Below are 50,941 nucleotides of genomic sequence, written 5' to 3'. Positions count from 1 at the left end.
AACGGTTTTCATGCCACCGCAACTAAACGGCAACGGCAATTCACGCGAATTGACTTGTCCGCGCCTGCGTGTGAAGTGAAGCGGTACGGCGTTGCTTTTGGGTTTTGCGCCGCAAGGGCGTTTTTTGGGCACAGGCGCGGGCAACTCAATCACGGGATACCATTCACACGGCACGGCTGCTGCGCGTTGCCAATCGCCGTGCTGGCAGTTGTGAACGCTTGCGCTGCGGCTGTATGAAATCTCCCAATCGCTTTGATAACCGATTTGCGCGCTGTAGTCGCTGTTTGCGCTGCGGTTGAGCCGTTGCTTTGCGCTTTGAGTGGTTTTGGCGCAACTGTGTAACGCTTCGCTGGCAGTGTTTGGGTTATTCAGGCAGCCTGAAAGTGTGTTCAGGGCAACTTGAGCGGTTTTAACGCAGCCTGAAAGAAACGGCGCAATGGTTTGGCGGATTGGCTCGTGGCGTTTCAGGCTGCGTAAACCTTGGTTGCGTATCTTCAGGCAGCCTGAAACATCAATCACGTCCACGCTGTTAGCAGTATATGACAGTGATAAGCTGGCAACTTGACTGCGGTGCTGCACACAATGCGCCAATGCGCTGTGTTGAGACACGCCCACGCTGAAATCAGTCGCCACAATGGGTTTGGTTTCAGGCTTTTCAGGCTGCGGTGTGGGATTGATTGGGGTTTCAGGCTGCGTTTTGCCCAATGCAAGCGGCAAGGTGTTGGACGCTGGCGGTGTGCGGCGCAACTGTGTGAAAGTGAGTGAAATGGCGTTGCTTTGCATGTTTCAGGCTGCCTTTTATGCGGACTGCGCAACAAATGGCTTAATGCAGTCCCATGTTGGGGGTTCGTATTCCTTTTTGGGGTCAATCGCCATTACAATGTATTCCTTGTCGGGATTGAGGTTGTACAGCACGTAATTGCCGTCGGTGTCGCTCCACACTTTGCGCGCGGTTTCTAAGGTTTCGCGGTCTAGTGCGATGACGAGGCAGGCGTAGGGTTTGCCGTTCACGGTAACAATGCCTGTTCCTTCGCCTGAAATGTAGGCGTTGCCTTTGTAACGTGCACCGTGGTTGAGTAGTCTTTGGTGGTTGAGCAACATGGTTACAGTTCCCATTCGGTTACATTGAGGACGAAACAGTGGGTTCTTTCGCCACTATCGTGCAAGTTGAGCTTGATGTAGTCTTGCCCGTCTTGCATTTCCACTTTGCTCAATTCGCTCACGTCTTGCAAATCGTGCGCCGACCAAAATAGCGCAGGTAGGATGCTGCGCGGTGAGCCGTCTTGTTCCACTAATGTTATCGCGCTGGCTAAGCAGTTTTGGTACAAGGTGTCTGGAAAGGTTAAGGCGGTGGTGCTGAATGGGGATAAGGGATTAACCACCACCGTTGTAGGTGGGCTAAATGCGCCTGTTGGGTCTTTGAAGGCAGAGCTGGGCATTAAGATTGGACAATGGGAGCTATCGTTTAATGAACCGTTATCCCAAGTATTAGAATAACCATACGACGTATTAACATAAGCCACATTGCGCTCGTTTTTAAAAAAGCCTACCGTTTCGCCAAAGAACAAGATTTGCGAGGTTCTGGTGCTTTCAGGCAGCACAAGCATAAAGCCTTTGCTGTGTCCAACCAACAGCCAGTTTTGCATAGCGTAATTGTTGATATGCGCGAAATGATTGAGACTTTGGTTGCTGTTGCCCAAATACGTTTCAAACTTGTCCCCGTGAACCATATGCGTGTTGATGTAACCGTTGTTGGCATTGTCCACTTTCAGCCCAAACCCTGTGCCATAGTGAAACGTTACTTCGGTGCTGGTTTCTTCATACATCTGCCAGCGCAGAGATTTTTTATTGCCGTAGCCATCGCCTGCTAATACGGTTTTGAGTAGGGTTTTCAGGCTGCCTTTTTCGTTTTTTAAAACAGGTGCGCCCTCATCTGTGGCGCGGTAAACAGTTACAGGAACGCGTGTGGGGGTGTGAGGGATTACGGTTGGCATGAGAGGTTTCCTTGTTAATTAAGATTTGAATAATGAAAGAATGTTTTTTTCAGGCAGCCTGAAATAACTGTTTACAGATGTAAACAGTCAAATTAAAATACAACGCATGAATAAACACCCAAATAAACACATTCGCGCTGCCATAGAGTTCGCCTTGCAACACGGCTGGGAAGTGGTAGATTCAGGCAAATCCGCCCATGCGTTTTGTCGTTTACGCTGCCTGAAAGGACATCGTGAACACCAAATGAGCATTTGGAGTACGCCTAAATCGCCAGAGAACCACGCGAAACAAATTATCCGCAAAGTAAAGGAATGCGCATGAACACTTATCACTTCACAATTCTCATTCGCCACGCCACGCACAACAGCGAACTGGAAGACGCGCTGTTTGAAGCAGGCTGTGATGATGCTTTGCTCTTTAGCACCAATGGCGCGGTGTGCTTGGAATTTGACCGTGAAGCGCCCGACGCACAAACGGCGGTACAAAGCGCGTTCACGCAAATCCAGCAAGCGGGATTTCACGATTTGGTGCTGCAAGAAACGGGCTATGCCACTTTGGGCGAAATCGCGCAGCGTTCAGGCTTAAGTCGTGCAGCGTTGTCGCAATACGCTTTGGGTAAGCGCGGCGAGCATTTTCCTGCGCCGATGTATATCACGGGCAAATCGGCGTTGTATTCATGGAAAGAAGCGGCGCAATGGTTGTATCAAAACGGTAAATTGTCACAAACCAGCGCGGAAATTGCGGCGTTGAATATTCAGGCTGCCTGAAAGATTGAAATAGTCGGTTTTTTTAAGCCGACTTTTTTTGTTTTTTCAGGCTGCTTTTTTAAGCGGTCGCAACAGTATTCCCTCGTAAACACAGCATAAACCCGTCCTTCTGACTCTGCCGCTTCGCCGACGGCTGCACGCTGCGAATCACCCACACGCCACGCGGTGTGCCGTAGGTGTTGAAACGCACGCAGTTTTGAGCGGCAAATCCGCCCGTCATCGCCGCTCTCGGTAAGGTGAAATACGGTTTCTTGGTGACAGGGTTCACAGGCGCGAAATCGTTGTAAATATCGCCCTCGGCAATCAAGCCCAAACGCTCACCATACAGTTCAAACTGTGTGGTGTTGTTAAATTTCAGCAGCCACCGCTCCGACACTGCGCCATCTGATGTGAGCGTCATCGGGTAATCCGCCACATTCAGCCGCGCTAAAATCGGGGCGCCAATGCGCGTGTCTTGCCACACTTGCGTCCATGCGGCTTGGCTAAACGGTTCGCTGGCGCGTACATTCATGTCGCCCAATAAAATGGCAGATGAAATGTGGGTGTTGTCCACTGGGTAATCACGCGAAATGGGAAATTGCAGTTTCAGGCTGCCATTGATGTCTACGCCCATCAGGCGGTTTTCTTCTTCCCAAATGCACACGGCAGCAAGCGGCAGTTGATACGCGCTTAAATCCAGTGAGGTTTGCCACGTCACCGTGCCTTTGACTAGGTCGTAATCGTACAGTTCAGCGTTGAGGTGTGTGCCTTGGTTGTCTGTGATACACAAGCGGTCTAGGTTTTGTCTTGGCAGCGACACGGTTTGTCCTGCTTGGTGTGCGCTGCCTAAATCGTGCTTCAGATGATTGCTAATCACCACCATATCGCCAACGTGCAGCACAGGCACTTTGCCGTCGGCGGGTAAACGGGTCGCATCAATGCCAATCACGCTGCTATCCAGCGGTAGATACACTTGTGCGACGGCGTTGTAACGCACGGTATCTTGTGCCACGCCTTTGCCACTATCCAGTTCGTACGAGCCTGTGGCTAAATCCACTTTGCCTGTTAAATCGCCCGTGATATTGCCTTCTGCATCGCTGCGACCAATCAGGGTTTTGCCATTCACTTCGGCATAGGCGATAAAAGACTGCGGTTTGAGTGGCGCGATTTTGGTGTGTCCGTAGAATTTTTGCGCCAGCGAACCATCTACGCCTGTATACACGCCTTGCAGCACTTTGATATTGGGCGCGACGTTCGGCGCAATGCCCAACACGGTAACTGTTCCGCCTGTCGTCATATTGCCCACCACTTTGCCCGTGCCTTTGAATGCGTCCCAGTTTTGATAGAGTGTGCCGCCGCGTTCTACGGTATGCACACCTGAAATCTCAAACGCCCATGAATTGAACAATGCCATGCACGGTTTAGGAATGCCGTCCAACACGTTAAACACGTGCTGTCCTTTGCCGATGGTGAGGTCAATCGTTCGCGTATCGGCGGCGGAAATGTAGCCCACTGTGGCGGTTGATGCAGCCTGAATGCGCACGTTCACTTTTTCTACCATCGTGCCGCCCGAAATGGCGGTGTATTTGGGACTGCGGTCGGTGATGTTAAATTCATCGTAGTTGGGCGAATAAATATTGTCGCGTAACGGCTCTTTGGGCAGATAGACAACGCCTGCGTCGTAATCCACGCGGCTGCCTGCAATCACGCGCCCATTCACGCACAACATGCCGTTTCCGTTGTCGGTGAACACGGTTTCGCTGCGGCTTAAAATCGTATTGCTCATGCGGTTTTCTCCTTAAATGAATGGCAGCTTCGGTTTGTCATAAATCACATCTTTTGACAGGCTGCTGCTTCTGCCCAGCTCCATTTGTAACGACAACGTGCCTTTCTGAATCGGCGCGCCCACGAGTAGCGTGATGCCGTTGTCGTCTTGCGATGTTGCCACTTCTTTGCGCTCGGCAATCCCTGAATACTGCTGCGCCGTGAGTCGAACCGAAGCGGCGTTCAAATTCACGGGCGAAAGCGTACCGCCTGCATAATTCACCGTTCCTTGGCACGAACCCACCAACTTGCCGTCGCTATCCGTTGCGACACGCTCTGCGCCATCGTTCCACGTTAAACGAATGGTGCTCGGTTTCAGGTTTTGTTTAGGCGCATCGGGCAGTTGCGTCATCGCATCGGCTTGTTTCGGACTGCTCGCCGCGCCCAAATCGCCGCCGTCAAACGTCTTGTAAAAATCCACAGGCGACCATGAAATCTCAATATTGCTATTCACTTCTGGTACGGTCGGCAAGGAAATGGCTACGCTGCCTGTTCGCGCGTTAATCGTGCCGCGCGATTGCCCCAATTCATCGCGCAACACGCCGTCTGCGCTATCGCTTAAGTCATACCACGCCCCTTGTGCGCGATATGATACGCCGACGCTGCCCAATGCTGGGAGTGGTCGCAGCAATGCCGTAAAGTCTGTGCCGATGGTGGTCGCATCTACACGGATTTTGCTGCTGTAGCCATAATTTCGGTATGAAGCGGCTGGTACGGCGTTGATTTCGCCAATCCATACGCCGTTTAAGCCGCTAATCACACCATTGGCATAATCCACGCTTAAAACCGTGTTGTGTTTTTTCAGGCTGCCTTGCGCGGTGTCCGTCCAGTCGCCTAGTTCCACGCTGCCTGGTAATACGCTGCATTCCAAATACACGCTGCCTGAAACCCATTGATTGATGCGCGCCACTACACGGCGTGGCGCAATGGGCAACCAAACAGGCACACCGCCGCTAAAGCTATCGACTAGCGTTTTTTCATCGGTAGACGTGGGAACGAGTTGTTCAAAAATGCTGTCCACTTTTGCGCTGGCTGAACCTTGTTGCAAGGGCGCAGCTAAAGCACGAATGCCGTAATACTTCGCCGAATCCGCAATTTGCGTTTGATACACCTTAATCGGTGCATTGGCATAACCGCGCACAGGATAGTTCACGCCGTTAAAATCGCGATTTAATGCAGCCTGAATGCCCATTATGATGACGCGTTTGTCGAACTTTGAGCCGTCTTCTACTTCAAACGTTTCCACTTGGCTAGACACGCTGCCGACGCGGAAATATTCCGCTTTTTCAGTGTCGTCTTCGGTATAAACCAGCGCGAAACGCTCGCCGACTTTGGGGATGTTTTTGTTCTCAGCGTCTTGGTAGACTTGAATTTGCTTTGCGCCTTTGGTGTGTTTGCCGAATAACACCATGCGTGTTTCGGTGTTATAAACGCTGTAGGCTTCGGCGCGGCGCATCATGTCTAGACGTTCTTGTCCGTCGTAATCGGCTGGCAACATCAGCACGGACACGTTGTCTTGCTCAGGCGGCTGGGAGACGATGACGTTTGCGCCGAGTAATGCGCTGTCGTCGCCGCGCAAAACGGCTGCGTAGGTAAGGCGTGCATCAAATGCGCCCATGGTTCTGTCCACGTCGGAAATGGGGTTGAATAGTTCGTTGTCTTTGCCTGTGAGCGGCGTGGAAGTCATCGCGCCGCCGCCGTCGTCGGTGTCGGTGTTGCGTTGGGATTTGTAGATGCGTAGGTCTTGTTGAGTGAGTTGGGTGTGTTGGAGGGTCATAGAATTGCTTTCAGGCTGCCTGAAAATCAAGCAGTTAAAAATTTCAAAGAAACACGAAAATAATCGCTCGGTTTGATACTGCCATATCCCAAAACAGGGCTGGCAGAAACCGCCGTTTGCGCGTTATCAAAAATAACCGTAAACGTCCCTTGCGCCATTTCAAGCGTGAACTGGGTTTCAGGCTGCATCGCCCATGCTTGCAGTTTTTCAGCAACTTGACGCGTGTGCCAAGCCATACTGTCGTCAGGCGGTTCAAGCGTAATCGGGCGACCTTTTTTCTTAATCCCTTGCTGCACGATATATGCGCCCGAAAGCGTGCGAACAGGCTCAGTTTGTGCCAAATCCGACCATTCAAATTCATCTTTCCATAGCAAGTCATGCGATAATTCGATACTTTCGCTGTTTGGGTGTGTCAGTTTCATGGTTTAACCAATCAAAAAAGGCAGCCATTTTTCAGGCTGCCTGAAATCACAATTTCGTTACGCGAACTGTTGCACCTTTGTACAACAACACATCGCCTTCCAATTCAAACGAAGCCAATTCATCGTTAATCAACGACAGCATTTTTGCAGGCGGAACAGAAGCTTTGAAAATTTCTACCAAAACAGGGCGATTACCGTCAGCCGTATTCAAACCCTCAAAGCGCAAATAATAGTTGTCCGTTTTCGCCACCAACAAATCCAACACGTCAGCCGCTTCATGCTCAAACGTCGCCAACAACGGCAATTTCAAACCGCTCACGTCAAAAATTTCCACGCGACCAAAGGTTTCATCAACGCTGTAATGCATACCAACTTGCAAAGTAACCGGACTACTCGTACTGTCTTTAATCACTAATTTAGCAATTTTTTGTTTAGACAACAGCCAGTTATCGCCCACAGCCAAATCGGTAGGCGAAGTTTCATCGGTTACCTTACCTTTCGGCACAACCGCCACACTTGCCGCAAACGCCATCGCCAAGTTATCCGTAGAAAAATCCTCCATTGTCAGCTTGAATTTCGCCGCCAATTCCTTACGCAACGTAAAATCCTTTAAACGCGAACCGCTATGCGATTCCTTGTGCGACAACTCCTCCACTTCAACCGCCAATTCCAAATTCGGCACGTTACCAATCCAACGCGCCTTATGCGTTTGCACCGTACCGCCCACAAAAGGCGCAGCGTAAACCATGCCCTGACCACTGTAATACTGTTTAACCAATTGAGCCATGTTTTCAATCTCCATAAAAAAGCCCACCAAATGCGAGCATCAAAAAAAGGCAGCCTGAAAAAATCAGACCCCCACTAAATCACACATTCCGTTTCCACCGTAAACGAAAAAATCCGAAAACGGCAATCGTCCGTCATATAAAACTGGTTCGCCACCACACGCAGCGACTTACCGCCCACATCAAATAACGCAAACCCCTGCAAACAACGGCGCACACGTAACAACAAATCGCCCACCGTATCACGCATAACCTGTTCTTCTTCCACCGTGCTAGGCGACTTATAGCACAACGACACCTGCCAACGCTGCGTTTCCGCCTGTTTTGCCCCATTGCCCGAATAATTGCCAAACACAGACGGTAACGGCGACAAATGCAGCGAAACCGTGTATTTCTTTAAATCGTTTGGGTTGTTTACCGTAAACGGGCTACAAATAAGCTCCACTTCATCGCCAAACTGCTCACGCAACCGCGTTTCAATTGCCGTGCCAATTCCAAAATAATTTTGTAACATTTCAAACCTTTCAGGCTGCCTGAAAATCAACTCAACAACCGCTCAAAATAATCCGCCAAAGCTTGATAAATCATACTTTCGTCATCATCGCGCAAGCCCAAATGTTCACGCGCAGGCAGATTATTTTTCGGACCGCCAAAATGCAGCCAACGCGGAATATCGCCTTGCGGATAACCCACTTCCACAAAATCACTCCCCGAAACCATCGTCAAACTTGCCAACATACGCCCCGTGTCAATCAGCGTTTTGCCACCATCTTTTTTCGCACGTTGCGACTGAATCCAAGGCACGCCGCTAGGGCTGCGTTGTTGGTTATAGTTTTGAATAACCGAAGTTTCTAATTTACGCCCGACTTCACGCATTGGCTCGGACAAATCAAGCTGCAACAAACGCCCCCATTGCGGCGACGTTTCCCATTCCATTTCAACATTCATCAACCGCGTTCCAATCGCACCATGCGTTCACTCGACACAAACGGCTGCAATAAACGCACCGCGCCCACCATAGCCAAAGACCATTGCTTATCATCGCTCGCACATTCACCGCTAGACAACATCACACCGCCCACATTTTTCACTTTTGCCGCACTGGGCAAGCTGCCTGAAATATCGTCCAACAAAGCTAACTCACAACACGCCTGTTTAACCGCTTCGGGCAAAAGTGCAGGCTGCTTTTCGTGCAAAATACGCGGAAAGGCGCGAATTTGTGTGTCGCTTTCAGGTTTGCCTGCATAACGAAAAATGCGGTCGATTAAATCGCTTGCGGATACCAAGCGTTGCTGTTTTTGTTCAGGCGCAAAGTCGTCCCAGCGCGATGATGTTTGGCGTGCGTCGTGGTATTCGTTGGCATAATCCAGTGTTGCATAACTCAACATTGCATTTCCTTTCTTTCAGGCAGCCTGAAAACATTATTTCACTGCCAAAAGTAATTGGCTAATAGCGTTCAAAATAGGTGCACATTGCCACGCAAAAATGCAGCTAATCACGACAAACCACAGCAACAATACGCGTTTACTGGATAATTTTTCCATTTTTTCTACACCTTTTAAGAGAATTTCTATATAATCTTTCATGTTGATTTATCACATTTCATCATCATTTATTCATAACAAAACCTCTGAAAGACCGCTAATCTTTCAGAGGTTTCAATTTTTTTAGGCAGCCTGCAAACTACTCTGTTTTGTCTTTGGATTTTGACTGTTTTTTGTTTTCCAGTTCTGCGATACGCGCTTTGAGCTGCTCGTTTTCAGCTAAAACCGCATGATGCTCATCAACCGACACCGACTGCTTTTCATCTATCACATACACAGGCAAATTTTGATACGATTTTGGCACATGACCCAAAACAAAATCACACGACTCAATATTAGCCGCTGTTTCCACCGCCGAAGCGTTGCGCATAATCAAACCATGCTTTTCAGCAAACGCTACATTTTCAGCCGAAAAATCCGTTGTGAAATACAAAATTTTCATGTTTACACCTTTCAAAAAAATAGGCAGCCTGAAAAATTCAAACTGCCTAAAAAGCAATATCACGCTGTTTTAATCAACACGCCTGCTGTGTCTTTATTGCTCGTTGCCGCTTTTTTCCAACTTGTCGGCGTAGCAATGGCGGTATCGTTTGGCGATTTGCCGCCTTTGCTTTCGTCCCATGAATAGCCTTTAACCGCCACGCCAAACGTCCATTCAGCCTGATAAACCGTTTTAATATTTTCGTTACCAGTTTCATTGACCATCACTGCGTTGAAATCATTATTATCGTTTACCAAAATCGCGTTTTCCACCAAGCCCAATGTGTGATACACGTTTGAGTTGAACAGAGCAGGAGAGTCTGTAATCACAAACACACGCCCGAATGGGTCGCGAACGACATTCACACCGTCATAAGTGAACAAACGCTCCACGTTGCTCAACGCATTGCTGAATAAAGCGTGCATGGTTGAAGAATGCAACACCCATGCTTTCAGGCTGCCTGAACGGTCGCCCATTTTTGCCGCGCCTTGATTCAATACATTAAACGTAGGGGCGGCACTTGCGCCATCTTGCACCATTGCCGCATTGCCCGAAATCGCCGCCACAGCAGCAGAAATGCCTGTGTTCAACATATCTGCCATGCGACCTTTTGCCAGTTGCGTACCCAGTTGAATGGCGGCTAATTCAGGATTACGCAATGTCCAGTTGTATTGTTGCGCTTCCCATTCAGTCGGCGCAGTACCAGCCGCCACTTTCACCGCAATATTCAACAATTCTTTCAAGCGCACCGATTCTACTGTGCCTGAACCATATGCATTGCGACGGCGAACCAAGCCTGCTACATTGTGAAACGCTGTCGAAATGTCAAAATCGCCTGCAAATGGCTTGTTAAATAAGGCAATTGTGCCATTGGATGCTTCATTGAATTTGGCAACATCTTGGTCGGCGACTTCTGTCATGGTTGTATAAGTTTGTTGGTTAAATACCTGCAAATCAAAAGTCATGTTATTTTTTCCTTAAATTAAAAATAAAAAAATCCGTTTTCAGGCAGCCTGCAACGGATTATTGAGTTTTACTGCGTATATAGGCGATACGTTCTTCATCGGTTTTGCAATCTGCCAACGATTTGGGCATACCCGAACCGCTCGAACCACTCGCCGAAGAACCGCCACCGCTTGCCACAGGAAACCAATGCGGCGCGGTTTCTTTCATGCTTTCGAACCATTCTTGCAATGTAAGCGGTTTACCGTCCTTGCCATAAACGCCGTCTTTTGCAATCGCGTTGCCCTCGTCATCAATTTCAAATTGTGATTTGGCACGCAACAGCGCATCTTCAAACGCCGTAGCATGAACATTCAACGCCGCGCCCACTTCACGCACCGCGCCACTCAAAGCACGCTCCGCAAACTTCGCCGAACGTGCCAATGCCGTGTCCAAATCGCCTTGCAATTTGGCTGTGGTTTTGTCGTGGTCTGCTTTCATGCGTTCGGTGCGCTTGTTCAACACTTCGTCAATTTTGCCGCTTGCAATGAGCTTGGCTTCTTCGTCATCGGCAAATTGTTTTAGAATTTGGCGAACTGAATCGGGATTGATGCCGTCAAATTGCGCCAACTGGGTTTTGACATCTTTCAGGCTGCCAATCAATTCGCTGTTTTTGTTTTTTAAGCCTGCCACTTGTTCGGCAAGCAATTTGTCTACTTCTGCTTGCGTGAATGTTTTAGGTTCGGCTTGTCCTTGACCGCCTGAACCTGTGTCTGCGCCGTCTGCGCCAGCTTGTTGATGAAAACCATATTTTAAGAATTGGTTACGATATTTCATGTTGTTGTCTCCTAGAAACGAAAAAAGCCCGACTTAATCGGGCGTGAAAAAAGGCAGCCTGAAAATCAAGCTGCCTGAAAAATTAAAATTTACGCTATTACTGATTTTAGATAATCAAATAATTCCTGCCATTGTTGCTCTGTGTAATCATCGTTCGCCCAAGAAAGTGTATCTGCCACATTTTCCCAAAATGGCGCATTAGTTTGTTCAAAAACTATTAAAGCCAAATCTTCCAATGTCCAAGCAAACGCACAGCGAAAGTGATTTAAATCATCATGCCGTTGTTGAAAATCTATTTGATAATCTTGCGGCAATAATTCGGCAATACTTTCATCTTTGCCCTGCGTTTGAATAAATGCGCTGGCAATTTTTTTAAATGTAGGGATTAGATTTGTTTCCATGTTGATTTCACGCTATTTTTTCTCATAAGGGTAACAAACATACCGTCATCAGATGACTGGATTAAAGTCATCTTCATTTTATCATCAATCCACACTAACCGACCGTCTTCCTGAATGTATTTAGCTTGGTTATTCAAAATAAATTGTTTTACATCATCACTGGTAATAATTGGACGATGTTTACTATTTCTATCTAATAATCTTGCAATAAAATGACTGTCTAATTCAATGTTTTCATGTTTAAAATCATAATAAGTTGATTTTGCTTTTTCTTTAAATTCATCAGACCAGTTTTTACGCTCAATCGCCCGAATTGTCTCAGGTATGCTTAATTTATCCTGCAACTGTTCCAAAGTAAGCGGTTTCAAACCGTCCAATGCTTCATGCAATTGAATTTTTCCGTCAAACAGCATCTGCCCAATGCCCTTGCCGAACTGCTCCTGCAATTCGTTTAGGCTGTGTGATTGCACCCAATCGCTACCCGTAAACCCATTAAACGGCTCGTCCAAATCATACACATACACGATTTGACTGCGACAATTGGGGTGCAAAGGTGGTCTTTTAAAGATTTCGGCGTGTCCAATCGGATTGTGCTTTTTGTCCCACAACAAGCCGTTGCGATGCGTACACAATACGGTTGTGCTGCTATCCAAAACCGACAAATGCCGATAGCCTTTCACAAATGGGTTAATCTTACCAAAGGCTTCATGTGCGGTATGTTTCGCGCTGTTAATCCACGTTTTTGTCATGGTTTGGGCGGTTTGCTTGGCGCGTTTGAATGTGTCTGCGATGTCGTCCATGCTTGGTAATACATCGTCAATCTTTGCGCTGCGTACCAACGCGTTTAGGCGCAAAATCAAGTTATCGCGCTGCTTTGCCAACGTTTCAGGCAGCGTTAAACCGCCGATTGTGAATTTATCCGCCAACTCTTTTAGCTTATCTTTCGTCAATGGCTTAATTTTGTCTTTTAGCCCATAAGCGGTCGCCAAACCGCCCAAAGCTGCTGCCAGCCATATGGTCTCGCTATCCAATACAGGCAGCACATCAAGCACATTTTGTATCAACGCAAAACCGTCTGTCATCACGCGCTCAACACGGTTTAGGCTGCCGACCAGAATATTTGCGCTGATATCGTTTTGCATACCGTCCAGCAGCGAAAACACATCGGCGCGAACGGTTTTTTCATAGCGCATTAAATCAATATGGCGCGTAATCAGTAGATTGATTAAAGTTTCATTCATTTTTCGGTTGCCTGAAATCTAAATCCAAACCACCTTGCAATTCAAGGCGGTTTTGTTCATCTTGCCAATTGCGTTGTGGCGATACAATGCTTCGCGCTTGCGCTTCTTCAAATACGGTTTGATGACTCACAACCCCAGCAGCCTGCATTTTTAACACATCAGCAAAGCTTGCGCTGGGGTCAAAATCTGCATCAATATTGCCTGAAATTTGCACCACACCGCCGTCGTGATTGGGCAAGTTCAACCACGTTGCCATAAAGTCTAATACGCGACCTATGGCATCGGTTGTGCGATTGGCAAACATGCGTAATTTAGAAATTTCTTTGCCTTGCTCGTCTCGTGCTTGGCTGTCGGTTAAGGCTAATTTGGTGCGGGTGAGCAGTTTTGCCCCTGCGATTGCCATGTCTTCTTTTAACTGCTCTAACGCAACCACTGTGCTGCTAATCGCTGCGCCTGAATGTTCTATATATTGCAGGCTGCCTTGTTTGCCTAAATCGAATAAATTATTTACCGCTACTGTTGCATCGCCTGCTTCGCCAAAACGCTCATCGCCCGAATAGGCAAGCAGTGGAATGGAAGTGAAGCGCACAATATTGTGATAGTCCGATTGCATTTGCCAATGCTTTACATTCAAAAACGCTAATTTCTGCAACGGTGGATTGCCCACAAAAAAGCTGGTTGGCTCAAACACTAAATCGACCACAGGCACAAAGTCCAATGGCTTGCCAGTTGCTGTGCGTATTTCAAAATCATCGTGTAGCGTTAGAACTTGGCTGTCGTTGTAGCGATAACGTCTGATGCGCCCTAAATCCCACACGGTAATTTGTGTGATTTGCTTTTCGCCAAATTCGCCGTCATCAACGGTTAGTTTTTGTTGATAGCGAAACTGGGTGCAAATCGGCTTACCGTTGCGCGTTTCATGCTTAAAGCCTAGCACGTCCGCATTGCGAATATGCAGCAAATAAGGCCGCGTGTTGCGGTTGTCGGCTAATGTGCCGCTGGTTGTGGGAAAATCCACCAACACATAGCTCGCCCCAAATGCCAAGGCATCATAAAACCAGTTAATCGCAAAAATATCCAAATTGTTATTTTGCAAGTCCACATTGCTCAACAAAGGTTGCAGGCTGCTTGCTACTTGCTCGGTTTGAATGGGTTTGAAAAACACACGTCCTACCATTTGCGATAGGGTTTCGGACAAGGCGGGAAATAGCACCGATGTTTGCAAACGGCGTTTGTAGTCGCCATCGCTTTCACGCGCGTTTTGTGGCAAATAGGTTTGCCCTGCTGCTCGCATGGCTGATTCGCCACCAATTAGAGCAGCAATCATTTTGTTGCGGTTGTGCATTTGTGTAACCGCGTGGGTTTTGGTTAAAGGCATTTTCTTTCCTTTTGGGTGCTTTTTTAAAGCAGCCTGCAATCACATTGAAAAATGGGCGTGTTGGCGGTTGCGTTTACTCATCAATTCGTTGAATGCGCGACTTAATGCGTCAATTTGGTCGTCGTGCGTACCATTGGGAAAGTGGCGCATTTCGGCAACTAGCGCGTGGCTATCCCATGTGCCATCGTCCAGCAGCAACACATTACCCACGTTAACTTGTGATGCAAACGGTTCGGCTCGCGTAACTTTGTCCCCTGTTTCTAAACTGGATTGCACGCTAAACCCTGCCAGTTGTTTGGTTAAATACAAAATCTGTGCTTTGCCTGCTGCGCCTGGGTCTTGCGGTATGCTGATTTTGACTTGCCGTCCGTCTTTGGCTGCGGTGTTGCGTAACACGTCATCGCGCACATCGGTATCGTATTGACCTCGCGCGATGTGTTTAATCACGAATCGCCCATCTGACAATGCGCCCAGTAATGCGCCTGCGGTGTAGTCGCCATCGTCTGCTGTGCTTGCCAAGTCCCATGCACGTATCCAGCAGATTTTGTCGGCTGGCAATGCGTGGATAATGTGCAGGCGGTCGGGTTTAAATAAACCACCTTCTTGCAGTGTGGGGCGTTGTTGATACAGTGCCGCCCAGTTGGCTAGCGGCATGGCTTGCTTTCGCTCTAACAGAAATGCTAGGCTTTTATGCTCTGGAAACAGGGCTTCGCCGCGTTTTCGGTGTGGTTCGTCTTGTTCTGCTATGGCTGGATAGCTTTTCACTTGTACGCCATCTACACGCTCAATCAATCGCCCTATTGGGTCATCGATATGCCAACGAGTCAAAATGGCTAGTAACCCTGCGTTTTCTGAAAAACGGGTTAAAAAATCATCCGTGAACCAATCCCAAACGCCGTCCCTTACGGTTAGGCTGTTGGCTTCTTTTCGTCCTTTGATTGGGTCGTCAATCACACCTAAATCTAGGCTCTCGCCTGTAATTGAGCCACCAACGGTAGTGTTGCGAAAATAGCCGTCGCGTCCAACGTATTCCAAAATCTCGCGGTTTCGTAGCGATTGCCCTGAAATGGTTGCTGAATTGGATTGATTGATTAAGGTTTGTGGGAAAATTTCGCGGTATAGATTGCTGTCATACAGCCGTTGTAGCTTTAAATTGGCTCGAACGCCCAAACGCTCCGAAAATGATGTGTAAATGGTACGCAAATCGGGGTTTTTGCCTGCAACCCATGCGATAAAGTCCACAATTTGAACTGATTTGCCATGTTGCGGAGGTGCTTGAATAACCAATTTCGGGCGTTTGCCAGCCATCAAGTCATTGTAAAATTGTTGCAATACTAGTGCGATTTCCTCTTGCCACCAGCCCCATTTGTTGTTGGGATTGACTATTTTGCGAAAGGTTAAAAAATCTGCTCTTGCTTGACGCAGTTTGTATTCTTTTAGCAGGGCGAGTTTTTCACGGTTGTTTAATTCCATATCGTGCCAACTCCGCTGCTAACTCTTCATCGCTTAAATCTGCGGTATTGCGCTTTACTTCCACTTTTGCACCATAGGCTTTTGAGCTGAGCTTTTCAGCTGCCCATTTGCGTGTGTCAATTCGCAATTTTGCTTTTTGCACCTCTACGCTGCTTTCGGCATTGGCGTTGTCTGCAATCTCAATGATTTCATCGACAAAGTAATCGGCTTGTAATTCTCTCGCACGCGCGTATTGGGCGGAAAATTTACTACTTTCGTTTAACCATGTTCGCACTGTATCGCGGTGCGGCATATGCTCATCACGACAAATCGCCCTTAAACTCTCGCCGTCTGCGATGCGCTTGCAAATCTCTTTGGCTAATTCATCGGTGTAAATACTCGGTCGCCCAACTGGGCGTTTTGTTTTCTCGCTCATGTTGTTTGTCCTTATTCGTTTCTAAACCATTCAACGCAAAAAAAGCGGCTCAATTCCAGCCGCTTGCTCGTATCGCAATACACAAACACAATCACATCACGCGCGATTTCTTTTACACGCGCCACACGTCCACTTGGCAAGATAATGTGTTGATGTATTTTTAGGTTGAGTGCCATACGTTTCATGGGGGAAGTCCAATAAAAAACCGCCTGAATGTTTTAAATTCAAGCGGTTATATTCAAAAATATAATAAAAAGTACTTGCTAAATATAGTATGGTACTACATAATTAAACCTATCAACAATTCACGGTTGTTGATAGGTTTAACGCCCAACCTGCAATCATGCTAAAGGGCAAATTTAAGGAGACAGGAAATGTTAAGACTTGCACTTTTCATTCTCTTGCTCTTGATACTGAAAAGCGATAGCTTGATGTAACAAGAGACTTGGTGGGGTGGTAACGACACCCTGCCAAGGTTTCCCCTTAAACTCAATCTTAGGATAGAACCATGGCACTGTCAAGAACCGAAATCCAACGCCGCAGCAACGAAAAGCACGGCATTATTCAAAAGAAATTCAACTTCGACCCTGAAACCACGCAACTATTTGAGCAGCTATGCGAGCAAACAGGCAATTCTCAAATCCAAGTGATTAGAGACGCGCTTAAAGCATTGCACGACAAACTGAACGCAGCCTGAAAACAAATGCAGCCTGAAAACACGATGAAATCCACATTTTCAAGCTGCATTTTGCGCGATGAATCATTTTCATACAACCATCGCCTAATTATAGTGAAATTATAGTAAAAAACTCACACTTTTTCAAGCAGATAGAATGCCTTTTTCAACAAATTCACGTTGCAACTGAAACCGCGCTTTTTGTTCCCAGTTTGCTAAATGATTTTCAAATTTTGCGCGTTTGCGTGCAAAAGTCATATCGTGCAAATCGTACTTGTCTATTATCCACACACGACGCGGCTTTTCGCCCATGCTGTAGATATGCCGTAACATATCCACCGCGAAGCTCACATCATCGCAAATCTTGTTTGCCACCAACGCACCTGCAATCATCAACACGTTATCCGTCTTGCCGTATTGACACTCTACAACCGCCGTCAGCAACGGACTATTCAGGCAGCCTGAAACTTGGTTTGCAATCATCACCGCGTTAGCGTGATGTTCCGATTGCGACAGCTCGCCACCACTACCGCCCACGCCCTTTGTTTCCAGCCATTGCATTACCGCACCCGTATTGCCACGCGGCGACATTTCCACACCCAAAATCTTGTACGTTTGGCGTAAGCACTCGTCAATATTGCGATACATTTTTCTCTTTCTGTGTTTTCAGGCTGCGTTTAGCAATCCTATTTTGTTTAAAATAACCTGCGTTCTGAATACGCCTTCTGCGTGTGCTAATCTCAATTCATCTTCGCTTAAATCGGTTTTCACACGCCCATCTACGGCATCGTGGCACGCGCTACACGCATACGCGCCCATAAAGTCGGGCGGCTTAATGCCCATGCCACAATAATCCGCTAAACGGTAATGCGCTAAAACAGTCGTTTCAGGGTTTTAAACAGCAATCTTGAAATCTATACAAATCTAATCTAAAATACTCAAAATGAGTAGATTATTAACCATTAGCCAAGCAGCAGAAATGCTTGGCGTATCCATTATTACCCTACGCCGTTGGGAACAATCAGGTAAAATTCAACCAACCTACACATCAGGCGGACATCGCCGATACTTGCTTTCCCAACTGCACCCCGACTTTCAGGCAGCATTGCCTGATAATCGCAAAACGATTGCCTACGCTCGCGTTTCCAGTCATGACCAAAAAGATGATTTAGAACGACAAAAACAAGTTTTAGAGCTTTATTGTGCTAGCAAAGGTTGGCAATATGAAATTATTGCCGATTTAGGTTCAGGCATGAACTACCACAAAAAAGGATTAAAACGTCTTTTAAACCAAATTATTGACGGAAACATCGGACGTTTGGTTTTGACCCACAAAGACCGATTACTGCGTTTTGGTGCAGAATTGGTTTTTTCCATTTGCGAAATCAAGCAAGTTGAAATCGTCATCATCAATCAGGGCGAGGACACTTCTTTTGAAGAAGATTTAGCCAAAGATGTGCTTGAAATTATTACCGTATTTTCTGTTAGATTGTACGGCTCACGTTCTCGCAAAAATCAAAAATTGTTAGAGAATGTCAAAAAAGCCGTTGAACAAACCGAACAAGAAAACCATTAAACCATGCTGATTGCCCACAAAATTGCCCTAAAACCCAACAACAGGCAGCGTACTTATTTCGCTAAAGCCTGCGGTGTGGCGCGTTTAGCGTATAACTGGGCATTGGATAACTGGCAGCAACAATATCAAGCACATAAAGAAAATCCCGATAATCCCAAACCAACTGAAATGTCGTTGCGCCGTCAGCTAAACGCGATTAAGCGCGAGAAATTTCCGTTTATGCTAGAAGTAACCAAATGTGCACCACAACAAGCCATTAAGGATTTAGGCAAAGCATTCAAAAACTTTTGGGCTGGTCGGGCAAAATATCCACAATTTCGCAAAAAAGGTCATCACGACAGTTTTTATCTTTCCAACGACCAATTTAAAATCATTGATAATAAAATCAAAATTCCTAATTTGGGCTGGGTTCGCATGACTGAAAACGTACGTTTCTCGGGCAAAATCATGTCTGCGACAATTTCACGCATTGCCGATAAATGGTTTGTGAGCATTACCATAGAAACTGAAATTCAACCGAAACAAGCTGAAAACCAAAGCGCAATCGGTGTGGATTTGGGCGTTTCTACGTTGGCAACTTTATCCAATGGCGAAATCATCACAGGCGAAAAATCACATAAAGCCCTGTTAAACCGATTAAAACGCTTAAGCCGTAGCTTGAGCCGAAAAATCAAAGGCAGCAAAAACCGCGAAAAAGCCAAACACAAATTGGCTAGACTTCACGCTAAAATCAAAAATATTCGCCAAGATTGCCTACATAAATTGACGACTCAATTAGCGAAAAATCATCAAGTTATTGCCATTGAAGATTTGAATGTGAAAGGCATGATGAAAAATCGTCATTTGGCGCGAAGCGTGGCGGATATGGGCTTTTTTGAATTTAAACGGCAGTTGCAATACAAAGTAGCGCAATTTGGCGGCACTTTGGTTGTGGCAGACCGTTGGTTTGCGAGCAGTAAATTGTGTTCATGTTGCGGTTACAAAATGGAAAAAATGCCTTTATCGGTAAGAAGTTGGCAATGTCCTCGATGCCAAACGCAGCATGACCGCGATGTTAATGCTGCAAAAAATTTGCGTGATTACGCGTTTAAACAGTTGTAAAAATCAATACGCGGTGAGTTCCACCGTGTCAGCTTGTGGAGCGGAAGGCTCTGGCTTGTCATCTTCTTGATAAGTGAAACCAGCCGCTAGGAAGCAGGAAATTAACATCAAATCTTTAAATGTATATGTTTGAGTATATTTGAATAGATTTGTATAAGTTTAATAGAACGGTAGCTGGCTGAAATAAGCCGTCAGCTCGGCGCTCTATACTGGCGATAATGGACATTTTTTGCTCCTATCACATTGTTTGATTACTGTCTTGCGCCTTAATCGTGTTTTTTAGGCGGTTTAGGCAAGATTTTTCAGACTGCCTGAAACGCTTCTATCACCACGAACACCGCGCCGCCATCTTTTGGCTCTTGTCCATATCGCGCGTTGATGCGCTTAATCTGTTTGTCGTTGTCATACGCTACGCCTTGCAACGCGTCCAAAACCACTTTCAGGCAATTGTCTAAATCCATCACTTTCGCATTAGGGCTGCCGTCTTTATTGCGTTTAGGGTAAAGCGTGATGTCTATGCTAACGTCGCCGTTGTGCTTGATGCAGCCTGAAAGCTGTGCGATTTGTGCCACTTGCTCCTTGTAGGCTTTGGCTTCTTTGCTGACAACGGTCATGCCGCGAAAAGTACGCCAATAGCGGTTAGTGGAAATAGGGTAAGGAAGAAGTATCATTTTTTCACTCCGCGTTTTGTAATTGGACTAGATAATTGCTTTTCATCGCTTCGTAGTTGCTGATGTCTTTTTCTGCAGCTTCAAATGCTTTCAAATCGGCACGTTCGCTAGCATCTAGACGGGCGGCTTTTGCTTTCTCTATCCAAGTGTCCAGTAGGACGATGTTGTGGTCGGTGGTCATGGTGTACCTTTCAGGCTGCTTCATCGCGCACTTTCCCAGTTAAAAAATAGAAATTCTCCGCCATCTTCTTTGATGCGGTCCGCAATGCGGTTGCCAACAGCTGCTACAAAATCTGCAGCGTCCAAGTTGGAAATCAAAATCGTAGGTTTCAGGTTTTGATAACGCTCGTTAAACACATCAAACAAGGCACGGCTTTCGGCTTCTGTGCCACTCTGTACCCCCACTTCGTCAATAATCAGCAGGTCATACGCAGCAAATGCTTCAATCACTTCGCTTTCGCTAACCGTGCCGCTGTAACTCTTCGCCTCGCGCACCAAGCGATTGATTTCGGCTACGCTGCTAAATCGTGCTTGTCCGCCGCAGTTTCGGATAACGTGGTTACCAATCGCACAAGCTAAATGGGTTTTACCTGTACCCGCATTGCCCAACATCGCTAAATTTCGCCCAGAATGCGTGCCTCGTGTGAATTCGTGGGCATAGTCTTTTACTGCTTCTACATTGCGGATTTGCTGCGTATTTGACGCATCCACTTGGTAGGCTTTGACTGTTTTGTGCTGATAACGCGGCGGAATGCGTGAATAACCCATGCGCTCATCAATTCTCGCCATATGCGCTTGTTTTTGCGTCGTTTCAGCAGCGGCTTTTTCTGCCATTTCGCGCTCACGCTCTTTGTCCTTGCGACATTCAGGACAAATGGTTTTGTAGCGTGGATAAACGATTTCAAGATATTCAATACCGTGAATGTTGCAAGTTTTCTGCACTTGCGAAATGGGTTTGAATAAACTTATGTCGCCCAATACTTCACCTGTGCTTCTCATCACAAAATCCCTTTCAAAACATCACGCGCTAAACCGCTTTTAGCTTCTTCGCCGTGTTTGTGTGTTCGTGTGATACGGTTGCCTTGCGGTTTCAGGCTGCATGAAAACCCTTGTTGTTCGTTGTGCAGATAACTTGCCACAAACCGCGCCCAGTTACGCTCGGCTGCCACTTGCACCGCTTGCGGTACGGTTAATCCAGCTTTAGCAGCTTCACGCTGCAAACCTGCGACAACGGTCGGCGTTAAGCTGCCAGCACGTTTGTCTTTGCGTGTCTGCAACCAGTCTTGGGCGATTTGTTTATCCACGCCCAAATTCAGCAATGCGTTCAAGTCATCTGCATGGAGGGATTTTGTGGTACGCGTTTTGCGCGTAACACCCTCTTGGTTCATTGACTGGTTCATTGACTGGTTATTATTGACTGGTTTGGGTGAAATATTTTCACTACCCCCTAGTGCAACGGTTTCACTACCTAGTGCAGAATTTTCACTACCTAGTGCAGAATTTTCACTACCTAGTGCAGAATTTTCACTACCTAGTGAAATATTTTCACTACCCCCTAGTGCAGAATTTTCACTAGGTTGTTGCGCTTTATCCAAAGTCAAAATGTACACATTGCTCAAATTTTGATTGTCTTTAACTTTTCGGCGTTGGATAATCAAAAAACCATCTTTTTCTAGTTGCTCAACGTGTGTCATTGCGCTGCGTTTGGAGCATTCAGCAGCCTTTGCAATCGTGCTGTAACTTGGGTAGCACTCGCCTTTATCGTTTGCTTGGTCTGCCAGTTTCATCAACACCAATTTTCGTGTTGGGTTGCCCACTTCAAGCGACATCGCTTTTACCATTAACATCATGCTCATTTTCAGGCTGCCTTTTCTGTTTTAAACCGTTTTAAAAAATATTGTTGCCCTTTGCCTGTTACTTTGGTCGTCAGGCGTAGTTGGTTACCTTGTGGCGTGGCAATCATGCTTTCTGTCATGCGGAATACGCCTAAATTCATGCTGCGTTGTGTGGCTTTGTTATCCAGCGTTAAATAGCCGTTTTCGCGCAACCAAACAAACAATCTACGCTCGCCTATCTCCACGCCGTTTTGTTTCAGCAATTTGGCTAAATCGCGGATTAAAATCACATCATCGCTATCGCCTACTGCATCGGCAAACGCTACTTTTGGCGCGTTGGCAGTGATTTGTTGTTGCAGCTTTTCGTTAGCTTCTACTTGCGCCACCAAGTCCAGCAAGGCTTCTTTGTAGTTTTGTGGCAAGGTGGGTTTCAGGCTGCCTGAAAGTTGTTTTTCGCATTCAATGAAATATTGCCGCGCTTGTTTGCCTTTTGCGTTGCGTTCCACCATGGAGAGCTCTTTTGCCATGTCTAGTGAAAGGAAGTATTCAATGCGGCGTGTTGCGCCTGTTTCTCGCTCCACAATTTTATGGAGTGAGATAAAATCTTGATTTACAATAAATCCATAATCCACAATACGGTTTTTAATCCATGTGGAAAAATCCTGACGGCTTTCTAAAAACGCATGAAGTTCACGCGCATTGACACCATTTTTCAGGCTGCCTGAAAAGTTTTGCTTGATTATTTCGGGTAGATTGTTCATAATTCACCTATTCACATACAGATATTTAACTTGCCCACGTTAGCGCGTGGGCTTTTCCTTTGGGTTAACGTTGGCGTAACCAGCGTATCAGTCGTTGAAGTGGGCTTTGTTTGGCGTAATGCACTAAATCTAAAAAATCAGCGCACATTTCCAAGTCATGTCCCGATTTATCTTTAAAGCGATAGCGTTTGAAATGAGTTAAAATTTCCACTTCACTCATCGCTGATAAAGGGAACCGAGATGTTTTGGCATTCTGTTGTTTCATCTAATTTACGCTCCGTTGCTTATGAAGACGGTTGTTTTAAACATAACTCACTTGCCCTGTTTGCCTTGTGCATTCAGGGCGTTTTTTTCACTCATCATCTAGCACACGCTGATAATGCAGAATCATTTGCTCCGCCATAAATTTGCGTTCGTGCGGCGTAACCACACACGCATCAATCGGCACAATCTTCAAATCCAGCGCAGCCAATGCTGCACACAATTCGTCTAAATCGCCGTCTTTCATGCGGCTCACTTTGCTTTCACTCCAACCCATGGCATCGCTTAAACCTTTTTGCGACAAGGCAGCAAGATGGCGCAAGACCAGTCTTTCGTTATTGCGAGCAGTTGCGGCTTGTTTGGGGGATAATTTAGTCATGGATAACTTCTTTATGCAGTTCACGAATTTTGTCCATGACTTGATAAGACGGCGTTTTCCGTTCGCCATTTCTCAACTTCACAACATAGGTAAGGGAGCAACCAATTCGTGCTGCGATTTGTTCTGCACCCATGCCTCGTTGATTTAGTTCTTTTAACAAAACATCAGGGGTCATGTTGTACTCCAAAAAATTTTAAGCATTATAAGTACTATTGTACTGAATTGTAAAGTACCAAAATACTGATTTTTGCAAGTACAATAGTATCAAGAGAGAAAGAAATTAAGATGAATACATTGCAAGAGCGTTTGATATACGCAAGAGAACAAAAAAAGATGAGCCAAACTGCACTTGGTAAGGCGATTGGCAAATCGCAATCTGCCATTGCAGCATTGGAAACAGGTAGAAATAAAAGCACAACGCACATTGCCAAAATTGCGAATGTGCTAGATGTGTCTGCAATATGGCTTGAAACAGGTGTAGGCGAAATGCAAGTTACTCAAAAGCAGCCCTCACTCCCCAATGTGTCCGAAATGCCCACGCCTTTATATAGCGTTCCCGTCATTTCATGGGTGCAGGCTGGTTCTTGGCAACCAGTAGAGCTGTTTGACGATGACGACCTAGAATACATTGTTTGCCGCACCAAGCTAGGCAAAGACGGCTACGCCCTGCGCGTTAGCAGCGACAGCATGCAGCCCGAATTTACCGAAGGCGATATTATCGTGGTCGACCCACACGGCGAACCACGCGCAGGCAGCTTTGTCATTGCCCTGCACGATAACGAAACCACGTTCAAGCAACTGGTGTTTGACGGCAGTCGCCCCATGTTGCGCCCACTCAACAGCAACTACCCCTATCTGCAAATCAAAGAAAACGACCGCATTTTGGGCGTTGTCAAAGAAAAGGTTAAATTGTATTGAGTGCAGGCTGCTTTGGGCGCAATATCAATCAAAGTGAGGTCTACCAGTCCAAAGGCAGGGGGATTTCAAGCTTTCGCAATTTTGAAAACATAGACCGCGACAAAGTAAGCATTTTGGCGCGTGTCGTGTCGTGGAAAGTAGAAGACAAATAGGAGCAGAAAAATGATGCAATTAGCCGAAGTGATTTATCACAACCAACAAGCCATGTTGAAACTACCCAGCAACTTTAACCCCATACAAAAAACGTGGTACGTTGCCCAAAACGAACAAACAGGGCAAGCCATGATTACCACTTGCCAACCAGAATGGAACGATTTTCTACAAGCATGGCAACAGCTAGATGGCACAGAATGGGGCGAATTAACACGCTATCGCTACGATGTGGAACGCAGTTTTGATTGGGGCGATGAATGAAGTATTTGCTAAGACTAAATCATCAAATATTCGGCATCGTGAAAGAAAAAGTGAAGCTGTATTAAGGCTGCCTAAAAGGATACATCGTGAAACAAGAAAAAGATAAATTACTGGCACTATACAAAGGCACATTACCGATTGGCGATGTGCAGTTGGAATGTGCTGTTTTAGACAATGGTGTTCGTGTCTTAACTGCTAAATCTATTTTTGATGCGTTCGGACGTTCCCGAAAAGGCATGAATGATAGACTGGAAATTGACGGGACCAAACTCCCCCCTTTTTTAGCTGCAAAGAACCTAGAACCTTTTATAACACAAGACATTATCCAGCGGACCAAACTACTGGAATATTCAGATGGTAACGCGAAAAAATCAGGTTATGATTCTGCTTTATTGCCATTAATGTGTAATATGTATTTATCAGCAAGACGAGCAGGTGCGCTGAAAGAATCTCAAGCTAAACTAGCCGACCAAGCGGAAATTTTATTAACTGCATTTGCTCAAGTAGGTTTAGCCGCGTTAATTGACGAAGCAACAGGATTTCAACGCGACCGCAAACATGATGCTTTGCGTTTGTTATTGTCAAAATACATCGCAGAAGGCTTGCAAGCATGGGTGCGAACATTCCCAGATTCCTTTTTTGCAGAATTGGATAGGTTGTACCAAAATAAACCTACTCAATCACAAAATCGCCCACAATATTATGGTGGATTTATCAATCGTTACATATATGAACCGATTGAACATGGTTATGTGAAAAAAGAATTAGATAAATTAAATATCACAGAAGAAGGGAAACGAAGAGCGAGATTTCATCAATGGTTAAGTGATAATGGACGGAATATCCTATTACATCAAATTGGACGTGTACAAGGCTTAATGGAAACTTGTTCTGATATTGAACATTTTAAACGCAGAACAGAACATCAAAAGCAAATTTCCATTGCACCGTATTTGTTTGATGAAATGAATCAAATAGATTGATTTCAGGCAGCCTGATGCTTATCCACCACTGCAATCGTTTTACCCAACGGCGCAAGAATTTTCAGCAGCGTTTCCAACTGCGGATTAGTTTGTCCCGATTCCATACGCGCAATCACGGGTTGCTTCACACCGCTCAATTCTTCCAAGCGTTTTTGAGAAATCCCCTGTTCTTGTCGTGCCTTGATGATTTCATTCATCACAGCAACGCGCAAATCACTTGCTGCTATTTCGTCAGCAGTAAAAGTTTCGCGGGCAAAATCGTCCCAGTTTGAACCGATTGGATTGTGTTTCATGATTCTTCACTCCTAGCTTTCAAATCATCTAAATACGCTTGAGCGCGTTCAATTTCACGTTTAGGCGTTTTTTGTGTGGTTTTCATGAATTGATGCAGCAAAACAAACTGTCCATCAATCCACGCCGCAAACAAAATACGGTCGCGCAAAGGGCGCAATTCCCAAATTTCACCCTGAATATGTTTCACATAAGGCTGACCAGCACGCGTACCATGTTGCTTCAAAACTTCCATATAATCACGGATTTTATTCAGCTTAATGCGACTAGACTTATCCTGCTGCGTGGCTAATTGCTGCACATACTCTTTCACAGGTTCACGACCTTTGGCATCACGGTAGAAAACAATCGTGTACATATTTAATCCTTTTGAGTAGAAATATAATAACTCAAAAGTTATTAAAATTCAAGCAGCCTGAAATTCAATCCACAACCTACTCATCAAGAGTAGGTTTTTTGTCGCTCAGCCTACAGTTTTTTTACCGCCTTTTGGCGGTTTTTTGCGCCCACAAAAAAGCCCCATGCAAAGCACAGGGCTATCCCGTTAAATTTTCACAGGAATTTTAAACGTTTTGCCATCTTTGGCAATTACCTTTCTCCCGCTGCGCGTGGTAAACGATTTTCGGAACACATAAGCTCCCGTTTCGTCCACCAAATCAGGGACAGTTGGAACGTTTGCATTGAGTATCATAAGCAACTCCAAGCAAAAGTTGCCGCCACTTAATTAACGTGGACAAATACGCACAAAACGGATAAACTAAAAAAGTTAATGTTGCTTATCCAAACGCATTTGCGATGTGCGGACGGAGAACAATCTAATTTCCTGCGCCAACAGGAAACCCCACTAATCGGCTTGGTATGCTTACAACATATCAAGCCGTTTTTCATTAAAATCAAACGACAACTGTTTTGTGTTATAGCCCATGCCCATCAAAATAATTTCAGCAAATGTATCCGCCTGCCATTCAGGGTCTTCACATTGAGCCAGCAACTTATCCGCTTTATGTAACAGAGATTGATGCATCAACACCATATGCCCCAGTTCATGCAAAATGATTTCCAGCGCATCATGCTCCCCCAAGCACGCAGCATGATAAGTACGCTCGGGAACCCGTATCGTCATATCCGCAGGGCTAAAATGCCCCTTGGTTAAATTCAACGTAACCTCCTCCCATTCGTTATCAGAAAGCACATCCAGCGTTACCACTCTGCTTAACTGTTCCAAAATCACAGCAGGCTTTTTCCTATTTTGGCGAGTAAAACCAAGCACTTTTGCCGTTCTCATTGCCACCCGCTCAATCTCATCATTTGCCATAGGCAAAACCCTATATCCGTGCATCTGCCGAAATAAATATTGAAAACTCATCAATTTGTCTCCTGTTGATGGATTTCCGCTAAAAATTTTGCAAATGCGTTTAGCTGCTCATCCGTCATTGCTGTTTTAGCAAACCCAGCCAACAACATTTGTTGCTGCAATGGCAGCCCATCCACAGGGATAGCTTCATTAGAAACATTTGCCAGTTGTGACAAATCATCAACCTGCACATTCCGCTCATGGAAAAAAGCAGCAATTTTTCTCGCCCATTCAGCGGGAATTTTTTTGCGCCCTGTTTCCATGCCACTTAAAAAAGCAGGGGTAACGCCAAGCTGTTGCGCCATGCTCAACAAAGTTTCCCCTGCATCAATCCGCGCTTTTCGCACAGCCTTTCCAAAAGCAGTAAGAGCCATGTTCATTCTCCTTAACAAATTTCCATAATTATACATTAACGCAAAATTAAAGACAAATATTTTAACCAAATTGGTTAAATAAACAAAAATAACGGTTTTTTGTCGCTCAGCCTACAGTTTTTTTACCGCCTTTTGGCGGTTTTTTGCATTTCGCTAAAAAGCCCATTCAACCGTATGGCAGAATGGGCGCAAAAAAGCAGCCTGCACTTTGGATTGCAGGCTGCTTAAATCGGTTAAATCGGGTGATTAAATTTCAATATCAGCATGTCGGAATTCCCGACGTGCTTCTTAGAAAGGTTGTGCAAAATACTTATTGATTAAGCAGCTTCTTCTTCATAGTCGCGCAAATATTCTGCTTCTGCCACGTCATCGGTAAAGTCTAACGATAACTGAATATTGCTGCTTTTTTTCTCATTACATACATCAACATCGGTTTTTAATTGGAAGCAATCTCCAACAATTTGCTGACGGCGTTGTGAAAAGGCTTTTTCAAAATGGTTTACAGGAACGTTGGGGTCGTCCATGTCTGCCCATAAAGTGCGCTGTTTGCCATTGACAGATTCTTTTACAGCATGTTTAGCGCGATAGCGTTTCCCTGCTGGGTCGGTACGAACTTCTTCACGGAAATGACGTGAAAAGTCTTTAGCAGCTAAATTAATTTCATCTTGATAATTGGGTTTGTATAAACCTTGGCTTATTGCCCAACCTGCTAAATCATGGCTGTCGATAATGCCGTTTGTAATGCCTTTGGCTTGTGTGTATTGTTCAACAATATGGCTTATTTCGTTTTTCTTGGCACTCATTTTATTCAACCTCATAAGTTAAGCCCCAACCGTCATAGGTTGAGCCGTTTAAGATAAATGGACGAATAGGGATAAGGTGTTTGCGTAGCTGTTGGTATTTGCCTGTTCGGTTGTGCAACTGCCCCACTACTAATCCGATGTGAATTTTATTAACTCCTGCAAAGGCTTTGATTTTTTGCTCGGAAAATAAATAAGCTCCTGCGCGGATAATGTAGCTGTCTAGTTTTTGGCTGGGTACGCAAAAATCCGCCGCAGCTTGGTTGGCTCGTTGCTCTTCGGGTGGTAGCGTATTGCTGTCTATGCCAATATCTTCATCTAAAATAGGTGTGGATTTGCCGTCGCCTTGTAAAACATGTTCCAACTCGTGGCGTAGGGTAAACCAAAAATTGTCTATGCGGTCGTATCGTAGGGTTAAGCCAATGACGGGGGTTTGCTCGTCCAACCAAAAGCATACGGCATCTAATTTGCTATTGGGCAAACTTTCTACCAATACAAAACGGATACCGCTTTCTGACAAAATGCGTGGCACATGGCGGATTTCTTCGGGTGAGAGTAGTAAAGCGGAGAGTTGTTCAATCGCTTTTTTTGCTGCCTGAATACTGAATTTGCCTGTGGTAATTTGCGCTTTTGCAAGCTGTTTGACACGGTGCAGCCATGCTAAATTGACTGCGCTAATGGGTTGCATATAAGCAGCGGTGTTTTGTTTGGCTGCAAATTGGAAGGCGCAAGGTTGATAAATTTGGTCGATTTGGAAAAATGCTTTTATGGCGTTTTCTAAATCGTCCAAAGTTTCTCCTGCTTGAATCCAACCACGTTTGAGCATATCTTTGATAGGGTAGTTTTGATACAAAGCGGCACGACGTGGGATATCGGCGTATTTATCGCTTTCTGCCGCTAAAAGCGAAAGCTGATAGCGCGATTGCAAATTAAGCCATGTTTCGGCTGAAATACCCAAAGCATAGGAAAGCTGCATGGCGGTGTCGGCAGTAATCCCCATTTTGCCTGTGATGATTTGGTTAATGGTTTTAGGTGGGCGGTTAATGATGTCGGCAAGGTCGTTTTGCGTCCAGCCTCGTGCGGCTAATTCGCTTTTTAAAATGATGCCTGCATGTATTGACTCGGCTGATGATAATGGATTCATGATTCTGCTTTGATGATGTCTATTAAATGGATTTGCCCTTCTGCGTCTATCTCTAGGGCTAATCGGTGTTTTTGGTCTATTTTGACGCTGTACGGTGACTGATTAGATAGGTTGAGAAAGGCTGCTGCGTGTAAATCATTTAAGCTGTGGGCGGATAAAATATATTGCACAGCAAAGCGATAGGATTGTGTAGCTCTTACACCTAAATCGCCTTGAAAATATTTATCGCAAAATAGCAAACGCAAATAATCATTTTTAAAGTTTACTTGCATTGACTTCCTTTCTATTTTCTCAAAATTTACACTTTGTGTAAATCTGTTATTTTAAGATTTTCAGGCTGCCTGAAGCATTTAATTCAAATCTATTGTTTCAATGAAACCTTTTTCATATTGCCCATTTTTGAACACCGCTGTCAGCTGGATTGGAACTAATTTACCTGATTTTGCCACTTCCCATACTTTTTCTACATCTTCTGCAAACATATCGGTTGTATCTAATTTAACAATATATTCAATATTATATATATCGCGCAACGTCAATTTTAGTAGTTCAGGTTTACTGCTGTCTATAACGATTTTGGTATTCACCATTAATGATTTCACTAGTACGATTGGCATAAGCACGTTTATTAGCTTCTGCAATATCCGCAGCAGTGTAGGTAATCCCCGCTAATTCTATTTGCGTTGCGGTTGGTGCATTACTCATAACAGACATCAGTAGATTATCGGTATTTTGTGCCAATAATGCAGCAACATTTTCTACTGCCACATAGCCTTTGTTTGTAATTTCTTGTAAGGCTTTGATTTGTTCCGCCCTTTCTTGCGAGAGTATTTTCGTTTCAGATTGCTCACAATGCCGTTCATAAGCTTGATAGCCAAAATAACAAATAATGAAAAATCCAATTAATAACATTTGATACTCACTGGGTATATTTTTAAACGCTTCTGAAACAATGCTTTCAAATTTTTCAATCGCATCAGTGCTGATTTCGGTGCTGCCTATCGCAACCACAAATACAATTTCAAATCGTTCTAACTCATCACGCGTTAAACGTTTGACATTTTCATCGTTATGCAAAGCCAACGCCGCTACACGATAAAATCCACGCTGCATTTCGCACAGACTTTTTGCAAATGACGCAGGAAAACTACCTTGATATTCATCACCTTGTATTTTAATCCAAACTTGCTTTTGCATCACTATATCCTTTTTTTCAATCCACCACCTTCCACGCAATCACGCGCCCCCATTCTGCCATACGGTTGAATGGGCTTTTTTACGCCTAAATTTTGTTTGATTGAAAATCAAGTACTTAAATAATGCGGAAAAATATTTAAGTACTATTGTATTTACAAATATCAAGTACAATAGTACTATTCACACATCAACAACACCCCCACAAGGACAACCATCATGAAAGCCATACAAACCTACTGCCAACACAGCTTTGGCAAACAAGAAGCCACCATCGCCCAGTTGCAACAAGGCGCAAAAGGCAAAGTAAAAGTCAAGCTGGTAGGCGCAACACGCTGGAAAACGTTTAACAGCCTGCACCAAGCCCATCAAGCACTAGACGAAATCGCCATCGCCAACACAGGCTTTCACGGCTACATCAACTAAACCACACGGTGGGCAACACGCCCACCCCAACACAAAAGGCAATCAAGCATGACAACGAATAATCACAATTTTGGCGACAACAACACCCTGGGCGGTTGGCAAATAATCGGCGCAGACAACACATTCGGCAACTGCAACACGCTGGGCGACCACAACAAGCTAGGCAACGACAACACGCTCGGCAACTACAACAAGCTAGGCGACAACAACACGCTGGGCAACTACAACAAGCTAGGCAACTACAACAAGCTAGGCAACGACAACACGCTGGGCGACTACAACAAGCTAGGCAACTGCAACACGCTGGGCGACCACAACAAGCTAGGCAACGACAACACGCTCGGCAACTACAACAAGCTCGGCAGCTCATTCAAATTCGGCAAACGTCTAAAAATGGAAGGGGTTGAAGTCATCAACTTCATGACCATGGCAAACATAGACGGTTCAGGGCGACAAATACAAATCATCGTCCACACCAAAGGCTTGCTAATCCGTGCAGGCTGCTTTGTTGGCACGCTGGACGAATTTTGCGCCAAAGCCGAAAGCGAATACAAAACCCGATACAGCAAAGTCGTCCGTGCAGTAGCAGAAGCTTTTTACGCCGACGTTATCGCATCAGGCGAAACAGGTGGCTGGGACGAATAAATCAGGAGCATCATGTGCAGAAATTATCAAGGAGCGAAAACATGCTAAGCAAAGTAGCCACTAAGCACACCTGTCAGCAATGCGGCAAGCAATACAACACCGCAAAGAAAGTCAGTCGTGAATTGTGTCACGCATGCGCAGACAAAGCTCATCACGAAAGAATGAAGCATCTGATAGAGGCGCAGAAATTCATCAAGGAGCGAAAACATGCTAAGCAAAGTAGCTAATCTGCCATTGCCTGAAGAATATCAACCATACGACGCAGGCGATTTAGACGGCTTAGACCACTGGCAGCTAGAAGAAGATGCCTACAACTGCACAGTAGCCCAATACTGGGCGCAGGCAGCGCGATACTTTGAAAAAGCCATCGCAGAAGAAAAAGCCGACCCATTCGAAGACGAAGATCAAGCCATTTGTGCCATTGCCGATATGGCGGTGGAAATGGGTCGCAAGTTTCATCAAAACCAATTAGCAGAATACGGATTAGGGAGATTTTGAGATGAACCACGAAGAAATGCAGCTAGACGACGCATTCCGCGCCAAATTAAGCAGCTTGAAAGCGCAGCACAGCAACATCAACGGCATTTTCGACCCTCAGACGCGCGAAGCATGGTTTGATTTAAACGGTACAGAAATCAAGTTTTATTTAGCAGACAACAGCAATCAGTTTTTGCACATCAACCAAGTATTCAAAGCCATTGAAAGTTTTTTACGTGTCTAAAAGCCTATTTACAGCAGCAATTTAACCAAGTTGCTGCGAATAAGTAGATTTTTAACCGCTTACAAAGGGAGCAACATGAAATCGCAATTAAAAGCATTATTACCCAGCAAAGAAGCAATAGGCGGCTTTATTGCAGGCGTAGTATTAGCAGTTGGCTTAGCCGCTAGCTACAACGTCAAAGCCAAGCCCATGCTAAAACCGCAATACCACATTGCACTCAAAACCTACGATTGCGACAACCGCCGTCAAATCCCGATTTGGTATGTAAACAGCGATTTAGCCCCAGCCTTGCAACGATTAAACGACCTATGCCACCAAGAAAAAGCAGCGTTAGCACTGGCGCAAGTTTGGGAAAAAAATCCAATGGCAGGAGTGGTTTATGATGAATGATAGCCAACTCACACTTAAGCACAAGAAAATCATCGCCCTGTTTAAAAGATGTTCTAAATTATCAGGCGTATTCATTAAAAGCCACTGCATCACCCAATCAGAAGCCGAATTATCGCATCTCATGCGCGAATTGGTAACAAGCGAATATCTGGTTAAATATCAAGCCGATGACGGCTATTACTACAAGCTAGGCAAGGCAGCCATCGCCTTTAAAAAAGACAACGAAAATCCAAAACTTCAACTCAAGCAAGAAAGCAAAACCATGAAAACACGAGAAAAAGCCAAAATCACACAATCCACCGAAAGCAAAGAAAATTTGAAACAAGATACAGCATGCAAAAGTAAGCCATACAAACTTAAACCCGTCAAAACACGAATGGGCATCTTTAGCGACGGCGTGATTGTGATTTCTCAAAGCAATGGCGATTCAGGTTTAAGTCACATCAACAACACCGTTACATTAACTCCTAAGCAAGCCAAACAACTGATTAAACTCATCAACGCACTTCATGTAGCCCAAAAGGTTCAATCATGACAAACAAACAATTTCTACAAGACCGCCGTCAAGGTATCGGTGGCAGCGACATCGCCGCCATAATCGGCGTATCCCAATTCAAAACCGCGCTAGATGTGTTTTTAAGCAAAACCACCGAGCAGCCAGAATTAAAAGGCGAACATCTCTACTGGGGGCACGCGCTAGAAGCCCCCATCGCTGCGCGTTTTAGCGAAGAAACAGGCAAACTGATTTTCAGGCAGCCTGAAATCAAAAAACACCCAAAACACGATTTTGCCCTAGCCAACGCAGACGGCTTGATTATCGACAAAATCACACAACAACCTATCGGCATTTTAGAAATCAAAACCGCCAGCGCATTCAAATTCAAAGAATGGAGCAACGAAGACGACGGCGTACCCATTGAATACATCGCCCAAGTGCAGTGGTATATGGAAATTTTTGATGTCGATTTCGCCTACATCGCCGTACTCATTGGCGGACGCGATTATCGCCAATACCGCATAGAACGCGACCGCGAACTAGCCGCCGATTTATTGGCACGAGCCAAAGAATTTTGGGAAAACCACGTTATGAAAAACATACCGCCCGAGCCACAAAACGCAGCAGACGTACAAAAACTCTATCCGCAAGATGACGGCGACAGCACACAAGCCGACACCGAAACCCTGATTGTCTACAACGAATTGTGCAGCCTAAACGAACAAGCCAAAGTGTTGGCGCAGCAAATTAACGAACGCCAAGAATGGCTCAAAACCAAAATCGGGCAACACGCCATTATGCTATCGGGCGAAGAAAAACTCTTCACATGGAAAACCCAAAACAGCCACCGTTTTGACAGCAAAACCTTTCAGGCAGAGCACCCCGATTTGTATAAGCAATACAGCAAAACCACACAAACGCGCGTGTTTAGAGCATAAAAAAGCAGGCTGCTTTTTAACCAACCCAAAAGCAGCCTGAAAAGAAAAATTAGCGATTCAGCTCAAACGCCACATCACGCCAAGTTTTATGTGGCAAGTTAAGCCGTGAAGCCAAAATCAGCGCATGAAGATAGCCATCTGAAAAACGGCCATGCGCACGGTAAGCAAGATTGTGATTGAGTGAACGTACTGCTGTTTCAGTTGCATGGTAGTAAGCCAACATATACGGCACATGCGCTACAAAGCCTTTAATACATTGCAAATCATGTGCAGATAACACGATTGAACCATGTGGCAAAGCAGGTTGTACAGGTTCTAGTTTCAGGCTGCCTGAAATGATGTGTTCAATCTGTTCATCGCACCAAACCGCGAATTTTGGGTCAAGCCATCGGGCGAAGTGGATTGCGAGTTTAGGGTGAAGCCAAGTTCCGCGTTGAGAACCACCGTTCTTAACTGTAACCAATTGATTGTATTCCACTAAGATTTTTGTCTTACTGGATAAGTGTTCAGCAAGTGCAGCGATATATTGTTGAGTTTGCTCAGTTTTTAAATAATCGCGTGGTTGTTTACCAAAATAAGCAGCAATTGCCGTAGCATTAAGGAAACCGTCAGCACGAAAAGAAACAACAGCATTGTTGAAAGAAAAATTTAAAATTTGGGTAGTCATGGTAAAATACCTTTTTCATGTGTAGTCATGGAAACAGGAAAAGAACGTTACAGCGTTGCTTTTCCACCTGCCCAAATCAAGCGACAACTTGATTTGGGCTTTCTTTTTACCTGCATTTGCAAGTGCAAGCATTTTAATTTGTATATACGATTTATGCAAGCATTTTTTATCCTTTCTTTAATTTTTCCAATTCAAGCTCATGTTTCAATTTTTCTTTAACCCATTTTGAGAAGTCTAAATTATTAGCAAATTTAAGTAAATCAGCTTCTTTCTCTGTGTTAAAGGAAACGTGTTTTAAAATTCGCTTGTTTTCATATTTGCTTTTTGGGTTTTCGGTTTCTGCCATTTTAACGCCTTTACTTGTTAATCGTATCTACATTTTATGCGATAAGTCAAAAATAGGCAACAAAAAAATCCGCCGAAGCGGATTTGATGAAGTAATTTGAGAAAAAGCCCATTTGGGCGGGGTGCTCTCTCCTGCTACTAGACAGGCGCGGTCGTTACCGATACCGCACACCCCAAAGAGTTTAGGCAGCCTGAAACAATCAGAAAGCTCAAAAGTTATGGGGAATGATGTGCAAATTGTAGTAAGCAACAAAAATTCACGTTGGCAGACGTGAAAGCTGCTAGTAGTTTGGAGAGAACGCACATCATACCCCACCCCCTAAAAACAGGCAACAAAAAATCCGCACGAGGCGGATTGGAAAGTATGGCAAAGGCTTAAAGCGCAGGTTGCAAATCGTTCATTTCTTCGATACGAAGCATACGAATGTCCGAAACACATGGCTTAAACCACGGATAAACCTTGGACAACTCTTGCGCAGCCAACACGCATTTAACCGCAGTAATCTGTTCCGAACCAAAGTACACACTGCCTTGCTGGTGGTCAAAGCCCAACGAAACCAATGTGCGCTTAATATCGCCATAAGCGTTTTGCCAGCTTTCCGAGCCGTACAGATTTTTTAATTGATTGGTGTCCAAATCAAAAGCAATAGCGTAAGACATGATGCCCCCTAAAAAAATGAAAAGCATCATACCCACCCCCTTAAAATCCGTCAAGCAAGACAAAGGCCGTTTGCACAATTTCCTGTTTACTGCTTTCCATGCGATACCGCCTTGATTGCACGATTAAAATCACGCGCAAATTGCTGTGCATCATTTCGTAAAGATGCCGCATCGTCCGCAGGCGAGCTTGGTTTAGGCATAGCGCAAGCAGGGGCTATATTAAAAATAGACCCAATGCCCGACAAAAACGCATAAAAAAGACGAGATGATTTTTTCATTTTCAATCCATATAAATCAATATCCGCTGCGCGGTAGTAGCGCGATAGTAACTTTTAACCCCCACTTTGTCAAAGAAAGGTATTCCCATGACAACCAACACCAACGCATTAAAAGCAGCCGCCAAAGGCAACACCGCCGTTAAAGAACGCACCCCAGCCGACAACTTGGCTGCCCTGCTGGCAAAAGACAGCGTCAAAAAACAAATGGCACTTGCCCTGCCCAAACACCTAACCGCCGACCGCCTAGCGCGAATTGCGACAACCGAAATCCGCCGCGTACCTGCATTGGGAACGTGCAGCCCCGAAAGCTTTTTAGGCGCAATCATGCAATGCGGACAACTGGGTTTAGAACCCAGCAACGGATTAGGGCAAGCCTATTTAATCCCATTTGGCAACGGCAAAGACAAACAAGGTCGCGCCAATGTGCAGCTCATCATCGGCTATCGTGGCATGATTGATTTAGCACGCCGAAGCGGACAAATCATCAGTCTATCCGCCCGAGCCGTGTATGAAAATGATGAATTTAGTTATGAATACGGCTTGCACGAAGACTTAAAACACAAACCGTATGAAGACGGCGACAGCGGAGCCCTCACCCATGTGTATGCCGTCGCCAAACTCAAAGACGGTGGCGTGCAGTTCGAAGTGATGAGTCGTAAACAAATTGAAGCCATACGCGCTCAATCCAAAGCAGCCAGCACAGGTCCGTGGGTAACCCATTTTGACGAAATGGCAAAAAAAACCGTTATCCGCCGCTTGTTTAAATATTTGCCAGTATCGATAGAAATCCAACGCGCCGTCGGTTTGGACGAACAAGCCGAAGCAGGCATCGACCAACGCAACGACACCTTTTTTGAAACAGGCGAATACGTTGAAGCTGACTACATCGTGGTTGAGCCACAAGCCACGCCCGAAAAAGCGGTGTTGAGTGAGCAGGAATTTGAAGCCGTATTAAACGACATCAGTACAGGCAACATCAGCATAGAACAAGTTCAAGCGCAATACGCTTTGACTGACGAACAACAAACACAAATCAATAAACTGTAAGGAAACATCATGCTAAACAAAGTCATCTTAATCGGACGATTGGGCAAAGACCCCGAACTGCGCTATATGCCACAAGGCGATGCCGTATGTAATTTCAGCGTTGCCACTTCTGAAAGCTGGAAAGACCAGCAAGGAATTAAGCAAGAGCGCACCGAATGGCACAACATCACGATGTATCGCAAAACCGCCGAAATCGCAGGGCAATATTTGCGAAAAGGCAGCCTAGTTTACTTGGAAGGCAAAATCCAAACCAACAAATACGTTGGCAAAGACGGCGTGGAACGCACCGCATATAACATCGTGTGCGACATCATGAAAATGCTAGGCAGTAAAGACGACAACGCCACCACCGCGCAGTCAGCGCAAACCGCGCCCATTGCACCGCCAACGCAAAAGCAGCCTGCAAATGCGCCAGTCGCACCGCAAGAAAATATTGACAGCAGCATTCCGTTTTAACGTAACCGCAGGCTGCCTTGTAAACCAAACCAAGCAGCCTGCAACCAAAGGAAAATATCATGACCCAGCAACCCAGCCTAAAACAAATCCGCACAGCCCAAAAGCAAGCCAAAGCCATTAAGCAAATGCAACGTGCCCTAAAATCCAAGCCATTGACCAAGCAACAAATCAAGCAACGGCAACAAATCGCCCCACGCATCAGCGCAAAACAAACAGCCTATCGCCAATATTTAATTGACGACACACGCGAATGTTTTAGCCATGAAGATGCCATTGCTGCCGTCAAAAAAGCCGATGCCAAATACAACGAACTTGTTTATTGTCGCGACTGTTTTGTCCACAACGGCTACTTCCAGCAACTGCACCGTGTGTTAAGTATATGCGTAGCCCTATTTGACTGCGACACATGGTTCACAAACGTGCTAGACCAAGCCCAACACGCCCTGCAACAAGAACCCAGCACACGCGACCAGAGCCCCAACCAACGCCGCGCCTTGTTGCAGCCCATTTTAGATATGATTGACATCGGCTACGCCATCATGAAAGGCTTACCCAAAGACACCCAAACCCAAGCAAGTCATTACAGCATGGGCGTACAAATCTATGCCTATTATTTAAGCTTTCACGAATGCAGCCACCAAGCCACCACAGGCTTCATCAACATCGCCAGTGGCATGAAATGGCAAGACGCACTCAAACAAGCAGGCATAAAAGGAAAAGAAAAAACCGAAGCATTTCGCCGACAAATCTTGCAGGCTGCTTTGTGCGTCTACCGCATAGCCGAATGCGACGACCAAAGTATAGGCATGCCCGTGCCCCACAGCATAAGCGATTTGCGCCACAAAACATACAAACGATGGAGTGTATTAGGCGCGCTAGCCAACGCCTGCGCGGTTGCCAAAACCCAATACATCACACCGTTTGAAAACAAAACCGCATTAAGCTTAACCGCCAACTTTGGCAAACGCGAAGCAGCCATTGGCAACCGCTTGGCACAGGTTAAATTAGCATGAAAAGGAAAACGAAATGAAACAAGCATTTGAAAACTGGCAACGCAGCATAGGCAACGCCGACCGTTTGCAATTTGATGAAGCCGAGCAGCAATATCAAGACATCAGCATAGATTACGCATGGATAGGCTGGCAGGCTGCCCAACAAACCACCCCAACGCCCCAACCACAGGAGTAAGCAAAAATGCAGCTAACCGAAACCACCGCGCAAGAACTCATCAAGCGCATAGAACAGCTAGCTCAAAGCCAGCAAAAAACATGGCTGTCCACGCTAACCGAAAAATCCACCACCTTGCTGACCACCCAAGACATCGCCCAGTTAACCAATTTCAGCTACCACCACACCTACACCGACATTGTCGCCCGCCCCGATTTTCCGCGTCCCATTAAAATCAGCAAAGCAGGCAAAGGTCGCGAATGTCGCCGTTGGATAGCAGGCGAAGTCATCAGCTATCTCAAATCCCTATCAAAAATCTAGGGCAGGGCGGTTAGAGCATTCTAACCGTCCATTTTTGCCGCCAAATCCTCCGCCCTAGGCGCATAATAAGTATTCAACAAAATCCGCAAATCATGATGTCCCGAAATTTTCGCCAACTCCATAGGCGAATAAATTTGCGCCAACCGCGTCAAAGCCTCGCGCCGACTATCGTGAAAATGCACATCGCCCAAATCCGAGCGTTCGCGCAATTTGCGAAACAGCGCATCAAGCGATCCCTTTGTGATATTGAACACACGCTCATTTTCACGCACCTGCGCCAATAATTTCAAAATCGCCACCGCCTTCAAACTCAAAGGCACATCACGAGCATAGCCATTTTTAGAATCAGGCAAATGCACAAAACGCCTATCCAAAAACACATTATCCCAAGTCAAAGTCACCATTTCGCCACCGCGCATTGCCGTCTCCAAGCCAAAATAAAACGCCGCCGCCACACGCTGCGTCGATTTCACAGGCAAACAATCCAGCGAAAAACCAGCCACATAAGCAATCGCCGCCGCCATTTCATCAGTAACACGTTGCGTCCGTTCCTTGCCATGGTTAGGCTTATCCAAACGAAGCATAAAATTTTCAGGCAGCAAACGCCATTGCTTACTTGCCACCGAGCAAACGTGCGACAACACATTCCATTCACGGCGCACCGAGCTTTGAGCAATATCCGCCATACGCCCATTTGCCCATTCCTGAAAATGCAACTCCGACAAATTAGGCAAACGAACCTGCGCCAATGGCGTTTTCAACACACGCTCAATAATATTGATTTCATTTTTCCAACCGCGCTTTTTGGGACTCACTTCTTTTTTGTAGCGTTCCAACACTTCGGCAAACAAAATATTGGGCGAGCCGCCAAATCGCATGGTTTGCCAATCTGCCTCGGTTTTAGCAGCCCACGCTTCGGCATCGGCTTTACGCGGAAACACTGCTGCTTTGCTAATAGCAGGCAGTCCATTTTTAGCGCGATGTCGCACCTGCGCGACCCAGCCACCAGTTGGTTTTTTGCGAATTGTAGCCATGATTTTAGTCCTATTTTTGGTTGCAAATTTGGTTGCAATCATACCCAAAAATAAACCAAATTCAAACAAAATAAGTGGCTTTTTGCAAATTGATGATAAGTTGAGATAAAAAGATAAGTCATTGAAATAAAAAAAACCTTGCTAGAATGTGCAAGGTTTTTGTGGGGATATGGCACGCCCACAGGGATTCGAACCCCGGTTGCTGCCGTGAAAGGGCAGTGTCCTAGGCCTCTAGACGATGGGCGCGTGGGAAAGGCGCGGATTATACGGTTTTGCAGAAAAATGTCAATACTGAAAATGGGTTGAGTGTTTTTCAGGCTGCTTCATCAATCCACGCTTGTTGTACCGCTTCCAAGATGCGCTCGCCGCAGCGTTCAGGCGCATCATCAAAATCAGGCAGAGCCATAATCAAATCACGCAACTGCGTAAAGCGAACGGTTTTTGGGTCAATATCGCCGTGCGCGTCAAACAATTCTTCAGCGATGCGTTGTGTGTCAGTCCATTTCATTTTAGATTTTCCTATTAAAAATGTTATTCAGTAAACAAATGTAAATTATAAGCATTGAAACGCAGCCTGAAAAGGCGCAAAATAAACCTTTTCACATAATAACAAGGGAAAACCCATGCCAAAATCGCTTCATCCGCAAACCTTAGCCATTCGCGGCGGAAAAGTACAAACCGAATACAACGAACACAATCAAGCTTTATTTTTAACCAGCAGTTTCATGTTTGACAGCGCAGCAGACGGCGCGGCCTTGTTCAGCAAACAAACAACAGGTTTCACCTATTCACGAACCATGAACCCAACGGTAGCTGCGTTCCAACAACGCATTGCCAAATTGGAAAACGCAGAAGCCGCGATTGCCACAGCCACAGGCATGGCAGCGATTCAGGCTGCGTTGATGACATTTTTGAGCGCAGGCGACCATTTAATCAGCAGCCGCAGCTTGTTTGGCACAACCGCAGGCTTAATTTCAGGGCACTTGAAACGCTTTGGCATTGAAGTTACCTTGGTTTCGCAAACCGACCCTGAAGAATGGCGCAAAGCAATTCAACCTAACACCAAAATGCTGTTTTTGGAAACGCCGTCTAACCCAATATGCGAAGTGGGCGATTTGGAAGCGTTGGCAAAAATCGCGCATGAAAATAACGCTTTATTGGCAGTGGATAACTGTTTCTGCTCGCCAGCTGTTCAGCAGCCATTGCGTTGGGGCGCGGATTTATCTATCCAATCGGCGACTAAATCGATTGACGGACACGGGCGCGTTTTGGGTGGTATCGTGAGCGGCAAAGCTGAGTTGATTCAACAAGTTGCGATGTATGTGAACACAATGGGCATTATTTTGCCGCCATTCAATGCGTGGGTGTTGCTGAGCGGCGTGGAAACTATGTTGCTGCGCACGGAAAAACAAGGCGAATCTGCGCTGAAAATCGCACAATGGTTACAAAAACAACCACAAATCACGAAAGTGCATTACGCTGGGCTGCCTGAAAATCCGAATGTGGAATTGGTTAAAAAACAGCAAAGTTCAGGCGGTACGGTGATGGCGTTTGAAGTGGTTGGCGGCGTGGACGCGGCGTGGAAAGTGTTGGATGCTACGGAAATTTTCTCGAAAACAGCAAATTTTGGCGATGTGCGTTCCACTATCGCGCACCCTTGGACAAGTACGCATTGCCGTATGTCGCCCGAAGATAAATTGGCGGCTGGGATTACGGAAGGGTTAATCCGAATTTCTGTGGGCTTGGAACACGTTGATGATTTGATTAACGATTTGGAACAAGCGTTGCAAGCGAAATAAAACTTTCAGGCTGTGTTTTAACTGTATTTAGAACGCAGCCTGAAAAATATAGAGAAGAAACAATGAGCGAAGAAGAATTTTCAACATGGGCATTACGCATTTGCCTCACTATTTTCATTTTATTTTTAGGTTTCATCATCGCCCAACTGGCGCGTGAATCCAAAGCAGGCAAAAAAGGTACAATCATTTTATTTTTGGTACTCGGCTTGGGGATTGCAGGCTTTTTGCTGAAAAATATCTTGGTTGAACTATTGATGTGATTAGGCTAAATCGCAAAACGCTGTTATCATTAAGCCTTTATTTTCACACAATTCAAAAGAATGAAAGCACTTAGCGATTTTATCGCCATCATTTTATTTTTTGCGACTTATAGCCTAACCAAGAATATGGTAACGGCAACGATTGTCGCTGTAGTGGTTGGGATTTTTCAGGCTGCGTTTACTTATTGGAAAGAGAAAAAACTAGAGCCAATGCAATGGCTTAGCTTGGTTCTGATTGTTGTGTTTGGCAGTCTCACCATTATTTTCAACGATCGCACATTTATCATGCTCAAAACCACGATTTTGCCGTGGTTAATGGCAATCGTGATGTTAGCGATGCAACTGAGCGGCAAAAATGGCGTGAAGCTGTTGCTCAAAAAAGAGCTCACGCTGCCTGAAAACGTTTGGAACAATCTCAGTTACGCATGGATAATCTTTTTTGTATTTTTAGGTGCACTTAATCTGTTTATCGCTTATCCCTTTACCCTTGAACGCGAACAAATTTGGATGAATTTCAAACTGTGGGGCTATATGCCTATCAGCGTGTTATTCTCTATCGCGCAAGGGATTTACCTTTACAAACACCTTCCCAAGGAAAATTAAAATGTTATACATGATTTTAGCCACAGATGAAGACAACACAAGCGAACAACGCGCCCAAGCTCGTCCAGCGCATTTGGAACGCTTGAAAGCATTGGATGAACAAGGGCGCTTGCTGACGGCAGGTCCAAACCCAATGCCTGAAGACCCAAACACTATGTCTGGTAGCCTGATTATTGCGGATTTTGACAGCTTAGATGCAGCCGAAGAATGGGCAGGTCAAGACCCTTATGTTCAAGCAGGCGTTTACGCAGAAGTATTGATTAAACCTTACAAAAAAGTATTCCCACAATGAGCCAAATGCAAGATAAAATGGTGGCGTTGCTTGCGCCAATTTCACCTGATGTATTTGAATTTGAAGACCAAAGTCATCTGCACGCAGGACACGCAGGCAATAAAGGCGGCGGACATTATGCTGTGTTAATCGTGAGCGAAGCCTTTGAAGGCATGAACCGCGTGGCACGTCAGCGCAAAGTGCAAGAATTGCTGGCGGAATTGTTTACCAGCAAACAAATTCACGCGTTGAGCGTTGTCGCGCGCACGCCAAACGAATATTTCCATTAATTTCAAGAAAGGAAAACATGATGAAAAAAACTTATATTGCAGCCACAGCAGCGTTATTGCTTTCAGGCAGCGTTTTTGCGGAAACGGTTGCTACTGTAAACGGCACAAAAATTGACAGCAGCGAATTGGATAATCGCGTGAATGCGATTGTGCAAGAGAGCAAAGGCCAAGTGCAAGACACGCCTGATTTGCGCCGTTATGTGGCTGAGCAAATTGTGGTTGAAACTGTTGTTTCTCAAGAAGCAAAACGCTTGCATTTGGAAAACGATGCGGAATACAAAGCGGCATTGGCTGAATCGCGCAAATTGGCTCAATCGCAAGGTTTGGACAAACAAGCTGGCTTCAAACAACGCTGGGCTGCACACGAAAATCAAATGTTGATGACGGCGTTTGCGCGTGATGTTGTGAAGAAAAATCCTGTTACAGATGCGCAAGTACAGGCTAATTACGATGAAATGCGCAAACGTTATGAAAACACTGATGAAGTGCAATTGGGCGAAATCATCACGGATAAATTAGATGATGCTAAAGCGGCTGTGAAAGATTTGGGCAAGAAAAAAAGTTTTGCTGACGTAGCGAAAAAATACAGCCTTGATGCGAAAAATGGTGGTGAGGTGAATTTGGGTGGTTACTTGCCTTTGGTTGATTTACAAGAATCGCGTCCACAAATTTATCAAGCTGTGGCGAATTTGGGCAAAGGTCAATTCTCTCAACCGATTGTTAGTGAGAAAATTCAGGCTGTGTTCTATGTGAACGATAAGCGCAAAATGGCTATCCCTGCGTTTGATGCGGTGAAAGAAGGTATGCGTGGCGTGATGCAACAAGAGCGTGTTCAGGCTGCGATTGATCAGTTGATGGGCGATGCGAAAATTGTGCCTGTTAGCAAATAAATAATTGATAGAAAAAAACCTTGTTTGAATGTTCAAACAAGGTTTTTTTATTGGAAAGCAGCCTGAAAACTATTTTCAGGCTGCTTTTTTGTGTTAGAACGACCAATCTGCTTTCACCCAGAATGTGCGTGGCATGCCCAACACGGCAAAGCTGCGGTCATATTGTCCGCGTTGCACTTGCCAGTAGTTTTTATTGAACAGGTTTTCTACTGCGCCGCTCACACTGACACGTTGTTTGTTACGCAAATTCATGCTGTATTTCGCGCCGATGTCCACCAATGTGTAAGATGGGAAAGCGTAGGTTTTTTGCGTGTCTTGATAAGATTTGCCGTAGTGCTGCACACCTGCGTTCAGCGTTAAACCTTTCACAAATGGGGTATCCCATTCCACGTTAGCTTTAGCGACAATGCGTGGGTTGGCAACTTGCACGCCGTTAATCAGATTATCTTTGTAGTTTGGATAATCTTTCAGGTGTGATTGCAGATACATCAAACCAAAACTTGGGCGAACGGTGTTATTAAACAGGCTTGAGTAGATATTAAATTCTAAGCCGCGATTGCGCTCTTTACCTTGCGCTTTGCCTGCATAAACGGCGTTACCTAATGCTTTGAAATCGTCTGTTTTGGTTTTGTCTTTAGAATTAGCCTTGCCGTACCAGTAGCCTGGACGTGTGATTTGGAAGGCGTTTAATGTGGTAACAAAGCTGCCCCAGTTTTTGCGAACGCCAATTTCAAATTGACGGCTCACGCGTGGGTCTGCCATGGTGCTGTTGCCGTCTTCATCTGAGCGTGGGCTTACTGGTTCCAAGTCTTCCATGTAGTTACCGTACACGGTTAGGCTTGAATTAGGCACCCAAGCCGCCATAACCATTGGGCTGAAACGTGATGCGTCTGCACTGAGTTTTTCCTTATGGTCATCTTGTTTCACCATTTGGTAACGTCCGCCTAAAGTTAAGCGGTATTCGTTGTTTTTAAAGCCCAATGTGTCAGACAAGGCTAAGCTGTTTACAACAATTTTGGTGTCAGTGGTTGGATTATTTTGCCATGCTGTGCCTAAGTTGCTGTTCAAGCGATTGAGTTGTGCTGATAAATCTAAAGCTGGATTGATACTAACAGACTTGGTTTTATTAACCCCTGTGTAGGTTAAGCGTTTGCGGTTAATGCGGTCGAACGCGGCATTCCAGCTGTGGCTAATGTTGCCTGTGTTGAAGTCGCCACGAGCGGCTAAGTTCATGCTCAATGTTTTGAAACGTTGGTCGGTTAAACGTGCTTCGCCTGATTTATAAGTTAAGCCTGATGTTTCTGCAGTTGGTGAGGCGAAGTTGCCGTAGTAACGCGCATCGTTGTAGCCTACACCACCTGTAATCATGGCGTTTTCTGCAACATCGTATTCAAATGTTGCCATATTGGTGGTGCTGCGCGTGGTTTGCGCTTGCCAGCTTGGCGCGAGATTGTTTTTGCCGTCCAACGCGTTAAATAGGCGACCTTGGGCGTTTTGAATGTCTTGAATGCGACCACGTCCGCCGTTTGTTTTGCGTTTGGCGTAAATGCTGTCTAACGATAAACGCAGACGTTCGCCGTAGTAATCGCCGTTGATGGCAAATTCTTTGTTATTTTCATCGTAACCTTCGCGTGGGGTATCACCGTGGCGCATTTTGCCGTTTACACGCAAACCCCATTCTTTGCTTTCGCCAAAGCGTTGCCCTACATCGGCAGCAATTTGGGCGCGGCTATCACTAAACCATGCTGCGCTAATATCGCGATTGCCTTTGTTGGACGCTTTTTTTGTTTCAATATTCATTGCGCCTGATACTGCACCTTCTGGGTCCATGCCCGTTACGGCGGTTGATGCACCTTTAATCAGTTGTGCAGAACCTACATGTACGCTGGCTGTGCCTTGTGTGCCGTACATGCCTGCCAAACCGTTTACGCTAAATTGTCGTGCGTCCAATTGGAGGCCACGGAAATATAAGCCTGTGAGTGTGTTGGTTTCGCCACCAAATTGCCATGTAGAAACATCTTTTTTCGCAATCACGTCCACCAAAGTACGTGCTTCAGTGTTGTTGATGACTTTGGCATCGTAGTTCACCACTGTGATAGGGGCTTGGAACGAGTTGGTTTTGCCCAATAAACCTAAGTTAGCCGTATCGCGTAAATCGCCGCCTGTGTTTTTAGACAAGGCACGAACGCGTTTGCTGGTAACGGTGAGCGTTTGTAAGTCTTGTTGTTCAACAGGTGTGGCAGTGGCAATGCTTGCACCCAGTGTGCAGATAAGAAGCGAAAGATGTTTAAGTTTCATGTTTTATTTATAATGTTTGTTAAAAAAAGAAAACGAATTATAACAAGAAAATACAAATTATTTGCAGTTGTAAATTGGAGATAAAATAAAAATGCAGCCTGAAAACGAGATAACTTCCTATTTTCAGGCTGCAATAGTGTTGTAATTTGTTTACACGTTTTCAGGCTGCATTCCATTGCCAATGACGACTAAACGCCCCCAGCACCGCATTAGGATACTTACTTCGCCCCAAACTCCCGTTATACCGCGCCAATGCCCGATACATATCCCCATTTTCAATATTCTTATAATGACGCAAAATCGTGCAGCCATAACGCAAATTCGTCCGCACATCAAACAAATTGTGGCTTGGATTACCGATATAACGCTGCCAAAACGGCATGACTTGCATTAAACCTTTTGCGCCCACGTTACTAATCGCATACTGCCGAAAACGGCTCTCCACCTCAATTAAGCCCAAAATCACCTGAGAATCCAAGTCCGCCCGAGAAGCCTCGTATTGAATCATAATCAGCAAGCGGCGGCGATACGCCTCGTTGTCCACAAATTGCGCCAAACGCGCCGACATTTCATTGAGCCAACGCTGCCCGTCAATCGCCCGTTCAAAAATCAAACGCGGCGGACTGGCGTGTTCTACCGACTGGCGCATAATGCTTGCCACATCGTCTGAAAGCGTTTCTTCCTGTTGCGCCCCAGCAGCAGCCCAGTGCGGCAAAATCAAAGCCGAGCAGCCTGAAATCAGCAAAGAACGGCGCGTGATTAAGTTCGATAACATAAAAAAGTCTAAATAAAATAAAAGCGTGTATTTTAACAAAAGTATTCAGCACATCAAACGCAGCCTGAAAAAGCTGTTTATCCTGTTTCTTTTGTGATACAGTTTAACAATATTTAACTTTTAATTTTTCAGGCTGCGAACCATGACACTCACAGAATACCTATTCTACGATTTAAAAAATTTGAATGACGGTTTTGATTCTCCCTAAATTTATTACGTTTCCGAGCAAGATTTTGAAACCGTGCTAGACCGTGCGCAAGCTGAAAATATCGATATTTACGGCATAGAACCATGGCTAGACGGCGAATTTTACGGCGTTGAAGTTTACGAAAGCACCGAATTTGCCGCCAACGACCCACGCTGGTATCGCACCGCATTTGACGATTTCAGAAAACAACAATCAGGCTTGATGTATGCCATGACGTATGGCTATTCCGATTGATTTTCAGGCAGCCTGAAAGAGAAAAAACATGATTCACGACACCATAAGCAACGCAAAGCGATACGCCGCCTTGCACCCCGATTTTGCTCAAGCGATTGAGCTGCTGCAAACGCTAGATTTCGCCAACCTACCAGACGGACAATACCCGATTGACAATCCCAATATCCGCCTATTCATCGGCAGCGAACCCATGCGAACACGCGAAGAAGCCAAGCCTGAAATGCACACACATCACATTGATATACAAGTACCGATTAGCGGTACGGAAGAATACGGCTGGATTGACAAAGGCAGCCTGAAAAATGGTTTGGGCTACAATGAACAGCGTGATGTGGAATTTTTTGATTGTGCGCCAAAGACTTGGCTGACAGTTGATGTGGGCGAATTTGCGCTGTTTTTCCCGAATGACGCGCATGCGCCTTTGGTTGGGACGGAGAAAAAGATTCGCAAAGCGGTATTTAAAATTCGCGTGTAACTGTAGGGTGCGCCCCGCGCACCAATTACCATTTCATCATAAACACGGTGGGCAGGGCTCACCCTACGAGGACAAACAAAAATGACCAAACAAATCGCTATTTTACGCGGAGACGGAATCGGTCCAGAAATCGTGCGCGAAGCCGTGCGCGTGTTGGACAAACTGATTGAGCAAGGCTTGGACGTGGCTTATGAATACGCGCCTTTGGGTGGCGAAGCCTACGACCAATTCGGTGCGCCGTACCCAGAGTTTACGCAAAACCTGTGCCGCAAAGCAGATGCCGTGTTGCTCGGCGCGGTAGGTTCGCCACAATACGACAAATTAGACCGCCCATTGCGCCCAGAGCGCGGCTTGTTGGCGATTCGCAAAGATTTGAATTTGTTTGCGAATTTGCGCCCAGCCGTGTTGTACAAAGAATTGGCAAACGCGTCCACATTGAAACCTGAAGTCGTGGCTGGCTTGGATATTTTGATTGTGCGCGAATTAACTGGCGACATTTATTTTGGCGAACCGCGCGGCATTCGCGTGCTGGAAAATGGCGAGCGCGAAGGCTTCAACACGATGAAATACAGCGAAAGCGAAATTCGCCGTATCGCACACGTGGCGTTTCAGGCAGCTCAAAAACGCAGCAAAAAAGTGTGCAGCGTAGGCAAAGCAAACGTGTTGGAAACCACCGAATTGTGGCGCGAAATTTTTGACGAAATCGCCCCAGAATACCCCGATGTGGAATTGAGCCACATGTATGTGGACAACGCGGCAATGCAGTTGGTTCGCGCCCCCAAACAGTTTGACGTGATTGCGACTGGCAATATTTTCGGCGACATTTTGAGTGACCAAGCGTCTATGCTGACAGGTTCGATTGGTATGCTGCCGTCTGCTTCGTTGGACGAAAACGGTAAGGGTTTGTACGAGCCGTCTCACGGTTCTGCACCTGATATTGCAGGGCAAAACAAAGCGAATCCGTTGGCGACCATTTTGTCGTTGGCGATGTTGGTTCGTTACAGCTTGAACGATGAAGCGCGTGCGTTGCAAATTGAAAATGCGGTGCAAAAAGTGTTGGAACAAGGTTTCCGCACAGGTGATATTTTTGAAGAAGGCTGCAAACTGGTTTCTTGTTCTGAAATGGGCGATGCGGTTTTAGCGGCGTTGTAATTGATTTAAAATGCAGCCTGAAACTTTTTCAGGCTGCATTTTTTGAGCAAAATTCATCAATCGCAGCCTGAAAAATTCTATCGTTAATTTGAAAGAAAACCATGTCGCGCAACACTTATCTTATTGTTTCTATTTTAGTTATCCTGTTTGGTACATTTACCAATTATTCACTGGTGGGTAGCTCAAGCCAAAGCTCAGGCGGACGCACTTACATTCCGAGCGGTGGCGGTTTTAGCGGCGGAAACGGCGGTTTTTCGGGCGGTCATAAATGAGTGAATATCACCCAAGTCAACACGCATTTTTAGATTTATACGGCTGCCCAACCCATATGCTAACCAACGCAACCGCACTGGAAACCGCTCTTCGCCAAGCCGCAGAACACGTTGGCGCACACATTTTGTCGGCACATTTTCACACATTCGGCGGACACGGCGGCGTAACAGGCGTGGTGTTGCTGGCGGAATCGCACATCACGGTTCACACGTGGGTGGAACATCAATATGCGGCGGTGGATATTTTTCTGTGTGGCAGCCTGAAACCTGAACGCGCAGCACAATTTCTTCAGGCTGCGTTGCAAGCGCAGTCTTTTGAATACGCGGAACATTCGCGCGGCAACCGTTTGTTTAATCATCAGTAAACGCAGTTTTTCGCTTCAAGAGATGTTTGAAGCGTTAAAGAATGTTACGATTTACTTTTTGACACATTCACAAACTTAAGGAAAATACAATGAAAGAATTGCTTTCAGTTATCGTTTGACCACTTCGGCACATCAACCAACGTGGGCGGCGTGTATGGCATCACTGGCAACATGGAATTTGACCGCGCTGCACGCACTGGTGAAATTGATGTGAAATTGCCTTTGAAAAACTTGCAAAGTAGCTCAGAAGCGTTCACGCATCACTTGCAATCTGCTGATTTGTTCAACGCTGAAAAATTCCCAGAAATGCGTTTTGAATCAACTAAATTCAACTTCTTCGGCAAAAAATTGGTATCCGTTGAAGGCAATTTAACTCTGTTGGGTAAAACACAACCTGTAAAATTGAAAGCCAATAAATTCAACTGCTACAACAGCCCAATGGCTAAAACGGAAGTTTGCGGCGGC

The 50,941-nt window shown here is 45.6% G+C and carries 82 protein-coding genes and 1 tRNA gene (2 of these 83 cut by a window edge); 34 read left to right on the top strand and 49 right to left on the bottom strand.

The features are described 5' to 3' along the window. The 3 genes in view from QEO93_RS04100 to QEO93_RS04090 are tightly spaced (at most 15 nt apart) and all read right to left on the bottom strand, a layout consistent with a single transcriptional unit that may run on beyond the window. On the bottom strand, window positions 1–783 hold the 5' portion of the coding sequence (locus QEO93_RS04100) for a hypothetical protein (protein WP_052368711.1). 1,032 nt of this gene lie to the left of the window's left edge; only the first 783 of its 1,815 coding nucleotides appear in the window; the start codon lies at window positions 781–783; its stop codon lies off the left edge, out of view. A 15-nt stretch (window positions 784–798) separates the two neighbouring features. Next, on the bottom strand, window positions 799–1,116 hold the full coding sequence (locus QEO93_RS04095) for a hypothetical protein (protein ID WP_032137064.1): 318 nt from the start codon (window positions 1,114–1,116) through the stop codon (window positions 799–801). Next, on the bottom strand, window positions 1,104–1,994 hold the full coding sequence (locus QEO93_RS04090; protein ID WP_032137065.1) for a hypothetical protein: 891 nt from the start codon (window positions 1,992–1,994) through the stop codon (window positions 1,104–1,106). The genes QEO93_RS04095 and QEO93_RS04090 overlap by 13 nt, the downstream gene beginning before the upstream one ends. 106 nt (window positions 1,995–2,100) lie before the next feature. Here QEO93_RS04090 and QEO93_RS04085 point away from each other — a divergent pair, with 106 nt between their 5' ends. Together QEO93_RS04085 and QEO93_RS04080 are read left to right on the top strand one after the other, a co-directional pair. Further along, on the top strand, window positions 2,101–2,316 hold the full coding sequence (locus tag QEO93_RS04085; protein WP_032137066.1) for a hypothetical protein: 216 nt from the start codon (window positions 2,101–2,103) through the stop codon (window positions 2,314–2,316). Next, the gene (locus QEO93_RS04080; RefSeq protein ID WP_032137067.1) at window positions 2,313–2,762 is read left to right on the top strand and encodes a helix-turn-helix transcriptional regulator; all 450 of its coding nucleotides are present in this window, start codon (window positions 2,313–2,315) and stop codon (window positions 2,760–2,762) included. Before QEO93_RS04085 ends, QEO93_RS04080 begins: the two co-directional genes overlap by 4 nt. A 58-nt stretch (window positions 2,763–2,820) precedes the next feature. On the opposite strand, the gene QEO93_RS04075 is transcribed toward QEO93_RS04080, so the two are convergent. The 17 genes from QEO93_RS04075 to QEO93_RS03995 form a co-directional block, all read right to left on the bottom strand. After that, entirely contained in the window at window positions 2,821–4,527 is a 1,707-nt protein-coding gene (locus QEO93_RS04075) for a hypothetical protein (RefSeq protein ID WP_052368714.1), read from the bottom strand. Window positions 4,528–4,539: 12 nt separating this feature from the next. After that, a complete protein-coding gene (locus QEO93_RS04070; protein WP_052368716.1) occupies window positions 4,540–6,342 on the bottom strand; it encodes a hypothetical protein in 1,803 nt (600 codons plus the stop codon). A gap of 26 nt (window positions 6,343–6,368) precedes the next feature. After that, the gene (locus QEO93_RS04065) at window positions 6,369–6,764 is read right to left on the bottom strand and encodes a hypothetical protein (RefSeq protein ID WP_032137068.1); all 396 of its coding nucleotides are present in this window, start codon (window positions 6,762–6,764) and stop codon (window positions 6,369–6,371) included. Between the two features lie 46 nt (window positions 6,765–6,810). After that, complete coding sequence (locus QEO93_RS04060; protein ID WP_044250166.1) at window positions 6,811–7,551, bottom strand: phage tail tube protein; 741 nt, start codon at window positions 7,549–7,551, stop codon at window positions 6,811–6,813. A gap of 74 nt (window positions 7,552–7,625) precedes the next feature. Then, window positions 7,626–8,063 (bottom strand): hypothetical protein, encoded by a 438-nt coding sequence (locus tag QEO93_RS04055; RefSeq protein ID WP_032137069.1) that lies wholly within the window; start codon window positions 8,061–8,063, stop codon window positions 7,626–7,628. Window positions 8,064–8,089: 26 nt separating this feature from the next. Next, complete coding sequence (locus QEO93_RS04050) at window positions 8,090–8,497, bottom strand: phage virion morphogenesis protein (protein ID WP_032137070.1); 408 nt, start codon at window positions 8,495–8,497, stop codon at window positions 8,090–8,092. Next, on the bottom strand, window positions 8,497–8,937 hold the full coding sequence (locus tag QEO93_RS04045; RefSeq protein ID WP_052368720.1) for a DnaT-like ssDNA-binding protein: 441 nt from the start codon (window positions 8,935–8,937) through the stop codon (window positions 8,497–8,499). Before QEO93_RS04045 ends, QEO93_RS04050 begins: the two co-directional genes overlap by 1 nt. A gap of 33 nt (window positions 8,938–8,970) precedes the next feature. Beyond that, window positions 8,971–9,093 carry a hypothetical protein gene (locus QEO93_RS04040; RefSeq protein ID WP_280642249.1) on the bottom strand — a complete coding sequence of 41 codons (123 nt, stop codon included), beginning with the start codon at window positions 9,091–9,093 and terminating at the stop codon, window positions 8,971–8,973. A gap of 139 nt (window positions 9,094–9,232) precedes the next feature. After that, on the bottom strand, window positions 9,233–9,535 hold the full coding sequence (locus QEO93_RS04035) for a hypothetical protein (RefSeq protein ID WP_179184665.1): 303 nt from the start codon (window positions 9,533–9,535) through the stop codon (window positions 9,233–9,235). Window positions 9,536–9,594: 59 nt separating this feature from the next. Further along, entirely contained in the window at window positions 9,595–10,539 is a 945-nt protein-coding gene (locus QEO93_RS04030; protein WP_085815588.1) for a major capsid protein, read from the bottom strand. Window positions 10,540–10,597: 58 nt separating this feature from the next. After that, entirely contained in the window at window positions 10,598–11,353 is a 756-nt protein-coding gene (locus tag QEO93_RS04025) for a hypothetical protein (RefSeq protein WP_085815587.1), read from the bottom strand. A gap of 89 nt (window positions 11,354–11,442) precedes the next feature. Continuing rightward, window positions 11,443–11,754 (bottom strand): hypothetical protein, encoded by a 312-nt coding sequence (locus tag QEO93_RS04020; RefSeq protein WP_032137072.1) that lies wholly within the window; start codon window positions 11,752–11,754, stop codon window positions 11,443–11,445. Continuing rightward, a complete protein-coding gene (locus tag QEO93_RS04015) occupies window positions 11,739–12,995 on the bottom strand; it encodes a structural protein (RefSeq protein ID WP_032137073.1) in 1,257 nt (418 codons plus the stop codon). The genes QEO93_RS04020 and QEO93_RS04015 overlap by 16 nt, the downstream gene beginning before the upstream one ends. Beyond that, on the bottom strand, window positions 12,988–14,373 hold the full coding sequence (locus QEO93_RS04010) for a DUF4055 domain-containing protein (RefSeq protein WP_032137074.1): 1,386 nt from the start codon (window positions 14,371–14,373) through the stop codon (window positions 12,988–12,990). The genes QEO93_RS04015 and QEO93_RS04010 overlap by 8 nt, the downstream gene beginning before the upstream one ends. A gap of 39 nt (window positions 14,374–14,412) precedes the next feature. After that, a complete protein-coding gene (gene terL, locus QEO93_RS04005; protein ID WP_085815586.1) occupies window positions 14,413–15,846 on the bottom strand; it encodes a phage terminase large subunit in 1,434 nt (477 codons plus the stop codon). Then, entirely contained in the window at window positions 15,827–16,261 is a 435-nt protein-coding gene (locus QEO93_RS04000; RefSeq protein ID WP_044250156.1) for a terminase small subunit-like protein, read from the bottom strand. Before QEO93_RS04000 ends, terL begins: the two co-directional genes overlap by 20 nt. Before the next feature lie 11 nt (window positions 16,262–16,272). Next, window positions 16,273–16,446 carry a hypothetical protein gene (locus tag QEO93_RS03995; RefSeq protein WP_157686293.1) on the bottom strand — a complete coding sequence of 58 codons (174 nt, stop codon included), beginning with the start codon at window positions 16,444–16,446 and terminating at the stop codon, window positions 16,273–16,275. Between the two features lie 323 nt (window positions 16,447–16,769). On the opposite strand from QEO93_RS03995, the gene QEO93_RS03990 reads away from it, so the two are divergent. Beyond that, window positions 16,770–16,958, top strand: coding sequence for a ribbon-helix-helix domain-containing protein (locus QEO93_RS03990; protein WP_032137075.1), 189 nt, complete (start codon window positions 16,770–16,772; stop codon window positions 16,956–16,958). Window positions 16,959–17,081: 123 nt separating this feature from the next. On the opposite strand, the gene QEO93_RS03985 is transcribed toward QEO93_RS03990, so the two are convergent. After that, on the bottom strand, window positions 17,082–17,585 hold the full coding sequence (locus QEO93_RS03985; protein WP_032137076.1) for a hypothetical protein: 504 nt from the start codon (window positions 17,583–17,585) through the stop codon (window positions 17,082–17,084). A gap of 18 nt (window positions 17,586–17,603) precedes the next feature. After that, window positions 17,604–17,780 carry a nuclease domain-containing protein gene (locus QEO93_RS03980; protein ID WP_245190641.1) on the bottom strand — a complete coding sequence of 59 codons (177 nt, stop codon included), beginning with the start codon at window positions 17,778–17,780 and terminating at the stop codon, window positions 17,604–17,606. A gap of 100 nt (window positions 17,781–17,880) precedes the next feature. Here QEO93_RS03980 and QEO93_RS03975 point away from each other — a divergent pair, with 100 nt between their 5' ends. Next, the gene (locus tag QEO93_RS03975) at window positions 17,881–18,513 is read left to right on the top strand and encodes an IS607 family transposase (protein WP_085815585.1); all 633 of its coding nucleotides are present in this window, start codon (window positions 17,881–17,883) and stop codon (window positions 18,511–18,513) included. A gap of 3 nt (window positions 18,514–18,516) precedes the next feature. Then, the gene (locus QEO93_RS03970; protein ID WP_209434852.1) at window positions 18,517–19,614 is read left to right on the top strand and encodes an RNA-guided endonuclease InsQ/TnpB family protein; all 1,098 of its coding nucleotides are present in this window, start codon (window positions 18,517–18,519) and stop codon (window positions 19,612–19,614) included. Window positions 19,615–19,916: 302 nt separating this feature from the next. On the opposite strand, the gene QEO93_RS03965 is transcribed toward QEO93_RS03970, so the two are convergent. The 8 genes from QEO93_RS03965 to QEO93_RS03930 form a co-directional block, all read right to left on the bottom strand. Then, window positions 19,917–20,285, bottom strand: a complete 369-nt coding sequence (locus QEO93_RS03965; protein WP_032137078.1) for a RusA family crossover junction endodeoxyribonuclease — start codon at window positions 20,283–20,285, stop codon at window positions 19,917–19,919. A gap of 4 nt (window positions 20,286–20,289) precedes the next feature. Next, complete coding sequence (locus QEO93_RS03960) at window positions 20,290–20,466, bottom strand: hypothetical protein (RefSeq protein WP_179184664.1); 177 nt, start codon at window positions 20,464–20,466, stop codon at window positions 20,290–20,292. Between the two features lie 20 nt (window positions 20,467–20,486). Further along, a complete protein-coding gene (locus tag QEO93_RS03955; protein WP_085815584.1) occupies window positions 20,487–21,284 on the bottom strand; it encodes an ATP-binding protein in 798 nt (265 codons plus the stop codon). Next, window positions 21,284–22,141: a helix-turn-helix domain-containing protein gene (locus QEO93_RS03950; RefSeq protein WP_085815583.1), complete on the bottom strand. Its 858-nt coding sequence runs from the start codon at window positions 22,139–22,141 to the stop codon at window positions 21,284–21,286. The genes QEO93_RS03955 and QEO93_RS03950 overlap by 1 nt, the downstream gene beginning before the upstream one ends. Before the next feature lie 2 nt (window positions 22,142–22,143). Then, window positions 22,144–22,881 (bottom strand): phage antirepressor KilAC domain-containing protein, encoded by a 738-nt coding sequence (locus QEO93_RS03945; RefSeq protein ID WP_085815582.1) that lies wholly within the window; start codon window positions 22,879–22,881, stop codon window positions 22,144–22,146. A 64-nt stretch (window positions 22,882–22,945) separates the two neighbouring features. Further along, the gene (locus tag QEO93_RS03940) at window positions 22,946–23,146 is read right to left on the bottom strand and encodes a hypothetical protein (RefSeq protein WP_032137139.1); all 201 of its coding nucleotides are present in this window, start codon (window positions 23,144–23,146) and stop codon (window positions 22,946–22,948) included. 87 nt (window positions 23,147–23,233) lie between these two features. Further along, window positions 23,234–23,521 carry a CII family transcriptional regulator gene (locus tag QEO93_RS03935; RefSeq protein WP_085815581.1) on the bottom strand — a complete coding sequence of 96 codons (288 nt, stop codon included), beginning with the start codon at window positions 23,519–23,521 and terminating at the stop codon, window positions 23,234–23,236. Further along, window positions 23,514–23,696 carry a helix-turn-helix domain-containing protein gene (locus tag QEO93_RS03930; protein ID WP_003790597.1) on the bottom strand — a complete coding sequence of 61 codons (183 nt, stop codon included), beginning with the start codon at window positions 23,694–23,696 and terminating at the stop codon, window positions 23,514–23,516. Before QEO93_RS03930 ends, QEO93_RS03935 begins: the two co-directional genes overlap by 8 nt. 110 nt (window positions 23,697–23,806) lie before the next feature. On the opposite strand from QEO93_RS03930, the gene QEO93_RS03925 reads away from it, so the two are divergent. From QEO93_RS03925 to QEO93_RS03910, 4 genes are all read left to right on the top strand, one after another. Continuing rightward, on the top strand, window positions 23,807–24,439 hold the full coding sequence (locus tag QEO93_RS03925) for a LexA family protein (RefSeq protein ID WP_085815580.1): 633 nt from the start codon (window positions 23,807–23,809) through the stop codon (window positions 24,437–24,439). Continuing rightward, a complete protein-coding gene (locus tag QEO93_RS03920) occupies window positions 24,436–24,591 on the top strand; it encodes a hypothetical protein (protein ID WP_179184663.1) in 156 nt (51 codons plus the stop codon). Before QEO93_RS03925 ends, QEO93_RS03920 begins: the two co-directional genes overlap by 4 nt. Before the next feature lie 10 nt (window positions 24,592–24,601). After that, on the top strand, window positions 24,602–24,853 hold the full coding sequence (locus QEO93_RS03915; RefSeq protein ID WP_085815579.1) for a hypothetical protein: 252 nt from the start codon (window positions 24,602–24,604) through the stop codon (window positions 24,851–24,853). Window positions 24,854–24,939: 86 nt separating this feature from the next. Next, complete coding sequence (locus QEO93_RS03910; protein ID WP_085815578.1) at window positions 24,940–25,836, top strand: P63C domain-containing protein; 897 nt, start codon at window positions 24,940–24,942, stop codon at window positions 25,834–25,836. 2 nt (window positions 25,837–25,838) lie between these two features. Here the strand turns inward: QEO93_RS03910 and QEO93_RS03905 are convergent, their stop codons facing one another. From QEO93_RS03905 to QEO93_RS03860, 10 genes are all read right to left on the bottom strand, one after another. Next, window positions 25,839–26,129 (bottom strand): helix-turn-helix domain-containing protein, encoded by a 291-nt coding sequence (locus QEO93_RS03905; RefSeq protein ID WP_085815577.1) that lies wholly within the window; start codon window positions 26,127–26,129, stop codon window positions 25,839–25,841. Beyond that, window positions 26,126–26,485, bottom strand: a complete 360-nt coding sequence (locus QEO93_RS03900; protein ID WP_085815576.1) for a type II toxin-antitoxin system RelE/ParE family toxin — start codon at window positions 26,483–26,485, stop codon at window positions 26,126–26,128. Before QEO93_RS03900 ends, QEO93_RS03905 begins: the two co-directional genes overlap by 4 nt. Before the next feature lie 186 nt (window positions 26,486–26,671). Continuing rightward, a complete protein-coding gene (locus tag QEO93_RS03895) occupies window positions 26,672–26,818 on the bottom strand; it encodes a hypothetical protein (protein ID WP_179184662.1) in 147 nt (48 codons plus the stop codon). Between the two features lie 171 nt (window positions 26,819–26,989). Further along, on the bottom strand, window positions 26,990–27,493 hold the full coding sequence (locus QEO93_RS03890; RefSeq protein WP_085815575.1) for a hypothetical protein: 504 nt from the start codon (window positions 27,491–27,493) through the stop codon (window positions 26,990–26,992). After that, the gene (locus tag QEO93_RS03885) at window positions 27,493–27,855 is read right to left on the bottom strand and encodes a helix-turn-helix domain-containing protein (RefSeq protein WP_085815574.1); all 363 of its coding nucleotides are present in this window, start codon (window positions 27,853–27,855) and stop codon (window positions 27,493–27,495) included. The genes QEO93_RS03890 and QEO93_RS03885 overlap by 1 nt, the downstream gene beginning before the upstream one ends. Window positions 27,856–28,172: 317 nt before the next feature. Next, window positions 28,173–28,658 carry a hypothetical protein gene (locus QEO93_RS03880; RefSeq protein ID WP_032137102.1) on the bottom strand — a complete coding sequence of 162 codons (486 nt, stop codon included), beginning with the start codon at window positions 28,656–28,658 and terminating at the stop codon, window positions 28,173–28,175. A gap of 1 nt (window position 28,659) precedes the next feature. Continuing rightward, the gene (locus tag QEO93_RS03875; RefSeq protein ID WP_085815573.1) at window positions 28,660–29,799 is read right to left on the bottom strand and encodes a HigA family addiction module antitoxin; all 1,140 of its coding nucleotides are present in this window, start codon (window positions 29,797–29,799) and stop codon (window positions 28,660–28,662) included. After that, on the bottom strand, window positions 29,796–30,071 hold the full coding sequence (locus tag QEO93_RS03870; protein ID WP_003786523.1) for a hypothetical protein: 276 nt from the start codon (window positions 30,069–30,071) through the stop codon (window positions 29,796–29,798). Before QEO93_RS03870 ends, QEO93_RS03875 begins: the two co-directional genes overlap by 4 nt. A gap of 78 nt (window positions 30,072–30,149) precedes the next feature. Continuing rightward, complete coding sequence (locus QEO93_RS03865) at window positions 30,150–30,281, bottom strand: hypothetical protein (protein WP_281251090.1); 132 nt, start codon at window positions 30,279–30,281, stop codon at window positions 30,150–30,152. 73 nt (window positions 30,282–30,354) lie between these two features. Continuing rightward, window positions 30,355–30,996 carry a hypothetical protein gene (locus QEO93_RS03860; protein WP_085815571.1) on the bottom strand — a complete coding sequence of 214 codons (642 nt, stop codon included), beginning with the start codon at window positions 30,994–30,996 and terminating at the stop codon, window positions 30,355–30,357. 216 nt (window positions 30,997–31,212) lie between these two features. Between QEO93_RS03860 and QEO93_RS03855 the strand changes: the two genes are divergently transcribed. The 8 genes from QEO93_RS03855 to QEO93_RS03820 all read left to right on the top strand — a co-directional run bounded on the left by QEO93_RS03855 (window position 31,213) and on the right by QEO93_RS03820 (window position 34,609). Then, window positions 31,213–31,419, top strand: a complete 207-nt coding sequence (locus QEO93_RS03855) for a hypothetical protein (protein WP_085815570.1) — start codon at window positions 31,213–31,215, stop codon at window positions 31,417–31,419. A 48-nt stretch (window positions 31,420–31,467) separates the two neighbouring features. Next, the gene (locus QEO93_RS03850) at window positions 31,468–32,064 is read left to right on the top strand and encodes a hypothetical protein (protein WP_245832173.1); all 597 of its coding nucleotides are present in this window, start codon (window positions 31,468–31,470) and stop codon (window positions 32,062–32,064) included. A gap of 41 nt (window positions 32,065–32,105) precedes the next feature. Beyond that, on the top strand, window positions 32,106–32,291 hold the full coding sequence (locus QEO93_RS03845) for a hypothetical protein (protein ID WP_085815569.1): 186 nt from the start codon (window positions 32,106–32,108) through the stop codon (window positions 32,289–32,291). Then, window positions 32,272–32,562 carry a biopolymer transporter TolR gene (locus QEO93_RS03840; RefSeq protein ID WP_085815568.1) on the top strand — a complete coding sequence of 97 codons (291 nt, stop codon included), beginning with the start codon at window positions 32,272–32,274 and terminating at the stop codon, window positions 32,560–32,562. The genes QEO93_RS03845 and QEO93_RS03840 overlap by 20 nt, the downstream gene beginning before the upstream one ends. Before the next feature lies 1 nt (window position 32,563). Beyond that, window positions 32,564–32,785, top strand: coding sequence for a hypothetical protein (locus tag QEO93_RS03835; protein WP_085815567.1), 222 nt, complete (start codon window positions 32,564–32,566; stop codon window positions 32,783–32,785). A 75-nt stretch (window positions 32,786–32,860) separates the two neighbouring features. After that, window positions 32,861–33,175 (top strand): hypothetical protein, encoded by a 315-nt coding sequence (locus QEO93_RS03830; RefSeq protein WP_085815566.1) that lies wholly within the window; start codon window positions 32,861–32,863, stop codon window positions 33,173–33,175. Next, window positions 33,165–33,710 carry a hypothetical protein gene (locus QEO93_RS03825; protein ID WP_032137147.1) on the top strand — a complete coding sequence of 182 codons (546 nt, stop codon included), beginning with the start codon at window positions 33,165–33,167 and terminating at the stop codon, window positions 33,708–33,710. The genes QEO93_RS03830 and QEO93_RS03825 overlap by 11 nt, the downstream gene beginning before the upstream one ends. Next, window positions 33,707–34,609, top strand: coding sequence for a YqaJ viral recombinase family nuclease (locus QEO93_RS03820; protein ID WP_032137148.1), 903 nt, complete (start codon window positions 33,707–33,709; stop codon window positions 34,607–34,609). Before QEO93_RS03825 ends, QEO93_RS03820 begins: the two co-directional genes overlap by 4 nt. A 49-nt stretch (window positions 34,610–34,658) precedes the next feature. On the opposite strand, the gene QEO93_RS03815 is transcribed toward QEO93_RS03820, so the two are convergent. The 4 genes from QEO93_RS03815 to QEO93_RS03800 all read right to left on the bottom strand — a co-directional run bounded on the left by QEO93_RS03815 (window position 34,659) and on the right by QEO93_RS03800 (window position 36,559). Further along, window positions 34,659–35,276 carry a KilA-N domain-containing protein gene (locus QEO93_RS03815; RefSeq protein WP_085815565.1) on the bottom strand — a complete coding sequence of 206 codons (618 nt, stop codon included), beginning with the start codon at window positions 35,274–35,276 and terminating at the stop codon, window positions 34,659–34,661. 166 nt (window positions 35,277–35,442) lie between these two features. Beyond that, entirely contained in the window at window positions 35,443–35,622 is a 180-nt protein-coding gene (locus QEO93_RS03810) for a hypothetical protein (protein WP_032133499.1), read from the bottom strand. Window positions 35,623–35,996: 374 nt separating this feature from the next. After that, entirely contained in the window at window positions 35,997–36,281 is a 285-nt protein-coding gene (locus QEO93_RS03805) for a virulence factor (protein WP_032137161.1), read from the bottom strand. 86 nt (window positions 36,282–36,367) lie between these two features. After that, complete coding sequence (locus tag QEO93_RS03800) at window positions 36,368–36,559, bottom strand: hypothetical protein (RefSeq protein WP_060537117.1); 192 nt, start codon at window positions 36,557–36,559, stop codon at window positions 36,368–36,370. An 87-nt stretch (window positions 36,560–36,646) separates the two neighbouring features. Here QEO93_RS03800 and recT point away from each other — a divergent pair, with 87 nt between their 5' ends. The 5 genes from recT to QEO93_RS03775 are packed head-to-tail and all read left to right on the top strand — an operon-like array spanning window position 36,647 to window position 39,550. Then, a complete protein-coding gene (recT, locus tag QEO93_RS03795; RefSeq protein ID WP_085815564.1) occupies window positions 36,647–37,606 on the top strand; it encodes a recombination protein RecT in 960 nt (319 codons plus the stop codon). A 6-nt stretch (window positions 37,607–37,612) separates the two neighbouring features. Further along, entirely contained in the window at window positions 37,613–38,062 is a 450-nt protein-coding gene (locus QEO93_RS03790; RefSeq protein WP_085815563.1) for a single-stranded DNA-binding protein, read from the top strand. Between the two features lie 59 nt (window positions 38,063–38,121). Next, window positions 38,122–39,075: a hypothetical protein gene (locus QEO93_RS03785; RefSeq protein WP_032136714.1), complete on the top strand. Its 954-nt coding sequence runs from the start codon at window positions 38,122–38,124 to the stop codon at window positions 39,073–39,075. 13 nt (window positions 39,076–39,088) lie between these two features. Beyond that, a complete protein-coding gene (locus QEO93_RS03780; RefSeq protein ID WP_167331701.1) occupies window positions 39,089–39,250 on the top strand; it encodes a phiTE_015 family protein in 162 nt (53 codons plus the stop codon). Window positions 39,251–39,256: 6 nt separating this feature from the next. Continuing rightward, on the top strand, window positions 39,257–39,550 hold the full coding sequence (locus QEO93_RS03775; protein WP_003790187.1) for a helix-turn-helix transcriptional regulator: 294 nt from the start codon (window positions 39,257–39,259) through the stop codon (window positions 39,548–39,550). A 20-nt stretch (window positions 39,551–39,570) separates the two neighbouring features. On the opposite strand, the gene QEO93_RS03770 is transcribed toward QEO93_RS03775, so the two are convergent. From QEO93_RS03770 to iscX, 3 genes are all read right to left on the bottom strand, one after another. Next, window positions 39,571–40,584, bottom strand: coding sequence for a site-specific integrase (locus QEO93_RS03770; protein WP_032136790.1), 1,014 nt, complete (start codon window positions 40,582–40,584; stop codon window positions 39,571–39,573). 170 nt (window positions 40,585–40,754) lie between these two features. Further along, window positions 40,755–40,830: transfer RNA gene (locus QEO93_RS03765), tRNA-Glu, on the bottom strand. 67 nt (window positions 40,831–40,897) lie between these two features. After that, window positions 40,898–41,092, bottom strand: coding sequence for a Fe-S cluster assembly protein IscX (gene iscX / locus QEO93_RS03760; RefSeq protein ID WP_032136715.1), 195 nt, complete (start codon window positions 41,090–41,092; stop codon window positions 40,898–40,900). A gap of 115 nt (window positions 41,093–41,207) precedes the next feature. Here iscX and metZ point away from each other — a divergent pair, with 115 nt between their 5' ends. From metZ to QEO93_RS03730, 6 genes are all read left to right on the top strand, one after another. Next, the gene (gene metZ, locus QEO93_RS03755) at window positions 41,208–42,383 is read left to right on the top strand and encodes an O-succinylhomoserine sulfhydrylase (protein ID WP_032136716.1); all 1,176 of its coding nucleotides are present in this window, start codon (window positions 41,208–41,210) and stop codon (window positions 42,381–42,383) included. A gap of 62 nt (window positions 42,384–42,445) precedes the next feature. Then, on the top strand, window positions 42,446–42,643 hold the full coding sequence (locus QEO93_RS03750; RefSeq protein ID WP_032136717.1) for a DUF2788 domain-containing protein: 198 nt from the start codon (window positions 42,446–42,448) through the stop codon (window positions 42,641–42,643). A 60-nt stretch (window positions 42,644–42,703) separates the two neighbouring features. Further along, a complete protein-coding gene (locus QEO93_RS03745; RefSeq protein ID WP_032136718.1) occupies window positions 42,704–43,246 on the top strand; it encodes a septation protein A in 543 nt (180 codons plus the stop codon). 1 nt (window position 43,247) lies between these two features. Beyond that, the gene (locus QEO93_RS03740; protein WP_179184661.1) at window positions 43,248–43,538 is read left to right on the top strand and encodes a YciI family protein; all 291 of its coding nucleotides are present in this window, start codon (window positions 43,248–43,250) and stop codon (window positions 43,536–43,538) included. Next, window positions 43,535–43,807 (top strand): BolA family protein, encoded by a 273-nt coding sequence (locus QEO93_RS03735; protein ID WP_032136719.1) that lies wholly within the window; start codon window positions 43,535–43,537, stop codon window positions 43,805–43,807. Before QEO93_RS03740 ends, QEO93_RS03735 begins: the two co-directional genes overlap by 4 nt. 20 nt (window positions 43,808–43,827) lie before the next feature. Continuing rightward, on the top strand, window positions 43,828–44,697 hold the full coding sequence (locus QEO93_RS03730) for a peptidyl-prolyl cis-trans isomerase (protein ID WP_032136720.1): 870 nt from the start codon (window positions 43,828–43,830) through the stop codon (window positions 44,695–44,697). A gap of 93 nt (window positions 44,698–44,790) precedes the next feature. Here the strand turns inward: QEO93_RS03730 and QEO93_RS03725 are convergent, their stop codons facing one another. Together QEO93_RS03725 and QEO93_RS03720 are read right to left on the bottom strand one after the other, a co-directional pair. Then, complete coding sequence (locus QEO93_RS03725) at window positions 44,791–46,995, bottom strand: TonB-dependent receptor (RefSeq protein WP_032136721.1); 2,205 nt, start codon at window positions 46,993–46,995, stop codon at window positions 44,791–44,793. Between the two features lie 160 nt (window positions 46,996–47,155). Continuing rightward, on the bottom strand, window positions 47,156–47,770 hold the full coding sequence (locus QEO93_RS03720) for a lytic transglycosylase domain-containing protein (protein ID WP_032136792.1): 615 nt from the start codon (window positions 47,768–47,770) through the stop codon (window positions 47,156–47,158). Between the two features lie 241 nt (window positions 47,771–48,011). Between QEO93_RS03720 and QEO93_RS03715 the strand changes: the two genes are divergently transcribed. From QEO93_RS03715 to QEO93_RS03690, 6 genes are all read left to right on the top strand, one after another. Continuing rightward, complete coding sequence (locus QEO93_RS03715) at window positions 48,012–48,212, top strand: hypothetical protein (RefSeq protein ID WP_052368669.1); 201 nt, start codon at window positions 48,012–48,014, stop codon at window positions 48,210–48,212. Between the two features lie 28 nt (window positions 48,213–48,240). After that, window positions 48,241–48,687, top strand: coding sequence for a NanQ anomerase/TabA/YiaL family protein (locus tag QEO93_RS03710; protein ID WP_032136722.1), 447 nt, complete (start codon window positions 48,241–48,243; stop codon window positions 48,685–48,687). Window positions 48,688–48,768: 81 nt separating this feature from the next. Continuing rightward, on the top strand, window positions 48,769–49,839 hold the full coding sequence (leuB, locus tag QEO93_RS03705; protein ID WP_032136723.1) for a 3-isopropylmalate dehydrogenase: 1,071 nt from the start codon (window positions 48,769–48,771) through the stop codon (window positions 49,837–49,839). Window positions 49,840–49,940: 101 nt separating this feature from the next. Continuing rightward, the gene (locus QEO93_RS03700) at window positions 49,941–50,111 is read left to right on the top strand and encodes a hypothetical protein (RefSeq protein ID WP_157686258.1); all 171 of its coding nucleotides are present in this window, start codon (window positions 49,941–49,943) and stop codon (window positions 50,109–50,111) included. Next, window positions 50,108–50,476, top strand: coding sequence for an adenosylmethionine decarboxylase (gene speD, locus QEO93_RS03695; protein ID WP_032136724.1), 369 nt, complete (start codon window positions 50,108–50,110; stop codon window positions 50,474–50,476). Before QEO93_RS03700 ends, speD begins: the two co-directional genes overlap by 4 nt. Window positions 50,477–50,617: 141 nt before the next feature. After that, a protein-coding gene (locus QEO93_RS03690; protein WP_044250059.1) for a YceI family protein crosses the window boundary here: on the top strand, window positions 50,618–50,941 show its 5' portion. It continues 111 nt past the right edge of the window; the window shows 324 of its 435 coding nt (coding positions 1–324); the start codon lies at window positions 50,618–50,620; its stop codon lies off the right edge, out of view.

It is taken from the genome of Kingella negevensis, from assembly GCF_030177895.1.
Lineage (GTDB): Bacteria > Pseudomonadota > Gammaproteobacteria > Burkholderiales > Neisseriaceae > Kingella_C > Kingella_C negevensis.
This window is presented reverse-complemented; position numbering and strand designations above follow the sequence as displayed.

Bases quoted from the DNA above. Each gene is read 5' to 3' on its own strand.
- QEO93_RS04070 (WP_052368716.1), bottom strand. From the start codon at position 6,342: ATGACCCTCCAACACACCCAACTCACTCAACAAGACCTACGCATCTAC.
- QEO93_RS04065 (WP_032137068.1), bottom strand. From the start codon at position 6,764: ATGAAACTGACACACCCAAACAGCGAAAGTATCGAATTATCGCATGAC.
- QEO93_RS04010 (WP_032137074.1), bottom strand. From the start codon at position 14,373: ATGCCTTTAACCAAAACCCACGCGGTTACACAAATGCACAACCGCAAC.
- QEO93_RS03880 (WP_032137102.1), bottom strand. From the start codon at position 28,658: ATGAGTGCCAAGAAAAACGAAATAAGCCATATTGTTGAACAATACACA.
- QEO93_RS03745 (WP_032136718.1), top strand. From the start codon at position 42,704: ATGAAAGCACTTAGCGATTTTATCGCCATCATTTTATTTTTTGCGACT.
- QEO93_RS03710 (WP_032136722.1), top strand. From the start codon at position 48,241: ATGATTCACGACACCATAAGCAACGCAAAGCGATACGCCGCCTTGCAC.
- leuB (WP_032136723.1), top strand. From the start codon at position 48,769: ATGACCAAACAAATCGCTATTTTACGCGGAGACGGAATCGGTCCAGAA.
- QEO93_RS03985 (WP_032137076.1), bottom strand. From the start codon at position 17,585: ATGTATCGCAATATTGACGAGTGCTTACGCCAAACGTACAAGATTTTG.
- QEO93_RS04055 (WP_032137069.1), bottom strand. From the start codon at position 8,063: ATGTTACAAAATTATTTTGGAATTGGCACGGCAATTGAAACGCGGTTG.
- QEO93_RS04020 (WP_032137072.1), bottom strand. From the start codon at position 11,754: ATGGAAACAAATCTAATCCCTACATTTAAAAAAATTGCCAGCGCATTT.
- QEO93_RS03740 (WP_179184661.1), top strand. From the start codon at position 43,248: ATGTTATACATGATTTTAGCCACAGATGAAGACAACACAAGCGAACAA.
- QEO93_RS03950 (WP_085815583.1), bottom strand. From the start codon at position 22,141: ATGAGCATGATGTTAATGGTAAAAGCGATGTCGCTTGAAGTGGGCAAC.
- QEO93_RS04030 (WP_085815588.1), bottom strand. From the start codon at position 10,539: ATGACTTTTGATTTGCAGGTATTTAACCAACAAACTTATACAACCATG.
- QEO93_RS04080 (WP_032137067.1), top strand. From the start codon at position 2,313: ATGAACACTTATCACTTCACAATTCTCATTCGCCACGCCACGCACAAC.
- QEO93_RS03865 (WP_281251090.1), bottom strand. From the start codon at position 30,281: ATGTTTGCAGAAGATGTAGAAAAAGTATGGGAAGTGGCAAAATCAGGT.
- QEO93_RS04025 (WP_085815587.1), bottom strand. From the start codon at position 11,353: ATGAAATATCGTAACCAATTCTTAAAATATGGTTTTCATCAACAAGCT.
- QEO93_RS03840 (WP_085815568.1), top strand. From the start codon at position 32,272: ATGCTAAGCAAAGTAGCTAATCTGCCATTGCCTGAAGAATATCAACCA.
- QEO93_RS03860 (WP_085815571.1), bottom strand. From the start codon at position 30,996: ATGCAAAAGCAAGTTTGGATTAAAATACAAGGTGATGAATATCAAGGT.
- QEO93_RS03925 (WP_085815580.1), top strand. From the start codon at position 23,807: ATGAATACATTGCAAGAGCGTTTGATATACGCAAGAGAACAAAAAAAG.
- QEO93_RS03960 (WP_179184664.1), bottom strand. From the start codon at position 20,466: ATGACCACCGACCACAACATCGTCCTACTGGACACTTGGATAGAGAAA.
- QEO93_RS03945 (WP_085815582.1), bottom strand. From the start codon at position 22,881: ATGAACAATCTACCCGAAATAATCAAGCAAAACTTTTCAGGCAGCCTG.
- QEO93_RS03830 (WP_085815566.1), top strand. From the start codon at position 32,861: ATGAAATCGCAATTAAAAGCATTATTACCCAGCAAAGAAGCAATAGGC.
- QEO93_RS03875 (WP_085815573.1), bottom strand. From the start codon at position 29,799: ATGAATCCATTATCATCAGCCGAGTCAATACATGCAGGCATCATTTTA.
- QEO93_RS04095 (WP_032137064.1), bottom strand. From the start codon at position 1,116: ATGGGAACTGTAACCATGTTGCTCAACCACCAAAGACTACTCAACCAC.
- QEO93_RS03785 (WP_032136714.1), top strand. From the start codon at position 38,122: ATGACCCAGCAACCCAGCCTAAAACAAATCCGCACAGCCCAAAAGCAA.
- QEO93_RS03805 (WP_032137161.1), bottom strand. From the start codon at position 36,281: ATGTCTTACGCTATTGCTTTTGATTTGGACACCAATCAATTAAAAAAT.
- QEO93_RS03895 (WP_179184662.1), bottom strand. From the start codon at position 26,818: ATGATACTCAATGCAAACGTTCCAACTGTCCCTGATTTGGTGGACGAA.
- QEO93_RS03955 (WP_085815584.1), bottom strand. From the start codon at position 21,284: ATGAGAAGCACAGGTGAAGTATTGGGCGACATAAGTTTATTCAAACCC.
- QEO93_RS03815 (WP_085815565.1), bottom strand. From the start codon at position 35,276: ATGACTACCCAAATTTTAAATTTTTCTTTCAACAATGCTGTTGTTTCT.
- QEO93_RS03825 (WP_032137147.1), top strand. From the start codon at position 33,165: ATGATGAATGATAGCCAACTCACACTTAAGCACAAGAAAATCATCGCC.
- QEO93_RS03905 (WP_085815577.1), bottom strand. From the start codon at position 26,129: ATGAAACACAATCCAATCGGTTCAAACTGGGACGATTTTGCCCGCGAA.
- terL (WP_085815586.1), bottom strand. From the start codon at position 15,846: ATGGAATTAAACAACCGTGAAAAACTCGCCCTGCTAAAAGAATACAAA.
- QEO93_RS04040 (WP_280642249.1), bottom strand. From the start codon at position 9,093: ATGGAAAAATTATCCAGTAAACGCGTATTGTTGCTGTGGTTTGTCGTG.
- QEO93_RS03890 (WP_085815575.1), bottom strand. From the start codon at position 27,493: ATGAGTTTTCAATATTTATTTCGGCAGATGCACGGATATAGGGTTTTG.
- QEO93_RS03735 (WP_032136719.1), top strand. From the start codon at position 43,535: ATGAGCCAAATGCAAGATAAAATGGTGGCGTTGCTTGCGCCAATTTCA.
- metZ (WP_032136716.1), top strand. From the start codon at position 41,208: ATGCCAAAATCGCTTCATCCGCAAACCTTAGCCATTCGCGGCGGAAAA.
- QEO93_RS03935 (WP_085815581.1), bottom strand. From the start codon at position 23,521: ATGACTAAATTATCCCCCAAACAAGCCGCAACTGCTCGCAATAACGAA.
- QEO93_RS04075 (WP_052368714.1), bottom strand. From the start codon at position 4,527: ATGAGCAATACGATTTTAAGCCGCAGCGAAACCGTGTTCACCGACAAC.
- QEO93_RS03800 (WP_060537117.1), bottom strand. From the start codon at position 36,559: ATGAAAAAATCATCTCGTCTTTTTTATGCGTTTTTGTCGGGCATTGGG.
- QEO93_RS04060 (WP_044250166.1), bottom strand. From the start codon at position 7,551: ATGGCTCAATTGGTTAAACAGTATTACAGTGGTCAGGGCATGGTTTAC.
- QEO93_RS03850 (WP_245832173.1), top strand. From the start codon at position 31,468: ATGACAACGAATAATCACAATTTTGGCGACAACAACACCCTGGGCGGT.
- QEO93_RS04000 (WP_044250156.1), bottom strand. From the start codon at position 16,261: ATGAGCGAGAAAACAAAACGCCCAGTTGGGCGACCGAGTATTTACACC.
- QEO93_RS03810 (WP_032133499.1), bottom strand. From the start codon at position 35,622: ATGGCAGAAACCGAAAACCCAAAAAGCAAATATGAAAACAAGCGAATT.
- QEO93_RS03900 (WP_085815576.1), bottom strand. From the start codon at position 26,485: ATGTACACGATTGTTTTCTACCGTGATGCCAAAGGTCGTGAACCTGTG.
- QEO93_RS03730 (WP_032136720.1), top strand. From the start codon at position 43,828: ATGAAAAAAACTTATATTGCAGCCACAGCAGCGTTATTGCTTTCAGGC.
- QEO93_RS03965 (WP_032137078.1), bottom strand. From the start codon at position 20,285: ATGATACTTCTTCCTTACCCTATTTCCACTAACCGCTATTGGCGTACT.
- QEO93_RS04050 (WP_032137070.1), bottom strand. From the start codon at position 8,497: ATGAATGTTGAAATGGAATGGGAAACGTCGCCGCAATGGGGGCGTTTG.
- QEO93_RS03750 (WP_032136717.1), top strand. From the start codon at position 42,446: ATGAGCGAAGAAGAATTTTCAACATGGGCATTACGCATTTGCCTCACT.
- QEO93_RS04035 (WP_179184665.1), bottom strand. From the start codon at position 9,535: ATGAAAATTTTGTATTTCACAACGGATTTTTCGGCTGAAAATGTAGCG.
- QEO93_RS03720 (WP_032136792.1), bottom strand. From the start codon at position 47,770: ATGTTATCGAACTTAATCACGCGCCGTTCTTTGCTGATTTCAGGCTGC.
- QEO93_RS03930 (WP_003790597.1), bottom strand. From the start codon at position 23,696: ATGACCCCTGATGTTTTGTTAAAAGAACTAAATCAACGAGGCATGGGT.
- QEO93_RS03870 (WP_003786523.1), bottom strand. From the start codon at position 30,071: ATGCAAGTAAACTTTAAAAATGATTATTTGCGTTTGCTATTTTGCGAT.
- QEO93_RS03775 (WP_003790187.1), top strand. From the start codon at position 39,257: ATGCAGCTAACCGAAACCACCGCGCAAGAACTCATCAAGCGCATAGAA.
- QEO93_RS03990 (WP_032137075.1), top strand. From the start codon at position 16,770: ATGGCACTGTCAAGAACCGAAATCCAACGCCGCAGCAACGAAAAGCAC.
- QEO93_RS04015 (WP_032137073.1), bottom strand. From the start codon at position 12,995: ATGAATGAAACTTTAATCAATCTACTGATTACGCGCCATATTGATTTA.
- QEO93_RS03845 (WP_085815569.1), top strand. From the start codon at position 32,106: ATGCTAAGCAAAGTAGCCACTAAGCACACCTGTCAGCAATGCGGCAAG.
- QEO93_RS03835 (WP_085815567.1), top strand. From the start codon at position 32,564: ATGAACCACGAAGAAATGCAGCTAGACGACGCATTCCGCGCCAAATTA.
- QEO93_RS03975 (WP_085815585.1), top strand. From the start codon at position 17,881: ATGAGTAGATTATTAACCATTAGCCAAGCAGCAGAAATGCTTGGCGTA.
- QEO93_RS03855 (WP_085815570.1), top strand. From the start codon at position 31,213: ATGAAAGCCATACAAACCTACTGCCAACACAGCTTTGGCAAACAAGAA.
- QEO93_RS03980 (WP_245190641.1), bottom strand. From the start codon at position 17,780: ATGGGCATTAAGCCGCCCGACTTTATGGGCGCGTATGCGTGTAGCGCG.
- QEO93_RS04090 (WP_032137065.1), bottom strand. From the start codon at position 1,994: ATGCCAACCGTAATCCCTCACACCCCCACACGCGTTCCTGTAACTGTT.
- QEO93_RS03820 (WP_032137148.1), top strand. From the start codon at position 33,707: ATGACAAACAAACAATTTCTACAAGACCGCCGTCAAGGTATCGGTGGC.
- iscX (WP_032136715.1), bottom strand. From the start codon at position 41,092: ATGAAATGGACTGACACACAACGCATCGCTGAAGAATTGTTTGACGCG.
- QEO93_RS04085 (WP_032137066.1), top strand. From the start codon at position 2,101: ATGAATAAACACCCAAATAAACACATTCGCGCTGCCATAGAGTTCGCC.
- QEO93_RS03770 (WP_032136790.1), bottom strand. From the start codon at position 40,584: ATGGCTACAATTCGCAAAAAACCAACTGGTGGCTGGGTCGCGCAGGTG.
- QEO93_RS03970 (WP_209434852.1), top strand. From the start codon at position 18,517: ATGCTGATTGCCCACAAAATTGCCCTAAAACCCAACAACAGGCAGCGT.
- QEO93_RS03940 (WP_032137139.1), bottom strand. From the start codon at position 23,146: ATGAAACAACAGAATGCCAAAACATCTCGGTTCCCTTTATCAGCGATG.
- QEO93_RS03995 (WP_157686293.1), bottom strand. From the start codon at position 16,446: ATGAAACGTATGGCACTCAACCTAAAAATACATCAACACATTATCTTG.
- QEO93_RS03915 (WP_085815579.1), top strand. From the start codon at position 24,602: ATGATGCAATTAGCCGAAGTGATTTATCACAACCAACAAGCCATGTTG.
- speD (WP_032136724.1), top strand. From the start codon at position 50,108: ATGAGTGAATATCACCCAAGTCAACACGCATTTTTAGATTTATACGGC.
- QEO93_RS03725 (WP_032136721.1), bottom strand. From the start codon at position 46,995: ATGAAACTTAAACATCTTTCGCTTCTTATCTGCACACTGGGTGCAAGC.
- QEO93_RS03700 (WP_157686258.1), top strand. From the start codon at position 49,941: ATGTCGCGCAACACTTATCTTATTGTTTCTATTTTAGTTATCCTGTTT.
- QEO93_RS03780 (WP_167331701.1), top strand. From the start codon at position 39,089: ATGAAACAAGCATTTGAAAACTGGCAACGCAGCATAGGCAACGCCGAC.
- QEO93_RS03885 (WP_085815574.1), bottom strand. From the start codon at position 27,855: ATGGCTCTTACTGCTTTTGGAAAGGCTGTGCGAAAAGCGCGGATTGAT.
- recT (WP_085815564.1), top strand. From the start codon at position 36,647: ATGACAACCAACACCAACGCATTAAAAGCAGCCGCCAAAGGCAACACC.
- QEO93_RS04045 (WP_052368720.1), bottom strand. From the start codon at position 8,937: ATGTTGAGTTATGCAACACTGGATTATGCCAACGAATACCACGACGCA.